The 56879-nt window shown below is 44.9% G+C and carries 63 protein-coding genes and 1 tRNA gene (1 of these 64 running past the window's edge); 32 read left to right on the top strand and 32 right to left on the bottom strand.

The features are described from left to right. The 10 genes from JGK14_RS08090 to JGK14_RS08045 form a co-directional block, all read right to left on the bottom strand. Positions 1–804, bottom strand: the start of a protein-coding gene (locus tag JGK14_RS08090; RefSeq protein WP_293213905.1) for a hypothetical protein. Its footprint begins 825 nt before the window's first position; 804 of the gene's 1629 nt are visible here — the first part of the coding sequence; it begins with the start codon at positions 802–804; its stop codon lies off the left edge, out of view. After that, complete coding sequence (locus JGK14_RS08085; protein ID WP_293231759.1) at positions 791–1252, bottom strand: hypothetical protein; 462 nt, start codon at positions 1250–1252, stop codon at positions 791–793. The genes JGK14_RS08090 and JGK14_RS08085 overlap by 14 nt, the downstream gene beginning before the upstream one ends. Further along, a complete protein-coding gene (locus JGK14_RS08080; protein ID WP_293179486.1) occupies positions 1233–1433 on the bottom strand; it encodes a hypothetical protein in 201 nt (66 codons plus the stop codon). The genes JGK14_RS08085 and JGK14_RS08080 overlap by 20 nt, the downstream gene beginning before the upstream one ends. After that, positions 1430–2101, bottom strand: coding sequence for a hypothetical protein (locus tag JGK14_RS08075; RefSeq protein WP_293269409.1), 672 nt, complete (start codon positions 2099–2101; stop codon positions 1430–1432). Before JGK14_RS08075 ends, JGK14_RS08080 begins: the two co-directional genes overlap by 4 nt. 202 nt (positions 2102–2303) lie before the next feature. After that, positions 2304–2480: a hypothetical protein gene (locus JGK14_RS08070; protein WP_293269411.1), complete on the bottom strand. Its 177-nt coding sequence runs from the start codon at positions 2478–2480 to the stop codon at positions 2304–2306. A 1-nt stretch (position 2481) separates the two neighbouring features. Beyond that, the gene (locus JGK14_RS08065) at positions 2482–3018 is read right to left on the bottom strand and encodes a hypothetical protein (protein WP_293269418.1); all 537 of its coding nucleotides are present in this window, start codon (positions 3016–3018) and stop codon (positions 2482–2484) included. 492 nt (positions 3019–3510) lie between these two features. Further along, positions 3511–3861, bottom strand: a complete 351-nt coding sequence (locus JGK14_RS08060) for a hypothetical protein (RefSeq protein ID WP_293269420.1) — start codon at positions 3859–3861, stop codon at positions 3511–3513. An 86-nt stretch (positions 3862–3947) separates the two neighbouring features. Next, on the bottom strand, positions 3948–4259 hold the full coding sequence (locus tag JGK14_RS08055; protein ID WP_293223633.1) for a hypothetical protein: 312 nt from the start codon (positions 4257–4259) through the stop codon (positions 3948–3950). Further along, positions 4229–4627: a hypothetical protein gene (locus JGK14_RS08050; protein WP_293313523.1), complete on the bottom strand. Its 399-nt coding sequence runs from the start codon at positions 4625–4627 to the stop codon at positions 4229–4231. Before JGK14_RS08050 ends, JGK14_RS08055 begins: the two co-directional genes overlap by 31 nt. Positions 4628–4642: 15 nt before the next feature. Continuing rightward, positions 4643–4795 (bottom strand): hypothetical protein, encoded by a 153-nt coding sequence (locus JGK14_RS08045; RefSeq protein ID WP_293223627.1) that lies wholly within the window; start codon positions 4793–4795, stop codon positions 4643–4645. Between the two features lie 189 nt (positions 4796–4984). Here JGK14_RS08045 and JGK14_RS08040 point away from each other — a divergent pair, with 189 nt between their 5' ends. Both JGK14_RS08040 and JGK14_RS08035 read left to right on the top strand, forming a co-directional pair. Then, positions 4985–5230, top strand: coding sequence for a hypothetical protein (locus JGK14_RS08040; protein WP_293223624.1), 246 nt, complete (start codon positions 4985–4987; stop codon positions 5228–5230). Between the two features lie 40 nt (positions 5231–5270). Further along, positions 5271–5948 carry a hypothetical protein gene (locus tag JGK14_RS08035; RefSeq protein WP_293223621.1) on the top strand — a complete coding sequence of 226 codons (678 nt, stop codon included), beginning with the start codon at positions 5271–5273 and terminating at the stop codon, positions 5946–5948. A 95-nt stretch (positions 5949–6043) separates the two neighbouring features. On the opposite strand, the gene JGK14_RS34015 is transcribed toward JGK14_RS08035, so the two are convergent. Beyond that, a complete protein-coding gene (locus JGK14_RS34015) occupies positions 6044–6292 on the bottom strand; it encodes a helix-turn-helix transcriptional regulator (protein WP_366516845.1) in 249 nt (82 codons plus the stop codon). Between the two features lie 579 nt (positions 6293–6871). Between JGK14_RS34015 and JGK14_RS08030 the strand changes: the two genes are divergently transcribed. The 7 genes from JGK14_RS08030 to JGK14_RS08000 all read left to right on the top strand — a co-directional run bounded on the left by JGK14_RS08030 (position 6872) and on the right by JGK14_RS08000 (position 12938). Then, positions 6872–7072 carry a hypothetical protein gene (locus JGK14_RS08030; protein ID WP_293179456.1) on the top strand — a complete coding sequence of 67 codons (201 nt, stop codon included), beginning with the start codon at positions 6872–6874 and terminating at the stop codon, positions 7070–7072. Positions 7073–7138: 66 nt separating this feature from the next. Continuing rightward, positions 7139–7456, top strand: coding sequence for a hypothetical protein (locus JGK14_RS08025; RefSeq protein ID WP_325314936.1), 318 nt, complete (start codon positions 7139–7141; stop codon positions 7454–7456). Next, positions 7453–7668 (top strand): hypothetical protein, encoded by a 216-nt coding sequence (locus tag JGK14_RS08020; RefSeq protein WP_293179450.1) that lies wholly within the window; start codon positions 7453–7455, stop codon positions 7666–7668. The genes JGK14_RS08025 and JGK14_RS08020 overlap by 4 nt, the downstream gene beginning before the upstream one ends. 66 nt (positions 7669–7734) lie before the next feature. Continuing rightward, positions 7735–7992, top strand: a complete 258-nt coding sequence (locus JGK14_RS08015) for a hypothetical protein (RefSeq protein ID WP_325314935.1) — start codon at positions 7735–7737, stop codon at positions 7990–7992. Positions 7993–8396: 404 nt separating this feature from the next. Then, positions 8397–10172, top strand: a complete 1776-nt coding sequence (locus tag JGK14_RS08010) for a hypothetical protein (protein ID WP_325314934.1) — start codon at positions 8397–8399, stop codon at positions 10170–10172. Positions 10173–10203: 31 nt separating this feature from the next. Continuing rightward, positions 10204–11310, top strand: a complete 1107-nt coding sequence (locus JGK14_RS08005; RefSeq protein ID WP_325314933.1) for a hypothetical protein — start codon at positions 10204–10206, stop codon at positions 11308–11310. A gap of 5 nt (positions 11311–11315) precedes the next feature. Further along, positions 11316–12938 (top strand): bifunctional DNA primase/polymerase, encoded by a 1623-nt coding sequence (locus JGK14_RS08000; RefSeq protein ID WP_325314932.1) that lies wholly within the window; start codon positions 11316–11318, stop codon positions 12936–12938. Between the two features lie 58 nt (positions 12939–12996). Here JGK14_RS08000 and JGK14_RS07995 read toward each other — a convergent pair whose 3' ends face one another. From JGK14_RS07995 to JGK14_RS07965, 7 genes are all read right to left on the bottom strand, one after another. Continuing rightward, positions 12997–15345, bottom strand: a complete 2349-nt coding sequence (locus JGK14_RS07995; protein ID WP_325314931.1) for a hypothetical protein — start codon at positions 15343–15345, stop codon at positions 12997–12999. Then, on the bottom strand, positions 15346–15885 hold the full coding sequence (locus JGK14_RS07990; protein WP_325314930.1) for a hypothetical protein: 540 nt from the start codon (positions 15883–15885) through the stop codon (positions 15346–15348). Between the two features lie 77 nt (positions 15886–15962). Further along, positions 15963–16577, bottom strand: coding sequence for a hypothetical protein (locus JGK14_RS07985; protein WP_293179429.1), 615 nt, complete (start codon positions 16575–16577; stop codon positions 15963–15965). A gap of 448 nt (positions 16578–17025) precedes the next feature. Then, complete coding sequence (locus tag JGK14_RS07980) at positions 17026–17589, bottom strand: hypothetical protein (protein WP_293179426.1); 564 nt, start codon at positions 17587–17589, stop codon at positions 17026–17028. Beyond that, on the bottom strand, positions 17590–18276 hold the full coding sequence (locus JGK14_RS07975; RefSeq protein ID WP_293179423.1) for a hypothetical protein: 687 nt from the start codon (positions 18274–18276) through the stop codon (positions 17590–17592). It abuts the gene before it with no gap. A gap of 25 nt (positions 18277–18301) precedes the next feature. Further along, positions 18302–18652, bottom strand: a complete 351-nt coding sequence (locus tag JGK14_RS07970; RefSeq protein WP_293179420.1) for a hypothetical protein — start codon at positions 18650–18652, stop codon at positions 18302–18304. A 1-nt stretch (position 18653) separates the two neighbouring features. Then, a complete protein-coding gene (locus tag JGK14_RS07965; RefSeq protein ID WP_293179417.1) occupies positions 18654–18995 on the bottom strand; it encodes a hypothetical protein in 342 nt (113 codons plus the stop codon). Positions 18996–20286: 1291 nt separating this feature from the next. On the opposite strand from JGK14_RS07965, the gene JGK14_RS07960 reads away from it, so the two are divergent. From JGK14_RS07960 to JGK14_RS07920, 9 genes are all read left to right on the top strand, one after another. Next, a complete protein-coding gene (locus JGK14_RS07960; protein ID WP_293324458.1) occupies positions 20287–20622 on the top strand; it encodes a hypothetical protein in 336 nt (111 codons plus the stop codon). 2 nt (positions 20623–20624) lie between these two features. Further along, on the top strand, positions 20625–21545 hold the full coding sequence (locus JGK14_RS07955) for a hypothetical protein (protein WP_293324454.1): 921 nt from the start codon (positions 20625–20627) through the stop codon (positions 21543–21545). Positions 21546–21867: 322 nt separating this feature from the next. Beyond that, entirely contained in the window at positions 21868–22125 is a 258-nt protein-coding gene (locus tag JGK14_RS07950) for a hypothetical protein (RefSeq protein WP_293218724.1), read from the top strand. Then, complete coding sequence (locus tag JGK14_RS07945; protein ID WP_293324450.1) at positions 22122–22535, top strand: hypothetical protein; 414 nt, start codon at positions 22122–22124, stop codon at positions 22533–22535. Before JGK14_RS07950 ends, JGK14_RS07945 begins: the two co-directional genes overlap by 4 nt. Beyond that, positions 22536–22967 (top strand): hypothetical protein, encoded by a 432-nt coding sequence (locus JGK14_RS07940; protein ID WP_293179401.1) that lies wholly within the window; start codon positions 22536–22538, stop codon positions 22965–22967. A 74-nt stretch (positions 22968–23041) separates the two neighbouring features. Next, a complete protein-coding gene (locus JGK14_RS07935) occupies positions 23042–23251 on the top strand; it encodes a hypothetical protein (protein ID WP_293213943.1) in 210 nt (69 codons plus the stop codon). Between the two features lie 69 nt (positions 23252–23320). Beyond that, positions 23321–23686, top strand: coding sequence for a hypothetical protein (locus JGK14_RS07930; protein WP_293324447.1), 366 nt, complete (start codon positions 23321–23323; stop codon positions 23684–23686). Continuing rightward, positions 23670–23972, top strand: a complete 303-nt coding sequence (locus tag JGK14_RS07925; RefSeq protein ID WP_293179392.1) for a hypothetical protein — start codon at positions 23670–23672, stop codon at positions 23970–23972. Before JGK14_RS07930 ends, JGK14_RS07925 begins: the two co-directional genes overlap by 17 nt. A 193-nt stretch (positions 23973–24165) precedes the next feature. Further along, positions 24166–24609, top strand: a complete 444-nt coding sequence (locus tag JGK14_RS07920) for a L,D-transpeptidase (protein ID WP_293324444.1) — start codon at positions 24166–24168, stop codon at positions 24607–24609. On the opposite strand, the gene JGK14_RS07915 is transcribed toward JGK14_RS07920, so the two are convergent. The 4 genes from JGK14_RS07915 to JGK14_RS07900 all read right to left on the bottom strand — a co-directional run bounded on the left by JGK14_RS07915 (position 24606) and on the right by JGK14_RS07900 (position 28934). Further along, positions 24606–25715, bottom strand: a complete 1110-nt coding sequence (locus JGK14_RS07915; RefSeq protein ID WP_293324442.1) for a site-specific integrase — start codon at positions 25713–25715, stop codon at positions 24606–24608. The genes JGK14_RS07920 and JGK14_RS07915 overlap by 4 nt on opposite strands. Positions 25716–25798: 83 nt before the next feature. Beyond that, positions 25799–25872: transfer RNA gene (locus JGK14_RS07910), tRNA-Asp, on the bottom strand. Positions 25873–25928: 56 nt separating this feature from the next. Then, positions 25929–27056 (bottom strand): esterase-like activity of phytase family protein, encoded by a 1128-nt coding sequence (locus JGK14_RS07905; RefSeq protein WP_325314929.1) that lies wholly within the window; start codon positions 27054–27056, stop codon positions 25929–25931. Positions 27057–27122: 66 nt separating this feature from the next. Next, the gene (locus JGK14_RS07900) at positions 27123–28934 is read right to left on the bottom strand and encodes a TM0106 family RecB-like putative nuclease (protein ID WP_293197295.1); all 1812 of its coding nucleotides are present in this window, start codon (positions 28932–28934) and stop codon (positions 27123–27125) included. Between the two features lie 432 nt (positions 28935–29366). On the opposite strand from JGK14_RS07900, the gene JGK14_RS07895 reads away from it, so the two are divergent. The 4 genes from JGK14_RS07895 to JGK14_RS07880 all read left to right on the top strand — a co-directional run bounded on the left by JGK14_RS07895 (position 29367) and on the right by JGK14_RS07880 (position 36708). Then, on the top strand, positions 29367–30590 hold the full coding sequence (locus JGK14_RS07895; protein WP_325314928.1) for an aminotransferase class V-fold PLP-dependent enzyme: 1224 nt from the start codon (positions 29367–29369) through the stop codon (positions 30588–30590). A gap of 522 nt (positions 30591–31112) precedes the next feature. Next, on the top strand, positions 31113–31829 hold the full coding sequence (locus tag JGK14_RS34010; protein WP_442921439.1) for a hypothetical protein: 717 nt from the start codon (positions 31113–31115) through the stop codon (positions 31827–31829). Positions 31830–31959: 130 nt separating this feature from the next. Then, on the top strand, positions 31960–33294 hold the full coding sequence (locus JGK14_RS07885) for a P-loop NTPase fold protein (RefSeq protein WP_293324436.1): 1335 nt from the start codon (positions 31960–31962) through the stop codon (positions 33292–33294). After that, positions 33295–36708, top strand: coding sequence for a CHAT domain-containing protein (locus tag JGK14_RS07880; protein ID WP_293324434.1), 3414 nt, complete (start codon positions 33295–33297; stop codon positions 36706–36708). 81 nt (positions 36709–36789) lie between these two features. On the opposite strand, the gene JGK14_RS07875 is transcribed toward JGK14_RS07880, so the two are convergent. Beyond that, on the bottom strand, positions 36790–37188 hold the full coding sequence (locus JGK14_RS07875; protein WP_293324432.1) for a DUF433 domain-containing protein: 399 nt from the start codon (positions 37186–37188) through the stop codon (positions 36790–36792). Positions 37189–37515: 327 nt separating this feature from the next. Here JGK14_RS07875 and JGK14_RS07870 point away from each other — a divergent pair, with 327 nt between their 5' ends. Further along, positions 37516–37899 carry a hypothetical protein gene (locus tag JGK14_RS07870; RefSeq protein ID WP_293324427.1) on the top strand — a complete coding sequence of 128 codons (384 nt, stop codon included), beginning with the start codon at positions 37516–37518 and terminating at the stop codon, positions 37897–37899. 10 nt (positions 37900–37909) lie between these two features. Then, entirely contained in the window at positions 37910–39628 is a 1719-nt protein-coding gene (locus JGK14_RS07865; protein WP_325314927.1) for a caspase, EACC1-associated type, read from the top strand. Between the two features lie 22 nt (positions 39629–39650). Here JGK14_RS07865 and JGK14_RS07860 read toward each other — a convergent pair whose 3' ends face one another. The 4 genes from JGK14_RS07860 to JGK14_RS34005 form a co-directional block, all read right to left on the bottom strand. Beyond that, a complete protein-coding gene (locus tag JGK14_RS07860; protein ID WP_293324424.1) occupies positions 39651–40694 on the bottom strand; it encodes a PP2C family serine/threonine-protein phosphatase in 1044 nt (347 codons plus the stop codon). A 234-nt stretch (positions 40695–40928) separates the two neighbouring features. Next, complete coding sequence (locus tag JGK14_RS07855) at positions 40929–41606, bottom strand: vWA domain-containing protein (RefSeq protein WP_293324423.1); 678 nt, start codon at positions 41604–41606, stop codon at positions 40929–40931. A gap of 62 nt (positions 41607–41668) precedes the next feature. After that, on the bottom strand, positions 41669–42679 hold the full coding sequence (locus tag JGK14_RS07850; RefSeq protein WP_293324422.1) for a protein kinase domain-containing protein: 1011 nt from the start codon (positions 42677–42679) through the stop codon (positions 41669–41671). Between the two features lie 202 nt (positions 42680–42881). Further along, positions 42882–43484, bottom strand: coding sequence for a hypothetical protein (locus JGK14_RS34005; RefSeq protein WP_442921438.1), 603 nt, complete (start codon positions 43482–43484; stop codon positions 42882–42884). A 157-nt stretch (positions 43485–43641) separates the two neighbouring features. Between JGK14_RS34005 and JGK14_RS07840 the strand changes: the two genes are divergently transcribed. Next, a complete protein-coding gene (locus JGK14_RS07840) occupies positions 43642–43908 on the top strand; it encodes a type II toxin-antitoxin system HicB family antitoxin (RefSeq protein WP_325314926.1) in 267 nt (88 codons plus the stop codon). Then, on the top strand, positions 43905–44132 hold the full coding sequence (locus JGK14_RS07835) for a type II toxin-antitoxin system HicA family toxin (protein ID WP_293206556.1): 228 nt from the start codon (positions 43905–43907) through the stop codon (positions 44130–44132). Before JGK14_RS07840 ends, JGK14_RS07835 begins: the two co-directional genes overlap by 4 nt. Positions 44133–44302: 170 nt before the next feature. Here the strand turns inward: JGK14_RS07835 and JGK14_RS07830 are convergent, their stop codons facing one another. After that, positions 44303–45505 (bottom strand): ferrochelatase, encoded by a 1203-nt coding sequence (locus JGK14_RS07830; protein ID WP_293317979.1) that lies wholly within the window; start codon positions 45503–45505, stop codon positions 44303–44305. Between the two features lie 481 nt (positions 45506–45986). Between JGK14_RS07830 and JGK14_RS07825 the strand changes: the two genes are divergently transcribed. The 5 genes from JGK14_RS07825 (at position 45987) to JGK14_RS07805 (ending at position 49954) form a co-directional block, all read left to right on the top strand. Beyond that, positions 45987–46574: a hypothetical protein gene (locus JGK14_RS07825; RefSeq protein WP_293324421.1), complete on the top strand. Its 588-nt coding sequence runs from the start codon at positions 45987–45989 to the stop codon at positions 46572–46574. Further along, entirely contained in the window at positions 46567–47295 is a 729-nt protein-coding gene (locus JGK14_RS07820; RefSeq protein ID WP_293324420.1) for a DUF3120 domain-containing protein, read from the top strand. The genes JGK14_RS07825 and JGK14_RS07820 overlap by 8 nt, the downstream gene beginning before the upstream one ends. Before the next feature lie 186 nt (positions 47296–47481). After that, positions 47482–48330, top strand: coding sequence for an alpha/beta fold hydrolase (locus JGK14_RS07815; protein ID WP_293179348.1), 849 nt, complete (start codon positions 47482–47484; stop codon positions 48328–48330). Positions 48331–48438: 108 nt separating this feature from the next. Beyond that, positions 48439–49416 carry a pentapeptide repeat-containing protein gene (locus JGK14_RS07810; protein ID WP_293179345.1) on the top strand — a complete coding sequence of 326 codons (978 nt, stop codon included), beginning with the start codon at positions 48439–48441 and terminating at the stop codon, positions 49414–49416. 373 nt (positions 49417–49789) lie between these two features. Next, positions 49790–49954, top strand: coding sequence for a hypothetical protein (locus JGK14_RS07805; RefSeq protein WP_293203258.1), 165 nt, complete (start codon positions 49790–49792; stop codon positions 49952–49954). A gap of 122 nt (positions 49955–50076) precedes the next feature. Here JGK14_RS07805 and panD read toward each other — a convergent pair whose 3' ends face one another. From panD to ggt, 3 genes are all read right to left on the bottom strand, one after another. Continuing rightward, complete coding sequence (gene panD / locus JGK14_RS07800; RefSeq protein ID WP_293324417.1) at positions 50077–50520, bottom strand: aspartate 1-decarboxylase; 444 nt, start codon at positions 50518–50520, stop codon at positions 50077–50079. An 829-nt stretch (positions 50521–51349) separates the two neighbouring features. Beyond that, the gene (locus JGK14_RS07795) at positions 51350–52279 is read right to left on the bottom strand and encodes a choice-of-anchor L family PEP-CTERM protein (protein ID WP_293206563.1); all 930 of its coding nucleotides are present in this window, start codon (positions 52277–52279) and stop codon (positions 51350–51352) included. Between the two features lie 434 nt (positions 52280–52713). Then, complete coding sequence (gene ggt, locus JGK14_RS07790) at positions 52714–54441, bottom strand: gamma-glutamyltransferase (RefSeq protein ID WP_293206566.1); 1728 nt, start codon at positions 54439–54441, stop codon at positions 52714–52716. Between the two features lie 731 nt (positions 54442–55172). On the opposite strand from ggt, the gene JGK14_RS07785 reads away from it, so the two are divergent. Beyond that, the gene (locus JGK14_RS07785) at positions 55173–56321 is read left to right on the top strand and encodes a glycosyltransferase family 2 protein (RefSeq protein ID WP_293179334.1); all 1149 of its coding nucleotides are present in this window, start codon (positions 55173–55175) and stop codon (positions 56319–56321) included. A 93-nt stretch (positions 56322–56414) separates the two neighbouring features. Here JGK14_RS07785 and JGK14_RS07780 read toward each other — a convergent pair whose 3' ends face one another. Further along, complete coding sequence (locus tag JGK14_RS07780; RefSeq protein ID WP_293179331.1) at positions 56415–56609, bottom strand: hypothetical protein; 195 nt, start codon at positions 56607–56609, stop codon at positions 56415–56417. Positions 56610–56879 lie beyond the last annotated feature (270 nt).

Below are 56879 nucleotides of genomic sequence, written 5' to 3'. Positions count from 1 at the left end.
CTTGTCACCCAAACCAATACCGTAAATCTTCGTCCCTTTGATGAGGAATTTTTCAATTCCTCGGTACATTGATTTACGCTTGTGGGAGTTTATAATTATCAATCGATGTCCTCGACTGATGCGACAACGAATCAACGCGCTCGTTAGAGTAGTCTTTCCCGATCCAGGGGTTCCAATAAGCTTCAAAAACCCTGCAAAAACTGCGCTACTGATTTGGCTTTTCAGCAAAGATTGAGTCAGGGAATCACCGGGTTCGATCGCACTTTTAACTTGTTCTCCGACATCAATTTTGTCACCTGGATTTGTAATGTCATCCAGTGTTCCCGGCTTACCGTGAGGTAACGCTGGCTGGGATGGCACTGGAGTAAATCCGATCGCCTCCTTGAATTTTTGCTGAAGCTGCAAAGTAAAAAGATCGATATCTGCCTGCGCCTCAAGTTGTAATTTTTTGAGGCGAACCCCTGCACCGATTTCGGCCGTTGTCTGATTTTCTTTTTGCTGGATATCGTCGCTGGCAACCTGTCCAGCCCAAAATAGCCGCTGTTCGCGTTCGTCACTGCCAGCGAAGTGTAGAGCAGCCCCAAAGCTAGCGAAGCTAGCTAACCCACCAAGCAGCCGAATCAAGCCGGAAGCGCCCTCAGTTTTGACAATCTTGCTATCGGGCTGGACTAACCAGTGAGGATAAGTTCGCTTGCCAAGTTTGGTGCGAATCGTTAGTTGGGTGTCAACCGGAAGGCTTGCGCCGGCAAGAACAAAGCCAGCGCAACCAGCAAGCAGAGCAAGTGAAATCTTAAGTCGAGACATTGCGACCTCCCCACAGCCACGCCACAAGGACACACACCATCAACAACCCAACCACGATCGACCCCCCGTACAAAGAGAGGAAGTCACCAACAGCACCAAAGATTGCCAAAATTGCATCCCACTCACCAGCCGCAGAGCCGAGAGCGATCGCGGTGGCAGCCGCCTGATATCCAGGACGATCGTCGTCCGCGCCAAAAAGAGCCTCCTTGCCAACCACCGCGGTCGCAATTATTCGGATAGCAAAACTGCCAAACGACAACCAGGGAATCATTCTAAAAATAAGTACCGCGGATGCAGTGCCACTGGCTATCAAGCCAAAATGAGCTACTCTGTAAGCATTCCGAGAAAATGCGATCCGCTTTTCTCCCGGCTCGGCAACTTGTGGTTTCGGTTGCTGAGCCTCCCAGTCCTCGTAAGCTGCGTACCCTTCAAGAGTTCCGTCCATCATCTTGCTCCAATACTTTTTTAGCTAAATCCATGCCGTCGTTGCCACCGCACCACCGTCGGCGTTTAATGTGTCCAAAACAACTGACATTTGACCAGTTATTTGGGTCAGCGTAAGCTTCCAAGACTCTGCGATAAGCCTCAAGCTTTTCGCGATCGCGATCTCTAAAAAATGGAAACTTCATACTTTAAACCATCCAGCCAAAGATTTAGAAATCGAGCCAAACAAGCCGCCACCCAAAGTTTTTTGGCCTCCAGAAGTAGTGGTTTCGCCTTTCCAGTAAGCTTCTTGCTGCTGGCGGGCGATCGCCTCTTGATTTTTGGCATCCGCACTGGCTTTAAGCTGTGGTTCTAAGGCGGCCGACTGAGTTTTAAAGCCAGCTTGGAGAAACTTGATATCAATGCCGTAGCGATCGGCTATCAAGCCGATTTCTCCGCCTGTCTTCGCTTGCGCGAATCCCATGTCGGCAGCAAATTGAGCCTCGGTTTTGAGTACAGAAAGCCTTGCTTGCTCCTTGCGGTAAAGTACCGCAGCCTTATATTTGGCTCCCCCTTCAATGCCCTTGGCAACAAGCCCCGTTATTTTTTCATCTGTATCAAATCCGTATTCAAGAAGCTCCAGCGCAAGCTCTTCGATCCTTTTGATGCAATCCAAAATCGCCTTTTGATTCGCAACATAAATCTTTGAGCGTCGGGCTTGCTGCTGCCACTTCTTCTTATTAACCGAACTTTCGTGAACTTCTTCATCCGTGCAATTCGCTACCTTGGCGAGACCGATATCGCCTAAGTTTTGTCGGATAACCGGCGACATAGGATTGTAACCGACAACCCGAGAGATACCACTTGTAATCATTTCTGTCCCTCGATTGGTTTTACTTCCGTGCTTCTTTCTCTTTCGTATTCCTTTCTCTCTTTTGTCGCTATCTCACCTTCGGGCTCGTAAGAAACAGACCAACTATCTACTTCGCCTCTATCCGCTAAAGATCGGAAGCTCGCGTTGCCTATCTGCTCGACAACACCAGCGGGCAATAGATCCAATATTTTTCCGAACATATTCAACCTCTTAAACTTTGTACTTGACCTATAACCTCCACACCCTTAGCGTCAGTAATCCCCTCATCTCTCAATTGCAATACTGCTACTTGCAGAGCCTCCTGAGATTTGCTGGCAACAACATTGAGATGCCTTGGTGTATTACTTTCGCGCTGTACCCGAACCTTGTAAAAAGCCATCTTAAGAATCCTGTAAATCCGAAAGGGCTGCTTTAACTTCCTCAGTAAATCCCAGCTTTACTTCTGCTGCTGCCTGCTTGCCAAGCGCCCGCCCCAACTCGCGGTAGTTGTTCAACAAACCAGATTTAAAAGAAGCAATTTGAGTCAAATTACTATCAGCAACAGTTGCCGCAGTTTGGGCAATGGCATTGTGTTGGTCAACGAACACAATCGCCGTTGATGCTGTGGGAGATGGTACTACGGGTGCTTGCTCTACCAACTGGCGCAATTGAGTAAACTTGCCGGCATTGAGCAGTTTAGTTGCATCAAGAGCAAGCTGCGAGTATTCGGTTGCCCGGGCAGCACCACGGCGTAAAGTAGCAAGATTCAATCCGTAGACATCCTGAAGTTTGCAAATCGACTTCTGCAAGTCAGCTTTGCTCAACCGGAGGAGGAACATCATATACTGCGCCGAGTACCATTGTTCAATCGATTCAGGGAGAGAGGAATCGATTAATTCGCTGTCTACGTCAATCACGGCTTGGTCTTCAGGTTCCATTTTTCGCCTTTTTGCCTTTGAGTTTAAATCGATTTGAATCGATTGAATCGATTTGAATCGATTCGTATAGACAAAAAATAACCCGCCTTTGAGGGGCGGGTATACTATGCAGAGCATAATTTTACGCGGTGCATAAAACTTTGTGCAGTAATCCAAACAGAAGAGTTATTTGAGGCTTGGGTTCGCGATATCCAGGGGCTCCGGGTTCTCTCAGATAACAATAAAGGGTTTGTAAAGGAATGCCAGTTTCTCTGCTAATTTTGTAAACCGACCAGCCAGTTAATTTACGAAATTCTTGCGGCGAAAGTGATATTTCTGATATGATTTTCATACTATCCTCTGCTTGAAACTATTGGGATGGTCGCGCCCCTGGCTGTTGATGCAGCGCAGGGGCATTTTAATTTAATTAGTTCACTCAAAAGTAGAGCTTCAACTCATCGGCGAGACAAAAGCTGTCTTGGCTCACAACCCTTCTCTTTTGGCGGCTAAAATCTAGTAACATTCAACGATCGCTACCTGTAAGATAGCCAATAGCTTCAGCCCCTCATTTCTCCCGACTCCAGCAGAGGTAAAGATGCCACAGGGCATATCTAGATCGCCGTTTACCACATTCCGCAAGTTATCGCGAAATGCGCCTCCTACACGCAGGCTATAAGCGATCGCTTCCACTAAGACTAATCGCTCCTCCTGAGTGGCGTCGCCAAAATCAGAGCCGTAAACATCACTCAAGACCTTAAAGACTGGGGGCGAAGTAATATCGCCGACGCGCTCATAATCAATGCGGGTATCTTCGGTAATCATGCAAACTCCTAAAAAATAAGCGATCGCACTTGAAGCAAACACGATCGCAAGAGACAGATAGGGAGAATAAACCCGTCTCTCTGGGTTGTCACACCACTTTTATTTATCTGGCAGGTGTCGCCAGTTCGTTAAAAGGGAATTGGGTCACAAGCCTCAGAGTCAGGATCAGAATTCGTATCTTTCTCTGAGGCTGAAGGTTTTGGGTTTGTCGTTTCTCGCACCTCACGCTTCACTTCGTCGTCGAATCGAACCACCAAGATAGCTGTCAACCTGATAGCGGCTTCGGCGAGCCTAGGGTATTCTTCGAGTTCGTATTTGCCGGAGGCAATCATTGCCGCCAACAATTGCGTTGCGACAAATTCACCGTGGGGTTGTGAGTAATTGGGGTCGTCAAAATAGTCACGGATTTTTAGTTTTTGTTCGGTAGTGAATTCTTCCATTTAGATCGAAACTCCCAAATACTATGCTTGTGGTCGTACTTAAATCCACAAGCTTTGATTTCGGCAAATAACTGATAAATCCTGATTTGACTCTTTGTAGGGTACAAATCTAACGCACCTAAAATCTTGACTCTGAGTGCTGGAGTAACTCTCCTGCCGATCGTGATTACATTAGGTGGCAATGGGAGGTTATTGGTAGGCGATGCCAGACCTTCCCGATCGGGGTCATCATCCACGAAGGGCTTCGATCGATAATCAGCAGAACAAATCAACCGCAGGTATCGCTTGGCGGCGAGCTCGCCGGAACCCAGATCGAGGTATTCGCTGTCGTCGTCGAAGAAGCGGGGGTGGTTGGGTAGGTCTGCCATGGCATCACTATGGCATCACTTCAGCAACCACTTACGATCGCTACCACTCCACCGATAACCGAGAGTCTTGAGATTGGCATAAAGGATTGATGGATCCCGATCCAAGCCCTTGCATCCTGGGAGGAGAGCAAGAGCCTGCTCGTATTTTTTGAGCTTGATTTTAGGCATAGGGTATGATTGTCAGTAGCTGGAAAAGGAAGGGCGATCGCCGGATCTACCCAGAGCGATCGCCCGTGTGCTTGGTTAGAGCGTTAATCTTGCGGTGTCACCCGCAAGTCTGGAGAGGCGTGTAGCGAGCCTCAGTATCTAATTGTCAATAAGCTTGGTTATCAAAAATGTCCCATTTTTGGGACATTTTTGTATGAATCATTCTTTTCAGACAAGGCTAAAAAACTGGAGCAAGAGCTTGAAAAACAGAGCTTTTGCTATTTCAGCATCGAGGAAATGCCTGATTATTTTCGCCACGGCCGCAGTAAAAATCATTGCCGCCACCGAGAGAGCGAAACCTTGATTGAGAAAGGTTCACGAAAAATGTCCCACTTTTGGGACATTTTTCGTAAACCTGCGTTATTTGCGTGGTTGCGCGGTTCCGCTGGTGGCTGAAATCGCTATAAAATCCAGAAACTAATACCTGGGTTTTAATATGAACTTCAAGAGACGAATCGAATGGCGCAAATGGCTAGGGGTGGCGGGATGGGTAGCGTTGGGCTACTTCATCGGGCGGCCGGAACAGCTCAGCCGGATGGCGCGGAATCTAGAGAATCACTTGGCGGGAAGTCGGACGCAGTATCTTGTACCAACTACCACAGGGACAGCGCCTCGACTGGTTCAGATATACCAGCAACCCCGGCAGTCCTTCAGTTCCACTTCCGAGCCTGGGCAGCAGGGATGGAACGATTTTTATGACCAAGACGGTCATTTTTCGATAATGGTGCCACCATACAAGGTCAAACAAGTAACAGATTCCAACGGCACAATGTACTCCATTGAGCAAGAAGGCGAGTCTTATACTTTTGGGTACACAGCAGTTGATGGGTCTCAATTTATTGCCCAAGACCGCAAGCTGACTCTCATGACGGAAGTCATCAACAAAAGATGGAATTCAGGTACTGCTTTTGGCGAGCAATTTTCGATCGTCGCGCAAAGACACTTTGGTCTAAATGGAAACCCAGGAATAGAAGTTCACTTGCAGCATAGGTCTAAACCACTCAAGATGACATTCCGAAAGATGATTGTCAGAAATCGCCTGTACATAATGGGTGTTGCCAGTCCTCACTCTCAAAACACGCAGACATTCCTAAACTCGTTTCGCCCGCACTAGGCACAACACTAAACAAGTGAAGTGAATAGCCGAGTCGGTAATATCAGCCTCCCCAGACACTAACTGGGGAGGCTTAACTATTTAGTTTTCAAGGTTCATACGAACGCCGGAGAAGCAAGCTTTTCGGACTTAGACAGACTTCCATGACCTAAGTAGTCAGGGAGTTGATCTAACGTTTTCCCGGTCAGCTTACATAAGCGTTTGACTTGCCAGAGTGTGAGCGCTATTTCGCTCAGACCACGCTCACATCGGCTAACAGTGGACGTGTCTATGCCTAGCGCAACAGCGAATTGAGCCTGAGTCATATCAAGTTCTTCTCTTATTGCTTTCAACGGCACAGACATTAGCTCCTGTTGTGATTGACTTTTTCGTTTCTTTAGCATAGCATAATAACTAGGCAAATTCACTAGGAGTAATTCCTAATTTCTTTGCCTAGTTGGTAGAACAACAAAGTAGGTGGGCCCGTGACGACAATCCTGGCCTGCCTACCTTAAATATAAGAGTTTCCGGCAGTCAGGCAGCCTCACAACTAGCCCCGTAAGTCTTGAACAGCATGGGCGGTAAGAAGCGGTTGGCTCCGGCAACTCACAGCATAACCAAGTCAAAGATAGCCTCTCACCTACGTCTTTCCACGTAGGCAAACCCTGCCTTTTAGAGGGTAATTCCGTGAAAATGCGGATTTTATTGATCGGGTCACGTGCCATTGCGGTATCAGTAGCCCTAATTTTCAGTGGGCGATTAGCGACGAACACCCCCGACACACCGCCACCACCGGGAAGCGGTCGCAGGGATTCCACAAAAGCAGAGGTGATGCCTATGACCTAATACCTGGACTGCCTATAAACTTCCTTCCTATCATTCGCCGGCGATCGCGCGGCAGGACGTGCGATCGCCTTTCCTTCCCCATTATTCAGGAACAAATAATGACCACACCCACATTCGAGACAGTCAAGACAACTCTCCACATCAAGCTCCAAATGAGAGACTTATCAATAAAACGTGTAACTATAGCCGTCCGCAGACCTCCGCGAATCATCCAGTGGAAAGACCATTACTTCTATCAAATTTGCGATACCTACTACGAAGAAGTAAGCGGGGAAGATTTAGACAATATCAAAGTCTAGCAACCGACAAAGTTAGCGATCGTGCGGCAGGACGTGCGATTGCCTTTTTTATCAACGAGCTAACCCATGCAAACAGCAACAAACACGACTAACTGGAATTGGTACGGAATGTGGTTTTGGCTTGACAGAGACGATTTCCGTACTGAGGCTTGGGAGGCTTTTGACATCTGGAAGCAAGCCTACACAAAAGATCACCCCGACCTGGCAGATCTTTCCGACTTGGACTTGGTAGAAAGCTACATGAACGCCATGAAACCAGTATTCGACTCATGGCTTTTCAAGGCGTGGGGCCTTTTTTACCTTCCAAGCAAAACGTTTCGGGCGATCGCCTGGAGACTCAAAGTACACCTGGTTTTACACATCCCCACTATCGAAAACCCATGAACACAGGACGAAGCATCGCCAACCACATAGCAATCAACGAAATCAGAAGAAAGGACATCTTAGAAATCCTCAAAGACGGCCCTAAAACAGCCTACAAAATCTCTCTCAAGATGCCCGGATTCTACTCCACAGGAACAACCATGTGCCGCCTACGCGAGTTACAGGCAGCAGGAAAAGTAACAAATTTCGGAGACGTATGGGAAATCAAATGAGTCAAGTCAACCCACTAGACACTTTCAAAAGCACCTACGACATAGACGACGAATTGTCAAGATCTTGTGCGAGATAGAACCACTCTCGGCTTACTTTTTCTCACGCTAGAAAAGCTCGCCTGGAACGAAAGAATGGCAGTGGGCTTAGCCGCCTATCACCGCATCGACCAAACCTCCGCGCAATTGATAGAAATCAAGCCGCGTCACGGCGAATTTGCGACACCTGTCGCGGAAGCAATGGAATTATTGAAAGCCCTTTCCCCGTCGGCACTGGCCGAATTAGCCGGGGATATTCTGCAAGATGACTTTGAACTTGAAGCGTAGTGCCAAACAGCATGGCGTGCGATCGCGCTCTAGTCGGTGCGATCGCCTTTCCTAATTACTAATAACCAACAACCCATAACCAATGGAACAACTAGAAGAAGATATCTACTATTTGTACAAAATCAAGATCGACTAACAGCAACAGAGGACGATCCGATTCACAAGAGGAAGTATGACGACTGGAACAGTATTTGCCGTCGGCGAATCAGTATCAATGCTGGTCAATAAAACAAAAAAGATAGGATTTATAGAGGAAATTTGTGGGGATTTCCTATTTGTCAGATGGGTTATATCAGGGACAAGAAAAATACGTTCATGGGGCTGGATATCAAGTCGCTGGGCATTAAAGAGGCATCCTTTAATCGTCCAGACAGATGAATTATCGATAAAATGGAGGCTTTAACATGACAATTACAACTGTCGATCGACCAGCACGCATCACCGAAATGGGGAGAGCAGAGGCAGATTCAATCACGCAGGATATCAAGGGTAACTTTGACAGCCTGGGTTCAATGCTCATAGAAGCAAGAGATCGAAAAGCCTACAAAGCCCTCGGGTACAGAACCTTTGAAAGCTACTGCAAAACTGAATTTGGCAAGTCAAGTTCCAGTGCTTACAGATTGATTGAGGACGCGAAAGTAGTAGCACGATTAGAGGCTGAAATTGCCAAACAATACGACGAACCGATCACCTTAAATATCCCCAGCGCTTGCCTTCGCCCCCTAAAAGAAATTCCAGATATCGGCAATAAACTTAAAGCGATCGAATATGCAAAAAATTTAGCGGCAGCGGAAGGTAAAAAGGCTACTAAAAAACATTTAGAAATAGCAGTATTTGAGATATCCGGTAAGCGCAGTCAGGATTACAAAGCCGCAATTCAAAGCTTAGGCTTTACGAAGGGCGTGCCAGTCGAGATAGTCGAGACAAAAGACGTAAAAAGCGACAGAGGATTAGTCAAAAAAGTAGACAAATTAGGCAAGATTCACGTCGCACTTTACAGCGGAGGAGTCTACCCAAAACCACTTGGCGCCAGTGACCTGAGAATACTAACGAAAGCGGAAAAGCCTACCACTCCACTGAACGAAATCACTGCCAGCAAGGGCGATAGAGTGTTGATTTTTGCCAAGGGGCTAGAAGGCAAAAAAGGAATTATTCACAAATGGAAAGATGAATGCCAAGCACTTGTCACAGTGGACGGGGAAGATGAGCTATTTACTATCGCCTATGCAGAGATGGAGCTGGTTCCGGGTGAGCAAAAAGATACTAACTGGGATTCGGAATTAGTTTGGAATACCGGGAAAAACACATATTATTATTTCCCACAGGAAGACACGATATATAGCGACAAGTGGCCGCAGGGTTTAGCCCTGAAACCTCACTTCCATGAGAAAAGCCCCATTGAATTTATCAAAAACTGGGAAGATAAATTCGCAGGCGACCTACTCGAAGCTCTTGGAACTCCAGCAAGATTGAAGACACTAGCACTCGCGCAGGCGATCGAACTCCCAGAGGATGAAGGTAAGGAATTCGCTGCTGATTTGATAGCCAGTCTGAATCAATTATTTCCCCAAGCGTCCAAGCCCAAGGCCATGGGAATAAGCTTTGCCTTGACAATAAACGAGTTGACTTCCGGCAAGAAAACGCAAACTCGGCGCGCGTGGCAAGATGATTATGCAAAAAACTTCATTAGATATTTCGACAAAAATATTGCCATCCCAGCACTAAATAAGGGCCGCCAACGTGGGGGGTACGAACTGGGATTTATTAAGCTTACTCAGCGCCCATACCAACAGTATCTGTCAGAAATGACGGCAACTGACTTGAAAGAAGAAGGTGGCATGGTTGCGACAGCACAAGAATTTATTGACACATATTTCGAGGGGCAGGACAAGTTAGTCTGGGTGCTGCACTTCGAGTTTCTGTCCACACCTGCCGGCGGTAACACATCTTTATTAACAGAGGAAAACCAGCGGCTGCGGGAACAATTGGCAGAGGCAGAATTAACAATTCAGACAATGGTGAGTGCAGCTTCCTCACCCTCGCTCTTGGAGTCCGCAGCACACACCGACTTCTTACCAGACAATACGGTCAAAGCATTGGGTGTAAACATTGTAGACGCGACTGTAGACACCGCAGAAGCCTCGGATGTGGAGATTGTAGACAGTAGACACAGCACTTGACGCGACTGTAGACACCGCAGAAGCCTCGGATGTGGAGATTGTAGACACAGCACTTGACGCGACTGTAGACACCGCAGAAGCCAATGAAATGCCGCCAGCCAGGGGAGCTAATTGGTTCAGCGAGACACTTAAAAAGAGTATGGCTGAAGCCATGAGAAAATTCACCCTTGGCGACCGAATCAAGTACGACTTGAACAATCCCGACTGGGGTAAAACACTGGATTACCTCATCACATACGGAGAAATTGTCTCGGAGATTTACTCAGGGAAATATGAACCTTTTGCCATAGTCAAAGTACGATTCGACGATGGGAGAGAATCCGAAGTGCAAGTAAGGCATTTAGAAAAATTAATGCCACTGAAAGTAGAGATCGCAGGCGGTGCAGCCACCGAAGAAAAACCGGAATTAATTGCAGAAAATGCAGTCCCTGCGGTCGCACCCCTAGAGCCTGAAAAATCGGCGACATTCTCAGAAAACCAAAGAGAAACTGACTATGACGACTGGTCGAAACATAACGCCAGCGAAGCGATACTAGGCATGGCTGTAGACACCGCCTTTCCTGAAGGCTGGAACCAATGGGAAAAAGATAACTTTTCTTGGCTTTTAAATGGAGTGCAAAATTGCTTCTATAGCAATCAATACAGGGAGATAGAAGTATTTCTACCTGAACAAAAGAAGGTTCGGCTCAAAGGAATGAGATTAGGGGAAGAATACCTTGATATGTGGGCTGTGGGGCCACCAACATTAGACGAGGATGGCAACCAAGCCAGCGTAGAAACTTTTGATAAAACTTTTCCAGACGCGATTCTCACTCAGATCCAGGAGACAAAAGAGAAGCTATTGCAAAACATAGAGCAGTGCAAAAAGGCAAAAAAAAGTACCAAGAAACCAAAAGAATTAAAAGCCATAGAATTGTCAGAGATAAAAGCACAGCAACACATTGAAATTTTAGATAAATTTCTATTTTTCAGAATTGGACAGAAAGTCATTGAGACAAACCGAATCGAATATCTTCCAGGGTTTGTAAGAGGAGTCGCCCTATCGACAGGTGGCATACCCATCATATTTGTGCGGTGGGAAGGACAAACTACCTCCACCTCCCAAATAGTGAATATGCTGGCAATAGAGGAAGACTAACAGCGATGCAAACTCTCCCCGCCCTGTTAGAAATTCCCGAGAATTGGTCTCTCGTGCCTGTACGGGGGAAAAAACCTTACCAGAAAGGATGGAATTCTAAGCAGTACGATCGCCTAGAAATTCTCACCGAACTGCAAACCGGCAAAGCTACAGGACTCGGGTTGAAACTGGGAAACGGACTTCTAGCAGTAGACATTGATGGCGAATCAGCCGCCAAATTCTTGGCCAAATTAGTCGGCGAAAACAGTACCGCAATTTTTGCTACAACAACTGCCTGGACAAGCGGCCGATCTGGCAGAAAACAGTGCTTATTTTCAGTACCAGAGTCGGAGTGGCATCGCCTTCGCACCCGCAGAATCGGCACGGGAATATCAGGCGACGACGGCAAAGAGGAATGCTTAGAATTTCGCTGGATCGACGCACAGAGCATTTTGCCGCCCAGCATCCACCCCAACACGGGCAAACCCTACACCTGGATCAATGACCCACTGCAAAATCCGCCCTTACCGGCACCAGAATGGCTAATTGAACTCTGCGAAAACTGGCATAGCGAGTATGTCAGCGCTGAGGAGCTAGATTTGGTGCGCTTCCCGGCACGATTATTCCCGCATTTTGGCCGCAAACTAAGCGTTTGGCTGCTCGCGCGTCGCTTCGACATTTCGCGCTGGAACAACAGTGGCAGGTCTAAGGGTTCGGGAATTGGAAAATTCACACTGACAGCGGCAAGCAAAATATTGAATCGCAGCGAAGGTCACATCAGAAAGTTGCTGTGTGCCGCCAAAAAGTCAGGCTTGATTCGCGACTACTCACAGGCGAAGAATTGGATTACAGTTTACTACACAAGTTTGGAAAAGGTGATAGCCCTCACGGGTATTGAGAAGCTCGGCCCGATCGCCGCCATAAATATTGATGATTTGGCTAACATCCACATACTCGCTACAGAAGTGGAAGCCCAGAATTTGCAACGAGCATCTCTCCACCGTCAGCGGCAGGAAGAGATCGAGCAAATAAAAGCTCAGGGTTTAGATCCTGGGCAAATTCCGAGTCAAATCCTGAAACCGATCGACCTGCACACCTGCGATTATCCGGCGCGGGTACTGGGAAAGGGCGATCGGTTCATTTATTGCAATTCGGATTTTCGATTCTATGGTGGGAGTCAGGAGGCGATCGCTAATTTTCGAGGAATTAGTCAATCGACTGTTAGTCGCCACCTTTCAAATAGTTACCGATTGGTAGCAGCACCGGTGCGAGGATATCGCCAGGAATTACCACCAATCGTGAAAAAGCAACTGGTAGAGAAGCTGCCACATCTCAAAAAGATGCCGTCGGCGTTGTGCATGGAAGATGGCTTATTTTCCATGCATGGCGACTGGTGGAAACCTCATTGCAATGTTTATCTATTGGATCATCGCCTGGTATCGGCCAGACGGCGGCGAGCCCAAATTCAAGGGCAAATAGATAAGGGTGACTTATTGTTTGAAAAAATTTCGCAGGACTTTTTAGAGGATAAGTTTCCTTTATGTATTTGTCTAAGAGCTAAGAAACAGCAAAGTTTATCCGGAGAAGAGCAAAGTCGGCTGCGCGAAAAAACTCAACAAAAAAACCGGAACAAGGAAAAGCAAAAATGATCATGGCTCAACAGTAAGCAAAAAACGTCCCATTTTTGGGACACTTTCCCTTGTCCAATTAGCACCCCTCGATCGGCGGAACGAAGCATTTTACTGTCTCAGCAACCCCATTCGTGCCGAGCTGTGCGATCGCAGCGCGAACACAGCGCACCGATCGAACTGCCGGATTTAGTTTGACCGCGCCGCCTTTTGTTATCCGCAGCTTACCTTCGGAAACAGACAAACCATCTATCAAATCTAGAATCCTTTCCGCCTCTTCCTCTGTCTCGGCACGCACACCAGATTTGATTTTGGAAGAGCCCCAAAGTAGTCGGCCGTAGACATTCCCCTTTGTGTAAATCAAGTTGTCGAAATCGCGGCACCATTCCAAATCCTCGCGGGGATTCGGGATTTGAGTGTGCCACAAACTGCCGGTTTGCTTGGGATAATTTTGCCCCCAAGTGAGCACCAATTGCCTCGGTACGTCAAACTCTGCGAATTCATCCCCGGGCTGGACTGGGTAGCAAGTCGGAGGCTCGCAGGCTTTGGCGTAAGACAATTTTTGCAGCTCGGTAAACGCTGAAATTTGGCTCGACAAGCCGGCAATCCCATCGCCGTTATAAAGCAAAACCTGTGTACCGCCATTGCAATCCACAAAATCAATTTCGCCAGCAATGTCAATATCGTCGCCGCAAACCTCCGCCAGTATTTTTTTATTTAGCGCCGTCAACTCTTCAACTTGGTCGCTCAATCCAAGCAAGCCAGCGCCGGAATAATCATAATTAAAAACAGTGCTACCACAGGCGTAAGTTCCGCCACCAAAAATATCAGGAAACGACGCCGAATATTCTATATCGCAAATTTTCTTGAGTGCCATCTTATTGACACCTAGAATCACATCTAACTGTTTGTGCAGCCCTACCAAACCCGGGCCAGAATAACTGTAAGGAATCGTCACGCCGTCGCATTCGATGGAACCCGAGTTTTTGAATTCTGGGAACCTGTCATCATCTTCTTTTTTCTTCTTCTTCAACTTGTCGGCAATATCTTTGCAGCATTTTTCTAATTCTTTCTTAGTCTCCTCCGCCGTTTTCTGAAGCTTCTTCAACTTAGTTTCAATGTCCGGATTAGGTAAGTCTGTCGCCACAGTCAAAGTCTGCGGAACTTCCACTTGCATCGCTAAGCCTTGGGGAACTTCTACTTGCATCGCCAAGCCTTGGGGAACTTCTACTTGCATCGCCAAGCCTTGAGGAACCTCCATTTGCATCGCCAGCCCCTGCGGAACTTCCATTTGCATCGCCAGCCCCTGCGGAACCTCCACTTGCATTGCTAAGCCCTGCGGAATTTCTACCTGCATTTTTAGGTTTAACCCCTTAATAGTGTCTGTCAGATTTTCAAAAAGCGATTCTAGAATCAGAAGACCTAAAAGCAGGGGAGCTATTGTCTCAATCATAGCATCAGCATTCAACTGAGGAATTTTGATTACTCCTTCTAACGTGGTAGTAATCAAGCCGACAATAGGATTAAGCAGTTCGGTGATTCCAGACAAAATAGTTTTAGGTAGTTCCTTTACCTGTTCTGATATTGGATTAATCATTTGCTGGATTTGTTCCAACAATGGGCTAAAATCTGGATTTTTTAATTCTTGGATATCTAAATCTAATCCCTTCAGAAAGTCAACAATTGGAGTCAATAAATTAATCCCACCTTTCTCGACCTGATCGAGAGATGTAGGTGTAGACAGTCCTTGCCTAGAAGAGTCGATCGCACCTAAGTTTATCCGGCCTCCTGCTTTGCCACCGGGAATACTCAGCGCTCCTGCGGGTGTTGTATCGAGGCCCTTGATGGGAGACATTTTCGGCGATCGCGACCCAATCGTAGGCTCATCAAACTCAGGGGCGATCGGCGCGAAAGGATCTGCCCTTCCAATAGTTTGAGGCTGGGTTTGAGTTCGATTCGCTTGTCTGGGGTCGCTGATCGGCGATCGCGTTTGAGGCTGAGTTTGAGTTCGATTTGCTTGCCTGGGGTCGCCGATCGGTGCGCGCGTGGCAACTTTAGGTTTCTGATCTCCCTTCAAAGCTTGGTCTACTTGAACCGCCGCGACGCCTTTTAAGGCAGCGATGCCGAGCACCTGTCCAATTTTTCCACTACCAAGTCCAGCGGACACTTTGGCCGTCATGCCTGTTACAGCCGCACTTTTCAAGCCAAGCGGTACAGCACCGGTGACAACAGATACTTTGGCAGCGGCCGCCCCCGTGGCGACAACTTTCGCTACAGGGACGATCGGTGCCGCCGTCAGCGGGAGCACCCCAAGGCCGACTTTCGCTCCCACACCGGCGGCAGTCGCCACCTTAGTTGCAGTAGCCGCCTTAGCAGCACCGACACCGAGCTTAATTGCTAGCGGAATGAAAGCGAGTGGTGCTGGCATTTATACTCCATTAATTCCATTCCAAAGGTTTTTCTCAACCCGTTTAACTTCGTCAATTACGGGCTGCAAATCGAGATCCATATCAATATCTTGAAGCATTTTATTAATATGTTGCAATTGCTCGACAGCTCGGCTATCAATGTGCCCTTTAATAGCGTCAAGCAGTCTTTGCTTTTCTGCCATGTGTTCGGCAATTATCGAAGCAATAGTGTTACAGTCGCATCCGCACATTTTTCTAGGAGGGGGGGGAGGGGGTGAAGCAGTACCGCGGAGAATAAGAGAAGGAGGGGGGGTAGGAGCGGAAGGGGAAAAACAGCGAATTCTAGTATCAGGGTCGATCGTGAAATAATCGTCGGTAGAGCTTGCCCAATCTTGGTAGGCCCGCTGACATTCACCCAAGCTCGTGTAGCTATCGCCCTCATAGACTCGTTCTATGTAGCCAGACTCCCATCCCCATTCTATTTTGCCAGTGGGGAAATCAAACACAGTTCCATCAGGACGAAACCTAACTTCGTCGACGGGACGACCGTAGTAACACATAGGCTCTACCCTGCCTTGGACGCCGTCATAAGGATCGTTATAATGCCAGTTTACACAAAATCCGTTAGGGCAGGGATTTACCATAAAGCCATAACCGAATCAACGTCGGAGCCGTCGAAATATTTAGGTGGCAAAGTCGAAGGGGGAACGGAAGAGATCTGGGGAAAACACAGCAATCTAGTATTTGTATCTACAATGAAATAATCTTCAGGCATTCCAGTGCTGTTCCAGTAGAAAGATCCGTACCACGAATTTAAGGTGTCGTGTCTGACTCCATCATTCCAAGTGTCAGATACCCAGCCAGAAGAGTTCCAGCAAATACGCTGAGTAGACCATTGCCCCTCCCAGAGATTGTACAAAGTAACGCAAAAATCTCCACAAGATCTAAACTCCATTGCCCTATCAATTTGAGTTGCAGTTAGGCTTCCTAGTGGCAGGGAAGGAAAAGAAGTCAGACTAGAAGGAGAAGGAGAAGGAGAAGGAGAGGGATTAAGCAAAGGGGTGAGATCGGCAATATTTCCGCCCCATCCCTGACGAATCATTCCCTCGAAATCCTTACTAATATTATTGATTCTATTTATCAGGTCAAGGCCGACTTGACTAGACCGCTGCACACTCCCTTCGTTAGGGTCTATCAATACCTGAGTAATGCCCAGTTCCCTACCTGACTGGATATTGTTGAGTCTACTCATTAAATCAAGATCGACCTGTGTAGACCGCCGAATACTATCCCCCCCAGTTGGGGGCGCATAAACCCCAAGATTTCTATTTCCCTGCCTCCTCATACTCTCTCCGCTGAACTTACCCTCAACTGCGCCGTACCAGCCGAGCAAATAGCAGAAATTGCATTTGCAGCCTGACCAGAATCAACAATCAGTAAATTCTTAAAAAGTAAAGGATGCGAAGAATCAAGCAATGTCGCACCAGTTCCATATCTGATCCAAACCTCAGCCGAAGGGACTGTCAAAGACAAGCAATAAATCTTAATTATCCTTCTGTTAGGATTTGCAGTCAAAAGAGTTGTTGAGGATGTCGAAACAGTAACTGTCGTAGGAAAATCATCCGTCAAGCGTTCTATTGGACGCTCGCCAACAGAAACAGACGGGACACCAACACCTCGGTTAAGATTATTACAACAATTCATACAACATAGTTATAAACAATATTGTTGTGGTCTTGCAAAAAACTCGACTTCTCTACGACGTATCCGGTAATCGATACCCAGTCATTCTGCTGTCCGCCGGTATTATTTTGGAGCAATCCATGCCCTCGATCGACTACCATTGCATGGATTCTCCAACCGAACCTAATACCGTAGAATTCTAAATCAGTGAAAAATTCGTTAATCCCAGTAAGAAAAATTGGCTTCACATTGTAGAGGTCAATCATTCCCACTTCAAAGTTTTGACCGCTTGGATTTTGTAAGGAAACAAGCAGCCCTTTTTTGGGATTTGCACGAAACATCTGATTCTTTTGCTCTTTCTGTGCCAGCGTATCGGTAGCAAGGATCATCGGCGCAAAAGTTGGAGGTACTGAATCGAGATAGCAGGCTACTCGAATCACCGCCATATGCCCTTGGTAATTGATGTTTGTTCCGAGTACAGATGCGTTGCTTGGGGTATATAAAATCGCTTCCTGATTGCTAGTTGCCGGAGTGATTCTGGCTGCAATTTGAGAAAGGCGATCGGGCATATCGATCGCCATTTAATTCCTCCTAGCTCCGCTAGTAAATACCGGCCCAGTCCCGCCAGTAAGTGCCCGTTCAGGAGCCTTGGAAACAAGTGCCGAAGTCATCCCACCGCCACTGCCACTATTAAACTTTGCCTGAGGCGTCCCGCCACCAAAAGATGCGGAAACTTGTCCTGCAAGTTGCTGGCCACTTTTCAGGGCTTGTCCTGCAAGTTGTTGACCGGACTGAATTGCCTGGCTTCCAATTTTCGTCGCACCTCCAGCTAACTGAGCGGCGCCGCCACCTAGCAAGTTACTGACAGCTTTCCCGGGGTCTTTGCCAAATTGAGAACCTAGATTCTGAACAGCTTGTCCATACTGATCTACTCCTTTTTCAAGCTGTCCCACGAGCTTTTCTTCTAGAGGGCGAACTGCGGACTCAATAGCCGATCGAGTAAATTCCTGTAATCGAGCAACCTGCAATTTTTTAGCCTCAGCAAGAGAAGAACCTGGAGTCCACATCTCATGAGTTCCCGGAGCTTGTTCATCGGGGACATAATTCGGAGGATATGGTTTTCCTGTTTTTGGATCTGTAATAATCGGAGGTCCTGCGGTAACTGTGCCGATAACCTGATATGACTGCAATTGAGGTCCACCAATTGCCGTGTAGCCACCGCTAGCAGAGTCAAATTGACCGTAAACTGGTTGAGAGCCTGCTGCCATAATTTTCACCTGTCATTCACTTAAACTAAATAGAGTTCGGATTCGGCATTGCCACGCCTCGCGGCACTAAAATCCGAACTTGAAAAACGTACTGCTCGAAAGGCTTCGCGACGCCATCTGAGACAACTTCCACCAGCGAAACCTCTGGTCCAAATATTGACAGTTGAGAATCCTGGCTAGTATCTTGCTCTTCCCATGAGCGCAACAAGATGGCTGTAACCAAACTCTCGCCGGTGTTAATCAAGAGAGGTGCTAGGGCGGTAAAAGCTGGCGGAGTCCGCAAGCTTCGCAAGTCAGCCTTGGTGAAGGTTACAGTCGTCGCTGTTTGAGTCGCCGTAGCGCCGAAGAATGAAGTAAGAGGTTTATCGATCGCCATACTAAATTAAATTGGGATTAGGGAATGTGGAAACAGTATCATCCTGGAATACCTCAATCTCACTAACATACCTTCGCTGCCATTTGTTGAATCGAAATTCTAGGGTTTGTTCAAATGGCTTAATAACAAATTGAGAATCCGTACTTTGGTCTTGATTTCGCAGCCACCGCAGAATCAACGTGAGAGCTAATTGTTCACTGCGGTTGCTTACAGTAGGAGTAAAATCATAGCTAGGGGTCAGCCCGACTGGTGCAACTAAATCATTTTTTAGGATAATGACTTGGGTGGCGGTTTGGGTTGCGCCGGCGCCGAAAAAGTTTGTGAATAAAGGTTCAGAAGGCATGATTATTCATACCAAATAATAACTCTTACTGGTATCTTCAGGATCGACGCAGAATCAGTCGTTGTGCGAACAAGAATAAAATTATTCGATACTGACAGGAAGTAACTATGCCCTGGCAAACCAATGCCTCCAGGAAAAACACGGAGAGGCCCCGTAGTAGCGACTGCACTTACAGCCCTGATTCTCGAATAATCGAAGCCAGCGCCAAAAATCGGACTGAGATCGACACCCGTCTGACCCGACGCCGTAGCAGGAATAGTTGTATTTACAACTTTAAATTGAAGACCTGCTACACCACTATTTAAGTTAGTAATTGTCCCCATTAAACAGTGGCCTCGCTCATCATCACACTTGCCGTCCCAGACGCCGTAACCAAGCTCACAGCCCCCGTATAGCGAAAAGCACTTGGCTCACTATCATAGTGATACCCGGCAGGCACTGGCTGTTCGTGAAGGAGGGGAGTTACGGTCGATCCTTCGCGCATGAAGACCGTGGCGGGGCCTGCGTTATAAAAGGAGAAATTAGCTCTGCTAGCGTTAGCGGCAAGCGCAACCGATGCCGTTGTAGTCACACTGACAGTAACGGGGGTTTTTGCATTTCGAGACAGCGGTGGCTGTTGTTGAGACTGTGTGGGGTTAAGGTTGTAAAGTGCTCCCATTATTTCTTATTCCTCCGGTAGTTGGTCAACGATAAAAAGCTTTTTTTTGAAACTTACGGCGCACAACTCTTTTTTCTTGAGCAATCGCAAAACCTGAGGCTTGCTCAAAAAATACTTGGCGCAATAATTCCGAAGCGAAATACAAGAGGGCGGATTTGCTTGCGCCCCGGCACCCGCATAAAAAGTGCTGGGATAAGTTCGAGCGCGCCTTTTGTTTTCTTTTTGCATCTATACACGATAAAAAAAATACCTGCCGATCAACCGACAGGTAACATAAATTGATATTTATAAAAATATTTATGTATTTAAATATTTATTTAAAGCGTCTGCCACGACTTCCCACATCTTCTTTTTTTCGTTCAGAGCTCGCTGTTTGAGCTTGAGCAGAAGGTCGCTCGTTATCTTTACCGTCATCAAGGTTGACTGCATAAGGGCTGCCTACAATAAATAAATATTTAAATAATTATGGCATGTTGTCCTATTACATATCAACGTCTGAAGCTAGCATCGCGAACTGTTCGTCGAGTGTTTTTACCTTTAAACCCGACGAGTCGTTTTTGCTTCAGAAAACGGACATAAACGGCGCTTTTCGCTAGGCTTAAAGAGTCAACAGATCACTTCGACTTTCGATTTATGCAAATTGCACCGAACGAGATTTTCGCTGGATATACATTCAACACGGCCGCTGGCGAAATCCGTATTCCTCTCACATCTCTCCCCGGCCTCTCAGAGGCTGAGGCAAATGCCACTACAGGTAACGGGATGGAGGTGATTCGGCAAATTGTCGATCGCACTCACTCAGCATTAACGGCTCTAGCACCAACAGCGCGGCCTACCAAAGCGACGGTTACAAAGCCTAATCCGTCGATCGCTTCCGGGCTTAATGTAGCCCCTGGCACGTTAAGGCAGTCGTACAATCTGGCCTTCGATCTGATGCCAGTTGCACTTGAATTAGCAAGTGAGGTCTAACGATGGCAAGGCCTGAAGGCATTACCTTCCGGGGAAACAATTATCTTCCTGACTGGGGTACGGCGACTCAAACTTTTAATTACAAATACACGTTCAAGATACCGGACGGCACCAGTGATGCAATGATTAATGCGATCATTGCCGCCGTCGGCGGAACCGTGATCAATACCAGGGGGGTGCCCTGCGAAGACGAAGAGGGATACTCGTGGAGCCCGAGAAAACTTAAGTTTTGGTTTGAAGCGGGGAAAACAGTGAGTATCCCTGTTCCCAGCAAAACTAACTTAGTAGCAGCGTCGGCTACTATTGCAGGCCAATTAAATCAAATTGCTCGGGTTATTTGCGTATCACTTGAAGGTGAGACTTGGCGGAATATCATCGATTTACTAGATCCCACATCAAGCGTGTTGCCTCCTGTGCCACTACCCATAACGGACACCGACGCAGGCGAGAAGGAAACGTCGTATGTGGGTAGCATGAACTACGAAACAGACGGCTCGTTTGAAATGGCTTCAAAAGCCTTCAAGATGGCTACCAACTTGGCAGGAAATATCCCTTATGCCCAGTACGCAACAGCAATCAACAACTGCTTAACTGCAAGTGGTGGTCCAATCAACACGTCAAGTGCCAGATGCCCTGGATTCAGACAAGTGACCTTCGAGCACAGGCGATTCAGGGTAGTGATGCTACAGAACCGCAGAGTTGTCGAGAAAGCTGATGGGGCTACCCCAGGTGCGGCTTCAGAGATCAAGGCCGCAAAATCTGAAATGCTCGTTCCCATGAGCAGTCGCGATCCTGAATTGATTAGGGCTTGTGGATTAGCGCTGCGAGCCGTGCCGCACACAATGTGCCTGGGATACAGAGGGGAGTGGGACCAGCGATTTTCCTCTAAAAATCCCACTGCTCTCCCTACTGCTACTCCGTAATGCTGTACCGGGCAAATTACGTCACGGACACGGGCAAAACTTATTTTTTCGCATCGTTATCGGTGCTCGCGAAAGAGTCTTTTTTGCCCGAAATATTCAAAAGCAACTCTTCACAAAGCGCAGGATTTTGCGCTTTGCCACGAACAGTTCGACCAAGGGAAGCGCTACTCTGGGATGCTTCGGGGGAGGGACACAAAATCCAATATCCATTTCAACCCGGAACCCCGGAATGGCTTGATTTCTGGAATGAGATAAACCAAAATCCAGAAATTGTCACCAATAAAAATATTGGAGAACGCATTCAATTAAACTTGAGGGACTCATGAGATTTATCATACTCAAAACCGAATGCAATTCGGATGGTATCATTTCCTTTTTCGGGGCGAATCAATCCGTCCGGCGCGCGTCGGGCAATTCTATTAACTGGATAGATTTGCGTGAAGCTAAAACTAACACTATTGAGCCGGATTTGTGCGATTTGCTGTCGTTTGACGATGCCGAATCCGCCGTCGATTTCTTGGATGATACTGAGATGTCCGGCGTGGAAAACGTCTGTATCGTAGGTGTTGAGTCTGAGTGAGTAGCGCCAGCAAAATTAACACGCGCAGAACGGTCAGGGGTAGAGATTTAAAAATTAGATACACTCAGGACAAGTTAGAGGACGCTTTAATCAACCAAAGGCAATATTACGATGAGAATGGCGACGAATTAACTCCCGTAACACCGTCACTCTTAGCCCGTCAAGTGGCAACCAACAACCCAACGATTGACCGTCTTGGCAATGCGGAACCGCGTCATATCTCCGCGTGTTTCGGCTCACCTGACAACAAGACTGGCGAGAGTAACTTTAAGATCGTCGTCCCTTACGCGCCAGGGGACAACAATCAAATCGAACAAATAAAAGAGGTGTACGATTATACTTCTACTAGCACATTCTTATCACCAAAATCCCCTTTGAGCTTGACCTATCACGGCGAAAACTATGGCTAAATGCCTGCACTTACTGTTATTATAGACACGCAAATCATCACCGCTACTCCGGTTTACACGGACTGGTTTCCGCCGAACACATTGTTCTTGGTTTTCCAGTCCGATGACACGGGTGAATATGTGGAAACAGGGGAATTCGTCGAGGTAGCGGTAGCTTTATTTTCTCGAATACAAGAAGCACCATTGATTGAAAGACTGTGTGCTTTTCAGGGCTCTATAAACACAATCGACTTCATTCGGATTCCAAGTTTTCGATATCGGAACGACCTGTTTTCGATGCGCCTATTGATAAACCCTTCGACAGGATTCCACTGTCGAATCATCGCTGTAAGTGACGATAGCAGCCCAGGCTTTGATGATATTATTGGGCAGTTAGAAGACATCACCGAACAACTTGAAAACCTAGTGGACAATCCACAACAAATACCTTAAAATAAACGAAGCTAGTCAACGTCAAAGATACGTTTGATAGCCAGTCAAGCAAACAATCAAACCCAGTTAAACCAATGGAACCAAGATTCGCACGGGTAATTTTAGCCGCAATTTCTGCCAACTTCAATTACACGAAACAAGTGGACGAAAGAACCGGGGGTTCTGGGCAAAACGAAGCCTCGCTTAACGAAGCCATCATGGCTTTAGAAAACCTAGTCAATCAGGTCGGCGAGCAGATTGACGCTCCAGTACAAACAGGACAGACCGAACAACCAGTCGCGTAGCACTTCCCAATTCAAGAATGGCGAAATCCGTATTTCGCCATCATTGAATCAATATGGTCAGCAAGAAAAATGAAACCAATTGTAGTTGCAGAAACAGAGAAAGGGCGGGTAAAACTAACATACCCACACCTCCCAGACTTCGAGCTAAAGATGGACTTCAATCCAATAATTGACAAGTTCCACCTCGCAGGCAGTTTTTGCTTGGTGCACTGGCAAGCCAAGCCGTTTGGATTAAGAAGATGGGGGGTATATGACGGCGGGAAAGACAAATACTACCCATTTACATGGAATGGAGCTCTTTGCTCAACACCTCCGAGATTTCTTCAGATAGATGAAGAACTGGTGAAGTCAGTACCTACAGCGGCCCTACTCTTCATTAACACAACAGTGGTTGCAAAAGAATATCTAACCCTTCAAAATGCAGAAGCTCGTTGACCTAATCAAGGCAGATATTGCTACCACCGTAATTGCTTCCCTTGGGCTAATCGTCGCTTTTCTTGGGTTGTCGATAAGTTTCTGGCAAGCCAGAAAACAGCAAAGAAAAGAACACTTAGAAGAAATTCGATTAAGGGAAATAGAGATAAAGGAAGCAGTCAAGCAACGGGAACACATGGCGCAGCAAATGAAATTGCAAGCTCAACAGGTGAAATTCCAAGGGGAACAAATAGCTCAAATTCTCGATTGGGTCTCCAAAATTACATTCCAGAACAGGAAAGACTAATGGACAAAATCTCACTACGTATTGCATTGTTTTGTATATGTCTTTGCGCTTTCGTTTCTTGTCTAGGACTGATAATTGTAATATTAGAGGCGCAGCCAATTCCACCAAGCTTAATTGAATTAATAATTACAATAATTGCCGTCATAGGAGCTTTCTTGGCTCCGTCACCCCTGCAAAAATAACGGAGTCTCACGTGAGCCATTCACTCGCCTTTACGATGCCGCTAACTGCGTCCAATGACCTGATTTACGGTAGCCTGAAATTGGTTTACCCCGACGGACAACATATTGACTACCTAGCAACTTCGGGTTGCCAGCAATGGCAGCAGCCGGGCGATGAATGGGCAAGGGGAAAAGGGCCGATTCCAGCAGGCTTTGACTACAGAATCCCCACAACTCCCTACTGGCTGCCGACACGAGGAATAGAAGGATTTTTCTTTCACATCACACCGGATCCAGTATCAAGCTTGGGTAATACCAGAAGTGAGCTAGGGATTCACTTCGATGCCAATGCGCCAGGAAGTGCTGGGTGCATCGTGCTCAAAAATTTCTCGGGATGGCAAAGATTTTGCGATCGCATGAAGACGATCGCCAAATCCGGCATCAAGTCAATTCCACTCTCGGTTAACTATAACTAAGGCAATTGTGGCTGATTTATAACGTGGCCGTAGTGCTGAAGGATCATTTTACCGTCGCGATGCCCAGCAATTTGAGCAACTTGTGGCACCGACAAGCCACTTTCAAGGGCTTGACTCAGAAGAGTGTGTCGCGTAGCGTAGGGCTTTCTGTAAGGAATATCCAAAAACAATAATGTGGGTATCCAACATTGAGAACGAAAATTGCCATGATCTATAATTTGCCCCTTGGGGCTTTTAAAAATTAGACCACAAGCATTCTCGGTAATTATTGAGCTAAAAAGAACAAAGACACGATCGGACATCTTCAAAGTGCGGACAGATTCTTTGGTCTTGGGAGATTTACAAATTTTCTGGTATTTCCCCCGCTGCCGAGACACCGACTGCCTGATAAAAATCAGGCGCTTTTCTAAATCAACACTGTCCCAGGTCAACCCGACAGCTTCCCCAGTCCTCACTCCCGAAAAAAGTAAAAATCGCACAAACGGTGCGTAAGTGATATAGACCCGATCAACATGATCTAATATTTTTTCGATTTCAGCGTCTAACAATGGCGCTTTTTTCTTGTCCGATCGCCGTCGTTCATCTTCTGTGGTAATGCGGGAGCGAACTTTCTTCAAGGGATTATCCACTGGCTCAATAAAGCCTTCTTCTAGGGCCCACAGCAGGCACGATCGCAGCATCGATAATCGGCGGTTAAAGGTACTGGCAGCTAGCTTGCTAAATTGAAGCCATTCAATATTATCGAGCGAGGGATTTTTTGCCTTGACAAGCATAGCTCGTACACAGGCATAATGGTCGGCTGCGGTAGAATTTGGCAGATCAAGGGAGAAAACCCACTTGTCCCAAATGTCGAGCCATTTTAACTTCCGTCCTCCTTTGGCTAGCGGAATTTCAGCGCTACTTTTATGTCGATACTTTTCTAATGACGAATCAAAATGTCCAGCAAGAACATCATTCTCAATTCTTGTAGCAATAGCTGCGACTAATTGCCGATCGCGCTTGTTTTCCCACTTCCCCCCTTTTAAAGGGGCGAAGGAAAATGGAACACCTTCAACCGTGAATTGCAGGCGGATACCTTGTCTATCTTTTGATGGCTTAATATTCATTTTTAGCGGAATTCCAGCGCAAATTTAAGTTGCGGTAGATCCTACTAATCTATCAAACTGCTGGGATTCCTACCAGCTATGAACGGGACAGACGGGGCTCGAACCCGCAACTTCCGCCGTGACAGGGCGGTGCTCTAACCAATTGAACTACTGTCCCTCGTTTTGCCTTTGTTTCAGGCACAATTTCTATTATGCAGATAACTGCACCGTTTGTCAAGAGGTTTTTTGAACTTTTATTTGGAAGCCCAAAATTTGAGTCTCTTGCAGGGGACTGAAGTTGTTGTCGCTTACCAAAATCAGGCCTCTGGTACCATCGGCTAAATCGGGGCCAAATGTCAAGCCCTCAATGTTGTCTAGGGGAATTTTCAGAGTTTCCAAATCCAGCAGCAGCCGTTTTTGGGCGGGGGAAACCTCGCTGATACGGGTTTTGAGGCTTGGGAGTGCTTCAATGCGATCGGCTTTTTCCAAAGAAATCTCAAAAATTCTGATCGTCGTGCCGGTTTCCAGGGAGAAAGCGCGCTCTAAACTGATCAAGCGCTTGTCGTCGATCGCCAATAAATCCACTAAACCGTTGCTAGTTAATTTTCCCACAGGATTGGCACCAGGGGGTAGCGGTTCCGTGATGTAGGCAAAGGAGGCATCTGGATTGCCACTCGCAGCATCGTACCGCAAAATCCGGCACGGGCTGCCTTTTTCTAGGGAAGTTACGGCGCCATCTTGAACTGTAGCGTTTTCGGTGGCGGTGAATAAGTATTTGCGATCGGCAGTTAGAGTCAAGTTTTCAAAGGCGAGATTGTTGCGGATGCCTTTAGTACCTTTGGCATCGGGCAAAAATAGGTCAGGAATTGGTAGCGTTTTGAGCAGTTTACCATCCAGGGAGAATTCTTTGATGAAAGGAGCGATTTGGCGATCGACATCTCCCTCAGAAGAAACAAACACGCTTTTGCCAGTAAAAGTTATCCCTTCGGGATCTAAACTGAATTCGGGAAAACTTTTACCGTTTTCATCTAATAAAGTCGTCACACCAGTAAATTCAATATTGTCTTTCTCCAGCTTACCAGATGCCAAGTTAATTTTCAGAGAATAGAAGCGCGCCGGAGCCTTGCTGCTGCGGTCATCAGAAATAGCATAATAAACTTGTTTCTCCGCATCATAGGTAATTCCCGAAAGTCCGCCAATTTCTGTCCCCCCAAAGGGAGAACCTGTTGGAAATATTGCCCTACCGATAAAATCTATTTTGGTAACAGCGAAAGATTGGGCCGAAAGATTGACAAAAATAGCAACAGTTGCTGCCATCAAAAAACAGGCAATAAATATAAGTATTTTCCCTAAATTGTGCATCTTACTATCTTCTTATCTTTCTTGCTTCGCGGCCTTTGCGTCTTCGCGGTTCGTTCAATCAGAAAATTACTGTTTCTGACTCAACAAAAAATTAGTCAACCAATCTTTAACGATGTAAGTAGCGCGACAGTCGTCCTCATTGTAGCGGACGATCGCCTCCAAGAGATCGCGATCGCCCGTTTTGAGCCAATCATCGTACCAACAGACACACTGAGCACCGTTAGCCTTAGCATCGCGCCAGTCAAAACCCAACCAGCGCGCAATGGGTTTGAGTGCGTAACTTTCCACCGGCATAATCGCTTGCTGCGTCACTTGCTTGTGAATATCCACAAACCTTTTCAGCACAGGCTTCCACAAGTAAGCTGGAGTGTTGTAAAGTTTAGCCAGTCGCTTAAAAGTCTTGACTTCGTAGTCACAAAAGTGGAAAATCGGAGCAATGGGATAAGCCCACATTAGTTCTAAAAATTGCTCCCAGATTGCACCTTCCTCAGCCGGTGATTCTGCAAGGAAGCCGTGGAATTTTTCAGTGTTGTTGTACCTGTCAACAACTAATACTCCGTGGAGATAATCTAAATTTAACTCCGGTTCGGCTTCAATATCAAAGTATAGTTCAATTGGTGCGATCGGCAAAAAGACAGATTGTGAATAAGGAATTGGTTTTTTGCGGAGAATCGGCGCAGGTATAGAAGGTGCAGCAGATTTATTTTCTGTAATCTTTACGGACTCAATTTTAGCTATTACTAAACTATTCCCTGCAACTTCTGGTATTCTGATAAACTGATTAACCGCTGTCGTTGCCGAACCTCTATCTTTAACATCCGTTAAATCCGTTACATAATCCGCTGCCGAACTTCCTTCTTTGACATCCGTTAAATCCGTTACAAAATCCGTTGCCGAACTTCCTGCTTCTCGCACAAACGGTTGATTTAACAAAGTCGATCGCGCTTGTTGCACCACATCGACAGCCACTCCCGCCACAAACTCAGGATAACTCGCTAATAAATCGGAATTAGCATTAGCCAAAGATGCTAAATCAGTCAATCCTAGAACTTTTAATATAGCATATCGCTTAGCCGTAACTCCCGGCAATAGCGAAAGATGTTTAATCGATTCGGCTTCCTCGTGACAAGCCGTATACCAACCGCAAAGAGTACACTTTTGCCGAGAAATGAAAACCTCCGGTTTCTGCCGATTTTCTAACATCTCAATGCACTCATCCAAAATCTGGAACATTTGAGGCATTCGCTGGTAGAGATTCACCGCCCAAAGCCCTTTTGTCCGCAGCATCAGCCACGCAGTTTCGGGCATTGTTCCCTGCATGGAAGCTAAGACTTTCGCATGAAAAGCAGCAATAATTTGATAGTCTAGTTTTGGTTTTTTACTTAACCACATATCGGCTGTCGCATAACTCCAATTACCAAAATTGGAATCTCCAGGCTGTTTGATTAATAAGTGCGGGCGACTGACGAGAGTGATTTCGGAAGAGTGCAGGATTGAGGAGGAAAGATGCACTGAAGTTTCGGGAATCTCGCCAATGTCTGGCAAATATTGACCGTCAATCCCTGATATAGAAGCTGTTTCACCATTGGTTTTACCTAATTCATCTTGGCAAAGGACTCCTCGATAAATGCGATCGACTCCTTGCTGCATTAAACTCAAAGTAGCCGCCGCACCAGCCGCCCAATCCCCTCTAGGATAATATGGTTGTTCGTAGGTTTCGGATTCTAAAGTTTGCTGCTGGTATGTCGAGCTATCTCGCATCAATTTTAGCAAAAAGTCACTTGGTGGATCTTGTTGTTTCCAATCTCCCAATATATCTAAAAATGCTCGGAGATTACATCGTTGATAGGAAAGTAGTAGTTTGTCAGTTATTAACATTTAGTGTTTACAGAAGGTTCGTCAACGGATTGTGTCACGGATGTCACGGATGTAAAAGATAGAAGGTTTGGCAATCGATTATATAACGGATGTAACAGATGTCATGGATGTAAAAGATAGAAGTAAGAAGGCTTTTTGAGAGAAGTTTTTGACATTAATATTTATTCAATCTGTCATGCCGCACACACAGTCCATATATAGTATTTTGTAGAGGCAATCCCCGTAGTTGCGTATTCCTAGGGTTATTGTGTAACAATACTTCGGACAGTTTTTCTATGGCCCAATGACTTCATGTCCACCCCTGACTTGCATTTAATTCGACTTTTTCATGATCCTTAGCCTGTAAAGCTTGTAGTATCGTTCCAAGAACTGTCCGGAGTATTGGTGTAAGTTCTATCAATATTAACGTTATCAATTAATTCCCCAGAAAAAATGACAAAGGACAAACACCGGCAACAATTTCCAGCTTTGGCCAATAAAGCTTATTTTAACTACGGCGGACAAGGGCCGTTGCCTGAGACTGCTTTAGAGGCGATTTATGGGGCCTATAAGCGGGTGCAGCTTGGGGGGCCGTTTTCGGGGGAAATCGGTGCTTGGGTGGCTCAGGAGGCGATGCTGACGCGACGTGCGATCGCAAACGAGTTAGCCGTCCCTCCCGAAACGATCGCCCTGACTGAAGATGTCACCGTCGGCTGCAATATTGCTCTGTGGGGCATTGATTGGCATCCTGGCGACCATTTATTGCTCTCTGACTGCGAACATCCGGGCATTGTAGCTAGTGTAATGGAACTTCAGCGCCGTTTCAACCTTGAGGTTTCGGTTTGTCCGTTGGCGGCTACTTTGAATCAGGGCGATGCGGTGGCGGTAATTGCTGATTATTTGCAGCCGAATACTCGTTTGTTGGTAATCAGTCACATCTTGTGGAATACTGGCCAAGTTTTGCCTCTGACTGAGATTGTGAAAGTGTGCCATGAAGGCTATGAACCCCCCCTAACCCCCCCTTGGCAAGGGGGGGGACAAGAAGATTTGCCTGTGCAGAATCACAAAGTCAGAGTATTAGTTGATGCGGCTCAATCTGTGGGAGTTTTGCCTTTGAATTTGATTGAGTCGGGAGTTGATTTTTATGCTTTCACGGGTCATAAATGGTGGTGCGGCCCGGAAGGTTTGGGTGGACTCTATGTAAGTGCAGAAGCTTTGGCAGATTTGCAGCCGGTGTTTATCGGTTGGCGGGGAATTGTGACGGATGCTAATGCTAAACCGATTGGCTTTAAACCGGGAACTCAACGTTACGAAATTGCGACTTCGGCTTATCCTTTGTATGCGGGTTTGCGAAGTGCGATCGCCCTGCAACATGAATGGGGTCCGATCGAGGAAAGGTATGCAGAAATTTGCCGTTTGAGCAAGTATCTCTGGGAACGTTTGTCGGAAATTAGCCATGTAGAATGTTTGCGGACTTCGGCACCGGAAGCGGGTTTGGTTTCGTTTCGATTGACTAACGGGATGCCGCATAAAAAGCTTGTCGATTTGTTGGAGAAGCAGGGAATTATGGTGCGGACAATTCTGAATCCTGATTGCGTGCGGGCTTGCGTTCACTATTTTACCACTGAGGCAGAGATTGATAAGTTGGTTGGGGCGATCGCCATTCAATTAGTATAGCCGGAGTGGGTTTATTTATACTCCTGGATGCACGGGTAGTCAGAAACCGGGTTTTTCGAGAATACTTGGTTATAGCCCTTGAACCGCGCAAAAAACCCGGTTTCTTTGGTCGAAGTGCGTAAGTCGCGTTACACTTAATAAAAAGGAGAATATTCTGGCAAGAAACAGCGAGTATTATATACCAGAATTCTCTCTGATACAACAAACAATACAGGGAGAGGATATCCCCTTACCAGATCCACTAGCAGAAGGACAACCCCATACAACACTTGGAAAAAGAGATGGAAGCGATCGCATTTGTTACCGCCAGTCAGCAACCTTTCCCTCATCAACTTGGCCGAAAGCTAATGGCTATAATGTACCTTGGGGTAGAGTCGATTGGACGGATCACGATCGCCCATTCGATCATCCCAACCCGCATATCCACGAATTCCGCTACAATTGGGAACAGAAAAGATGGGAATCTGGATTGCAACAATTTTGGTGGTATCCCAGAGATGTTGATTAACTAAAGGAGAAATTATGGATGCCTGTTTTGAAATATTACTTTCGACAAGACAGACTCTTGAGTATTTAGAATGTCATCAGGAAACTTTTACTTGGGGTGGTGTAGAATATCCCCAAGGTGAAAAGTGTTACCTTTGGGGCAAATATATAAAATTAGTAGAGCGGGAAATTCCGCCCCATATAATCAAGCGCTTACCCGCCGCTTATGGAAGTATGCAATGGCTTAATTTTTCGCTGCAAGGGAAAGGATTAGACTTGCTAGAATCCGAGGTGAATGGTTCTGAGATAGATTGGGAAGGCAAAACTTTTGATGAATTTCTCAAGTTGATTCTGACTGAGCAACCTCAATGGGTGGTGATATTTGAATGGCACTGCGATCGCATAGATAGTCTATATCAACAGAATGTTAGTGAGTGCATCGATCGGATTAAAAATAACTTGAAATGGGACAATAATAGAGAGGGATTTCTCGTACTACCTGTACCGGAAAATGAGGTTGGCTTATCTGCGATCGCTACTGAGTGGGAGTTTGCGGAAATCTGGGCTGATACTCTGATCTCTCCTCCTTATATCCTGATGTTAGTTAAGGAAAGATCGGGGATATTTTGCATTTATAATCCGGCACAAAACTATAAAGTTATTTTTTCTAGTGACAATTACGAAGCTGCTAAAATGTGGCTGCTAGAGGATGAATATGAGCGTTTGAATAGTCGCATTTTACAAGAAGTATAAAGAGATTTAACTAAAATGTTGCCGATCGACTCAAGTGGGACTTACGTCCAAGGGCAGAATTAGCAGTAGAGGGGTGAGATTACAGGGCATTGTGCTAAACTAAGAGTTGGAGTGCATATATATATTCCCTATGACTAACCAGCGCCTAGCATCCTTCCAAACAGCCTTCCAGAATCTTCAGTTACTTCCTTTAGTCACCGTAGAGCAACTGAATAAATTTCATGTGGAATATGGCACTGAGATTTTAGAAGAATTGGAGCATTTGGTTGAAGATTGCTCGCCAGACAATAACAAAATTATTTTTACAGGACATCGTGGGTCAGGTAAATCGACTTTGCTGGGTCAGTTTTGCCGGGACACGCAGAATCGATACTTTGTAGTGTTCTTTTCAATTTCTGACCTGATTGAAATGTCAGATGTGAATCATGTCAACATTTTGTTTGCTATGGCAGTAAAGCTGATGGAAGCAGCAGAAGAACGCCAGATTAAAATCGGTTCTAAAACAAAAGAAGATTTTTATAAATGGTTTAGCAAGCATACTCGAACTGAGGGAAGTTCATTTGAGTCGATCATTGAGAAAGAAGCGAGTGGAGAAGCTGGTGTCAATGCTTGGTTTGTGAAATTCTTTTCTAAGTTAAAAGCGACGTTGAAGGCAAACTCTGTAATTCGTGAGGACATTACGACTGAGTTTTCGAGACGAATTTCAGAGTTGATCGATCGCATCAACGATATCGCTAGTGCGATTGAAGCGGCGTGCGGACAAGAAGTTCTGGTTGTGATTGATGACCTTGATAAACTCGATCTAGAAATTGTAGATAAAGTTTATCGAAATAATATCAGTGCGTTGTTTCAGCCTCAATTTCGGATTATTTATACAATTCCAATGGCAGCGACACGAGATATGTCGTTGCGAGGAATTATTCAGAATGCCACAAACAATAAGATTCAATCGATGTGGGCGACAAAGTTGTTTCCGCGTGGACAAGATAGAGTTCCCAATGCCTCTCCTGTCGCAGAAGCTGTAAAAGTATTTGAGCAAATTCTTTACAAACGAATCCCCAAGGAGTTGATTGCACCGGAAGCAACTCAGATGATGATCGTTAAAAGTGGTGGTGCATTGCGAGAATTTATTCGTTTGGCTAGTCTGTGCTGTGGGTTATGTTTGAAGCAGTTACGTCGCACACCAGACAACCAAGACTTGAAAATTACGCCTGAGATTTTGCAAAATGCGATTAAAGACTATCGGATTAATTTAACAGAACCTCTTGGACAAAACCGCTATCAAATTCTAGTGGATGTATACCAAAAATATTTACCCAAAGATGGGATGGATCAGGATTTCTTGGATTTATTGCACACGCTCTACATCCTAGAATATCGCAATGATGATTTGTGGTTTGGAGTTCATCCAGTGGTTCAGGAAATATTGCAGCGCCGTGGTTTAATTGGAGCGGGGACTAATTAAATGGTTGACAGTGAAATCGTGGACGATGAATCACTCAATGAGGATAGTTACGATGGTCTTGTCTCTTTAATTGAAGCAAGTAAAGGTGTATTGTCATTGTTGATTGTTTCCTGTCAACCGGGAGATTTTCAAACCCAGATGATTAATCGTTATGAAGCCGAACTTGCTCCGAATATCCCCTGTTATCGCGTGGTGTTGAATCAACAAGAACCGAGTCTCAGGGCTGCATTGGAGCAACTTGTCGAAGATTACCCACAGTTAAAAGAACCCCACGCATCAGCCGCAATTACTGTAACAGGAACGGAGGCTTTGATGGGGTTTGTGTCACAAGCTGATTCTAACCATCGGTCGGAGTTAAGCCGTTTTTTTGGTTATTTGCAATGGACACGAGAGGCGTTGCGAGAGTTTCCTTATCCCATTGTAATTTGGGTTGCGCCGAATATTTTGAGTCGTTTGAGTTTGGAAGCGCCGGATTTTTGGAGTTGGCGGAGTGGCGTATTTCGCTTTGTAGCACCGACGGTGGAAGCAACGGGTGTGATTAACAGGAATGGGGAAATTTTTCTGCTGATTGAGCCTGAGAAAAGACCGACTTTACCCCTAGATGAACTGTTAGAACAAGTAGAAAATCTAGAGCAACAAACTCTGGAAACTCCTGCATTAGCAACCCTATACAATCGAGTTGCTAATGCTTATGCAAACCGGGTAAACACGCGCCAACATGAGGATTATTCACAGGAGATCGATCGGGCAATTCATTTCTTTGAGAAGTCACTTGTTTTGCAAAGAGAATTGAACTTCCGCCTGGCGGAATCTGACACTTTGTTACAGTTAGGTGATATTTACCGTGACTTAGGATTGTGGGAACGGGTATTCGATCTATATGAGCAGTCTTTAGCAATTGCTAGGAATTTCAAAGATAGCCTACGAGAGGCGGCTGCTTTGGGGCGACTGGGGAATCTTTACCAACAATATCCTCTAGGCGATCGTGCGAATAATTTGGAAGGGGCGATCGCATTTTACACTGCTGCATTAATCGTCTACACCCGCGATGCCTTTCCCGAAGATTGGGCGATGACGCAAAATAATCTAGCAGTAGCCTACAGTCATAGAATCAAGGGTGAGAAAGCTGAGAATATCGAACAGTCGATGGAGTGTTATCAGAGTGCATTATGCGTCTACACCCGCGATACCTTTCCCGAGCAATGGGCGATGACGCAAAATAATCTGGCAATTGCCTACAGTAACAGAATCAGGGGAGATAGGGCTGATAATATCGAAATGGCGATCGCATCTTACAATGCTGCATTAACCGTCTACAGCCGCGATACCTTTCCCGAAAAATGGGCGATGACGCAAAATAATCTGGGAAATGCCTACAGTAACAGAATCATGGGAGAGAAAGCACAGAATATCGAAATGGCGATCGTATCTTACAATGCTGCATTATCCGTCCTCACCCGTGAGTCTTTTCCCGAATATTGGGCAAATACGCAAATAAATCTGGCAAATGCCTACCGTAACAAAATCAGGGGAGATAAAGCTGATAATCTAGAAAAAGCGATCGGATTTTACACCGTTGCACTCGAAGTCATCACCCGCCAAGCATTTCCCCAAAACCATGCTGAAACCTTATTAAATTTGGGGCTTGCCTATCGAGATGTTCCTAACCTACAGTTAGCTTATAATACCTTTGCTGATGCGATTAATAATGTTGAGATTTTGCGAGATGAGATTCATTCTGGAGATGAAAGTAAACAGAAATTAGCCGAAGAATGGAATAAACTCTACCAAAATATGGTAGAAGTTTGCATAGAACTAAAAAACTACACCGCAGCCATAGAATACGCCGAACGCAGCAAAGCCCGCAACTTAGTAGAACTCCTCGCCACCCGCGACTTATATCCCAAAGGCGATATTCCCGAAACAGTTATCAACGAACTCTCGCGCCTGCGTCGAGAAATTGATGCCGAACAGCGCCGACTAGACAACCAACAGACAAATCGTAACAGCAACGGTGGCACAATATCGGGAGAACGCAGCCTCCAAATCGACAGCCTACCCACTAGCCGCGATTTTACTCATCTCACCAAACTGCGTAAACAACTCGATGAATTGATTGCTCGTGAAATTACACCGATCGATCCTCACTTCAGCCTAACCCAAAAAGTTAAGCCCATCCTCTACAAAGACATTCAAACTCTGACAGGTGAAAACACCGCTATTCTTGAGTGGTACATTACAGGCGACAAATTTTTCACTTTCATCATCACCCCGCAAACTTCAACACCCATCATCTGGCAATCTTCAACAGCAAACTTTGAAACCTTGGTAAATTGGTATGACGAGTATAGGAAAGATTACGAAGAGAGTAAACCACCAGAAAGAAAACCCCAATGGAAGCAAAAACTAGCCTCTCGCTTCCAAAACCTAGCTGAGATTTTGCAGCTAGATCGGATTTTAGAGAATATTCCGAAACAGTGCGATCGATTAATTTTAATTCCCCATCGCTTCCTGCATCTTTTCCCCCTTCATGCGTTGCCAATCTCCCACGAAAGGGATTTTAAAAGCGGATACACCGATGAAATCGATTCTTCTATCACTGTATCCCTGTCCAAATCAGAGTCGTGCCTTCTCGACTTATTCCCTGGTGGAGTCAGCTATGCCCCCAGTTGCCTACTGCTGCAACAGGTGAAACAGCGACAACGCCCTAATTTCTCTCACCTGTTCGCGATTGCCAATCCTACCAAAGACCTCTATTTACTTGAACTGCAAGCCACTAACATCTGTCACCAATTCCAATCTAATGATTTGTTGGTAAGAGATAATGCCAACAAGAACGCAATTCTAAACTCGCATCTCAGACTTGCCAACTGTATCCATTTCGCCTGTCACAGCAAGTTTGAGCCTGACTCGCCTTTGGAATCATTCCTGGTGTTGGCAAATAACGAACGTTTGACACTGCTGGAAATCTTGAATCTTGACCTAAATCAATGTCGTCTTGTCACCCTCTGCGCCTCCGAAACTGGATTGACAGAATCCAAAACTAGCGATGAATATATCGGTTTACCTTTTGGCTTTCTCTTGGCAGGTAGCCCTAGTATCGTCAGTACCCTTTGGGAGGTAGATCAACTCGCCAGCACTTTATTACTGATGCGGTTCTATGAAAACTTAGAAACTCTGTCAACGGTTACTGCTCTCAATGAGGCACAGCAATGGATGCGGAATCTGACCTCAGAGGGGCTGAAAATCTTATTAAAAGACCTCGAACCTCAAATCGACCAAGTATTCGATAGATTGACCCTAAAAGAACGCACACGCTTTGTTTATGCTCTTCTACATAGCGCACTGAACCGCAAGCCCTTTCCCTTTGCTGAACCTTATTATTGGGCTGCCTTCACCGCCATTGGCGTTTGACAATTCTTACAAAACTCATCCAGATTTTTTTAGCTTTGCAAAGCTTTAATAGAAGTATCAGCATCCAGATGCAATAGCGGTTTAGACATTGGCAGCTTCGATAATTTGCTCGGCGGCAATAGATGCGTCTATTTCCTGAGAATGTGCCGCATAAAAAGCCAGAACTTCGTTCACTTGAGCTTCACTTAAGTCATATTCAGTCGCAATTTGGTTTGGAGATAAACCCCATTTCTGGGCTGCGATGACTACTGTTTGCACCCGCAACCGAGTACCGCGCAAAACGGGCGCGAGTTCGCCGCTAGCGCCGCGCACATAGGTGATTTGAGGGAATACAGCATCGTCATTCCGCTGGTTGAGGGTAGCAACTTTTTCGGCTACAGCCCAGAGAATAAACTGATCGAAGGAAATGCCTTGGAGTGTCGCCAATTTTTCAGCTTCTTGCTGTAGCTGAACGGGTAAGTTTAATGTGTAGGATGTCATTGATATCGTATTAGTTGGTTAATAGGATTCTAGATTGCGTGGTAGTATAGTCTAAGGCTATGTTTGGGGGCGATCGCCATTCAATTAGTATAGCCACGGCGGGTTTATCTATAGTCCTGAACGCACGAGCGATCGCAAACCGGGTTTTTTGTGAGAATACTTTGTTTCCGACTGGAACTTCCTATGGTATCATGTTGGCAGCGTTCCAAAATAGCAGTCCTTTTATAAAAAAGGCTAAAATCGTTGTAATATATGGATTCCAACTGCTACTTTGCGGTTGGTGCAAGGTTCGCTATATCTATGCAACCAATAGGAAAACTAAATTCCATGTCAAATATTCAAGTGAAGATCACCCTTTTAGATGAGCGTCTGGAAGATGGGGAACTACAAGAAATAACAGAAAATCTCCTCCAAGATATTAAGCAAGAGATTGAAGTTGAATCTGCTGGCCTTGTACCTGTAGAAGATTTGCCAAAAGACGCAAAATCTATTGGGGGGTTTTTATTGGGGATGTTGATGGCTGAAGTCAACGCAGCAAATATTAAATCCTTGTTCAGGTTTTTGAGCGATCGCCTATTACGCCTATTAGGGTTAGGGAAAACCATTGAAATCGAAGTTACGGCTAATGGTAAAACTCTCAAGGTGAAAGCCAGTAGTATAGTTGAATTGAACGAAGCGCTAAAAGTCGCTCAGGAATTTATTGGAGAATAAGGAGTCAAATATGGCGAAGAAGGTAGCATTACTGGTTGGGGTCAGCAATTATCAACAAGGGCTATCAGCCTTGCCTAGTGCTACCAAGGATGCTAAGGCAATAAAGCAAGTATTGCAGCATCCAGATATAGGGGGTTTTGTTGAAACTGATATTACCTCGGTACTAAATCAGCCTCAAAACAGGATTGAAGATGCTATATATAGGCTCTTCAATAACTGTAGTTCGGATGACTTGGTACTGTTTTACTTTTCCGGTCATGGTGTGAAGGATGAAAAGGGTAATCTTTACATTGCTACACCTACTACGCGCACAGATCAGAATAAAAGAGTGCTACCTTATACCGCTATCTCCGCCAGTTTTGTTAAAGACCAAATGACCGCTAGCCCATCTAGGCGACAGGTAGTGATTTTAGACTGTTGTTTTAGTGGGGCTTTTGCTAAGGGATTGACATTGGGTAATAAATCATGGGCAGTTCTTACGTCTAGCGATACTGTTGAATACTCTTATGCTCCCGAGCCTTCTGAACTCTCAATTTACACCCGTTATTTGGTTGAAGGTATCAAAACAGGAGTTGGAGATTTAAATAATGATGGCAATATTTCGGTAGATGAATTGTATGAATATACAAAAAAGAAGGTAAAAGAAATTTCTCCTAAAATGAATCCTCTGTTAGACAATGGCAGAGCAGGTTATAAGATTGTTTTGGCTAAGTCTCTTCAAGATGATCCAAAGCTAAAATATCGTAAAGAAGCTGAGAGAATAGCTAGTCAAGAAGAGAAAGATTTTACTTCTTTAAATATTATTTATGAGGGAAGCATTACTGATAATTCAAATCGTACTTTTCTAGATGTTTTACAGAAAAGTCTAAATTTAACAAACGAAGATGCCAAAACAATTGAAACAGAAGTTTTAGCACCTTTCCGCTTGCGAAAAGATAAATTAAAGAATTACAGCAAAGTTTTTGCAGAGGCTATAAAACAGAGTAATCCACTAAGTCAAGGTAATCGTCAAAATCTGAAGGTTTTACAACAAGTTCTTAACCTTATAGATGAAGATGTCGAACAAATTGAAAAACGAGTTTTAGATTCTTTACAAACTCCACCAATTACCAATCAGCCACCAACAACAACAATTGAAGACATTATAGGAGCCAATCTGCCTCAAACTCCTGAATCAACGAGGCCGAATAAGACACAAGCAGCTTCTAATCCATCATCTGGAAACAAAAATCTAGGTACAAGTAAACCTTCAGAAAACGTATCAACAGTAAAATATCCCATCAACTCTAAATATACTCAACTACGCGACTTACTAGCAGCAAAGAAATGGAAAGAAGCTGATAAAGAAACAGCTAACGTCATGCTCGAAGCTTATAGCAGAGAATCTTCAGGCTATCTATCTGCTGAGGATAATATCAAAAAATTACCAACTGAAGTTTTACAAACAATTAATCAACTTTGGGTTAAACATAGTGGAGGACACTTTGGTTTTAGCATTCAAAAGGAAATTTACCTGGAAGTGAGCAAGGACTATGATAAGCTGGGCGATCGCCTGGGATGGAAAAAAGAAGGAAAATGGTTGCACTGGCGAGAATTAAACTTTAGCAAACAAGCGCCGAAAGGACATCTTCCTAGCGGTATATGTCCTTTGGGTACTGTTGAAGGATTGATCTGGGATGGGTATAATGTAACTCAGGTTCTTCTCAATCGCAATGACTTGTCAAGTTAAACCTCCAATGCTTCAATTTTGGTTACTTCGACTGTGCCAAAAGAGCAATTCCTCTATCATCAAAACCCTTCGGAGATGCCCAAACTGTCTCATCTTCTAAAAATTCACGTAAGCTATCATTATCCAAACTGCCTCCTCTCGTTTGTGCAAAAAAGTTACTTAACTCACCTGCTATTTTAGAATCATGTGTAGTCACTAGAGTTTCTCCTGCACCATCTGTAAATGCAGCAATACCCGTCACATTTTCGGCAGATAAAAAACCGTAAGAGATTGCTTTGTCGTTCAAGCTTTCGCTAAGAAATGTGGTTTGATTTGCAAATTCTCCTTTTCCTAAAGAACCGAGTAACTCAAGCTTATTATCCTTTTCGACTACAATAAAGCCATCCCCGACTTTCAGCCAAAATATATAAAATTTGCCTGACACAGCCATTAGTAACGTACACTTCAAATCTTCTACCGAGCAATCTTCGGTATTTGCAAGTTTTCGTAATCCTTCAACTGCATATTTGACAAACTTATAAGCATACTCTTTTCCTCGATCGCTGTCATTGCAATTAATTATTTGCTCTTGGTCTAATATTTCTCCATGAGTAGCTTGTTTTGAATTTATAAATCCAGCCAACTCCTCAACAACAGACTTAGAACCCAAGTGAGATAATCTTGCACAGCCAGCACCATCTGCCACAAAAATCGCTGCCCGTGGCGTTGATACAACTTTTGCGGCATCTTGACATTCTATTTGTGGATGCGATTGAAGGTGAGAACGACCAACGGTAGTAGCACAAATAGCTTGCCACTTTTTTCGGGAATTTTTATTTTGTTTTCTAGAGCTAATTTCTTTTATAAGTGCATCAGGAACTGCATCATTTCCCAATTTACTCTGCTGGTTTTTCAGTTTCGTTAACCTAATATAGAAATTGTCATCCTGCTTGGCAGAAATAGCATCATTGAGTGCTTCTCTGCTATCAGGATACTTTCTTTGCAGTTCATTAAATTCTTCAACTGTTAAACCTATGCTCTTTTCTTTGCTTGCTTTTTTTGCTGCTTTAGGTTTTTTCTTGTTCATAACTTAGGACTCCATTTTTTATGAAAGAACTGCAATAAATATAGACTTGTAATCTCTACATTTATTTTGTTTCGATTATATAGCAATCCTAAAAGATTTTCTTGCATTATACGCGATCGAGATGCTCACACTGCAAGGATTATGGTCTCGATCGATTTTGCGACTGATTTAGGACTGCTATATTTTGCAAGCAATGAGCATTCAAGAATGCTCAATTGAGAATGAATTAAATTTTTAAAGTATAATGCTATCCCAACCTTTGGTAGATGGTAATTCAAAACCAGTTCCAGGAGTGGAAACACTTACTTTCGCCATACTTTGAGCAAGCCACTGGAAGAATTCCCTGAATTTATACTCAGCTAATTTTTTGGGTGGACGATTGGCAGGACAAAACTCACCAAGTTTATTCAAATTGCAGTAGTCGCCGATGCCAATTCCAAACACTAGCATTTTACTATCTTCAGCGAGTTCACGAAGTAGAGCCGCAGCCTTAGAATATTCATCGGTTGGCTCACCATCGGTCATTAGTATGATCCAAGGTTGATAGTAGGGAACACCACGTTTTTGGTACTGTTTTTTACGTACTTCTAAAACTTCAATTGCTTTGGAAACAGCTTCCCCCATTGGCGTTCTTCCCATAGCCGAAAATTCAGGTACATTAATTCCCAAAATCGATTGGATCGGGGTAACTTCATCCACCGTACTACCAAAAGTAATGATTCCTACCTCCACAGCAAATCGTGCAAAATCATCTTGATAAACTTCTTGGATAAACTGATTTACACCTTGATTGAGTAAACTAATTGGATCGCCTGACATACTACCACTGACATCCAAAACCAACATACACGGACAACGAGGCGTTGGATTTTCAATTAAATCATAGTCTTGGTTCTTGAGCTTAATCTTCATATTTCTTTCCAAGTCAACTAATTACTAATGAAACACTTCAAAAAATAGATAGTTATACAAGATTACCAAACAATCCTGTCTTCACCATCTCGGCTAATTTTTCGTTCTGCTGGTCTGACTTCTGAGGAGAGGAAACCACTTTGCATAGCAAAATAGTATTCTTGAAACACACCTCGCCATTCTTCTATAGAAGCCCGCTTCGATTTGTCATTAACACCCTGTTTCAGAGTGTTAATAAAAAGGTTTTTGACTTTAAATGATAGATGACTCCAAACAATAAACCAAGGCCCTGGTGGTATGCCACCTTCCTCCCCTGGTGGAAAGCCTCCTCTTCCATATGGGAAATTGCCCCCGCGCAAATTTTCTACTGGATTTCCACCGCCTACTTGGCTGTAAGGATGTAGTCCCAACATCAAACATTGGAACATTAAAATGGCTAACGAAAATAAGTCGCTTTCAAGTGTTCTAATAATTTTGTCAAAAGCTTCACCATGATGTTCTACAGGTGTCATCTCTGGTCTACCTACAGGGCAAGTATAGATTTGAGAAGTCCTAGCATTTTTGACTTGATAGCTGTCTGTATCAATCAGATAAACTTTAAACGTAGAAGGGTCTGCAAGAAAATTACCTAAGTTAATGTCCCCAAGGTAAATTTCTTTTTTGTGCAAACTTTCAACTGTATCTAAAAGATGCAACAATATTTGCACAATACCTTTCCTATCTATGTTTGGAAAGTATTTTAAATAGAGCATGGTATGAGCTAGTTTACTCAGTGGTATCCCTCCGGCTTTTTTCATGGCATAGCCTATCCACTGGTCATTGCTATCAAAAATCTCTATCTGGGGCCAGGTTACGTAAGGACTCTTAATCAGGTCTTCTAGAACTCGAATTTGAACAAAAACTTTTTCTCTTAGTTCATGTCTTCTTTGTTGTAATTTCTCCTGATTAAAGATTTTGACTACAATGTTTGGATTTTCTGCCAGTGCATATACATCCCCTTGTCCACCACTACCGATTTGTTCGCCTAGTCTGCGTGGTTGCCTTTGCTCATCATAGATTATGAGATTGTTCATGCTACCTCATGCTTTACACTTTATGGCTTTACACATACTTGCGCGTAAGTTCAGGATGGTATAAAAATAATTCCATGAATGCACACTAAGATTTTTAGGGTCAGTGGAGTAATGGACGAAAATAGAAAGAAACCGGGTTTTTACTTAATCTGTCGTCTTCAACGCAGTATTGTCGCAAAAAACCCGGTTTCTGAGATCCTAATTAATGACTGTGCCCGTGCCCTTCATGAGAATGCGTGTGCTCGCGGTTCGCCACAGCCAAACTCGGATTCACCCCGATCGCACTTTCACTCAACAACGCTTCAATTTGAGGATTTGCCCACTCTGCCGCCATTTTTTCGTCATATTGCTGCCATTTACCTCTAGGAAAACTCCCAACAGCAAAATCAAAAAATCTATGTTCCATAGAGAATATGCCACCGCGTTCATACATTATGATTAGAGGTTCGTAGGGTTCAGGTAAAGTAAATTCACTAACTTTTTGTAAATTTTTCACCCGCTCCCAATGGAGGAACCACTCGCAGGTTTTTTCAATCATACCCGCCACATAAAACGGTGTCTCTGTGAAATGAGTCTTAAGCACTTTCATCTTAGTATCATCGGCACATTCTAAAGGGCAGATATGAGCAGCCACATCAAAAAACGGCCATTCATCTGTACAATCTAAAGCTTTTGCCCACAGTGCCGCACGTCTCAAGTATTCTCGCAAAAGGGCAATATGAGAGTTAACGCGACTATCGTCAGGTTCCCATTTAATTGCTAAAATTCGCTCTAGTGCAGTATAGGTAATTGTTTTTGCAGTCATATTCTTTCTCTAATAGCTTCAAGCAACTCATCAAGATTCGAGAGGTTGTCAGCAAGCATCAGTCCTTCCGCTGACTTACCTATTATGGTGCGTCGCTGTGAGATGTTCGATCGCATTTGAAGATATCTAATGGCGACGCACCCTACAGCTATTTGCTATGATAGTGCGATCGCCCCAAATCATCTATAATAGAAAAGTCAGCGCTCGTGACACCGAAATTATGAACATCAAAGTCGTATTAGAACCCAGTGAAGAAGGTGGATATACCGTCTATGTTCCCTCACTGTCAGGCTGCATCAGTGAAGGGGAAACGATTGACGAAGCATTGGCAAATATCCAAGAAGCGATCGAACTTTATTTGGAGCCGATGGCAGATGAATTGAGCATTTCCGAAGGTGCAATTGTGAGAGAATTGGTGGTATGAGCAAAGTTCCCAATCTTCCTTATACTCAGATTATTGCTGCACTACAGCGCGATGGATGGGTATTTGTCCGCCAACGGGGTAGCCACATTCGACTGCAAAAAGCTATGCCAGATGAAGTATTGAAATTGACTGTCCCAGCTCATCGCTCAGTTAAGCGTTCTACTCTAGCTCACATTTTAAAACAGGCTCGTATAGACCTCGATAAGTTTTTGGATTTATTATAAGTAAACTGAATAAGCTATCGCCATATTTTCGTAAAATTAATTAAAAAGCGATCGCCCTTTTAACCTAAATTAATCTCGATTTACCCACTCCCACAAAGAAACCGGGTTTTTACTTAATCTGTCGTCTTCAACGCAGTATTATCCCAAAAACCCGGTTTCTAAAATCCTAATTAATGATTGTGCCCGTGCCCACCATGATTGTGTCCATGATCGCCGTGAGAATGCCCATGATCCCCATGATTATGCCCATGATCGCTATGAGAATGTACGTGATCGCGGACAACCAAATTCGGATTCACCGCCACAGCCATCTCACTAAACAAGGCTTCAATTTGAGGATTTGCCCACTCTGCCGCCATTTTCAGGAACTCAGGATGGTCGTTAACACAAGGCAATTTGCGGTAAGTAACTCCTTGACGTTGCTTCTGTAAACCCTCAATAATGTGGTCTACATCTAACAAAGTTTCGTGGTTTTCTGTCGCAAATCCGATCGGCATAAACACGATCGCAGTTGCACCCAAATCAATCAAATTCTTCGCAGCCAACGTCGCATCCGGCTGAGTCCATTCAATCAGCGGCGTGTCATGATTCAGCCAGCCCACCGAAATCAAAGGATAACGATACATCAAACGTTCCCGCACGCGATCGTACAAAGCTTGACTTTCCACAATCCCCGAAGTGAAGCCCTTCGCCTTGTGCGGACAACCGTGATTCATCAGCACAATCCCAATCTGAGAAGGCAAATGTGCTACAGCTAAATCGTTTTTAATTTCCTCTTCAACCAAATCCGCCATTAGCTGGATGTAAGCTGGTTCATCGTAAAAAGAAGGAATATAACGCTGTCCTGTTACCCAATGTTCTTTACCATCAAAGGTTTGTGCTAAAGCATTGTTTACCTGTTCCACAGCAATCCCGCTAGTGAAAACAGAATCCACAACCAACAGCGGATAAATCAGAATTTTGTCAAAGCCTTCTGCTTTAATTTGCGGGATTACTTGTTCCGGCAAAAACGGCGCGCAAAAGTTAAAAGCTTTGAATACTTTTACTTTATCGCCCCATTTCTCCTGCAAATTCTGTTCAATCCCCGCCCGTTGTTGTTCAAAAATTGCATTGTGGGGCGACACGAATTTACCGTGTTGGTGACTCCACTCGTGCAAGTCAAAAATTGCCAAAATCTTCGCCAGTGGCGGATAAATCCAATTTGGTACTGGCGCAAACTTTGCCGTCAGTAAGTTTAAAGCTTGTTCGTTGTAATTCGCAAAATCGTCGTAGCTTTCGACTTCGCCGTAACCCATCAGCAAGACGGCTACGCGATCGCTGTTTGCCGGTGCGGCAGATGTTTTGAATTCAATTTTTTCTGGAGAAGCAACCACTTTGTATTCCTCAATTTTATTTATTCTAAGAGATCCAGACAGGATGAAGAGTGGATCTGAGATTTTTGATTGTTGGCGATCGCACGAGTTGCGCGCGCTGGGCTGATTCCCGGTTTCTGCACCGATAATTCCGGGCTAAACCTCTGATTTATCCTAGAAACCGGGTTGATGAGTGTCAGTCGTGAATCGGTTTTTTGGTTCCGACCCGAAACTCGTAGGGTGACTAGAACTAGAATCAGACTTTATTCAGCCTGACAGGGAATGGGGTTAGGGGGGATAAGTTTTATGTTTTCTTAAGACTCTTTCGCCTTGCCTCGGATTCCGCAGGTTTGCAGCGTTCCCAGCGTTTATTTTGGGGGGATATTCTTCAAACTTTGCGCTATCATGAGTTTAACATCCTATCCCCCCGTATGGCATATAATTAGTTATGGTGTACAATAAAGTAAAGTTATGTTAAGCTCTTGATTAATTTTATTGAAGCATGATGAGACTGGTAATTTGCCCCGGAATCCACGACCCAAAACTCACTGATTGTTTCCTAGAGGGACTTTCGGGAGTTTGGGGAAACGTAGAACCTCGGCAAAATATCCAAAGATCTTACTCTGTTAAGATTTTCCCAGCTCATAAACAGCCACCTTTTTCAGCCCTTGACATATTCCACTTTTTGTGCAGTCAAGAGTTGACAGGAGAAAGTCTAGTATTCGTTAGTTTTTCGGCTGGGGTAGTCGGGGCGATCGGGGCGGCGTGGATGTGGCAGCAAATGGGTGGCAAAGTCGCGGCATTCATTGCTTTAGATGGTTGGGGAGTACCCCTGGGGGGCAATTTCCCGATTCACCGGATCAGCCACGATAGCTTTACACACTGGAGTTCAGCTATTCTCGGTGGCGGTGAAGACAGTTTTTATGCCGATCGCCCGGTTGAACATTTAGATTTGTGGCGATCGCCCCAAACAGCCCAAGGTTGGCAAATCAGTCAAACAGCCGATCGCATCGAGACGACGAAACCAGCCACCGCAGCAACATTTTTAGTTCACTTATTGAAACAGTACGGAGTCCAATCAGTTGTTTAACTTTAATTTATTATCATCGGCGATCGCATCTACTGCTACCTTCACCGGCCTAGAAAGTCCTGTATCTTCTTCAGATAGAAGCAAGAGCATTCAGCAGTGGTTGGTATTTGGCGCATCAGCATTTTTAGTCTCAATTCCAGTTTTTGTGCAAGCGCCTTTAGTGCGTTTGTATCCCACCATCAGTTTGCTATCAACTATCCCCTGGTTCGTACTTAGTTTAATCTTAATTTTCCGCCCAAAAACTCAACTTTGGGGAGACTTATTATTAGGATTTGCCGGATGTTGGCTGGCTGGTTCTATTTATTGGGGCTGGTTTAGATGGGAACCAATTTTGCACTTACCGATAGAAGCAATTGGTTTGCCATTTGCGATTTGGTGTTTGGGTAAATCTTGGGGGAAAGTTGGCGCATATTTTTATTTAGGTTCGTTATTAGGAACCGCTATTACCGACATATATTTTTACTTGACAGGTTTGATGCCTTACTGGAGACAAGTGATGCACGCGGAACCGGAATTGGCTATGCCGATTTTCCAAAGTGCGATCGGGCAAATTGACACTCCTTGGGGTATTGGTTGGGCTTTGGTTTTAATTGCCGTACTTTTAACTGTGGGTTTGTTGAGTTTGCGCGATCGTGCTTTGCACTGGCGCGCCTTCAGCGGAGCAGTTTTTAGTACGCTGTTAGTAGATGGTTTATTCTGGTTGGCCGCTTCGGCAGCTTAAGCTTTATGGTTGGTTTCTATGTGTATGATTTTTGACCGCAGATGTGGGCGGATTGACGCAGATTAACGCAGATTTTTGGATAAATGTAGTTTTGAGATTCCTGACTTCTTTAAGAAGTCGGGAATTTGGGTATTTAGTGAACAATTATGAGTTAGAATCTAAAATCTAAAATCTAAAATCAATATCATGTCTTTCATTTCAGTTCGCGGTGTAGAACATTATTACGAGTGGATAACAGCAGACAATAGCGCCCAACCCAGCGGCAAACCAGTTATGGTATTTCTCCACGGCTGGGCTGGCTCAGCCCGCTACTGGGAAAGCACTGCACAGGCGATCGCCAATGACTTTGATTGTTTGCTGTACGATATGAGAGGTTTTGGCCGATCGCCCTTACCGCCATCACCTCCTGAGTCCAGTTACGAGCTCGAAACCTACGCCCGCGACTTAGCCGAATTATTAGAAGCTCTGAATTTAAGCCGCGTCTTTCTCAACGCTCACTCTACAGGAGCATCTATTGCTACTTTATTTCTCAACCTTTACCCCGAAAAAGTAGAAAAAGCCATTCTCACTTGCAGCGGCATTTTTGAATACGATGAGAAAGCCTTCACAACTTTTCATAAATTCGGCGGCTATGTAGTCAAATTTCGCCCGTCTTGGCTGGCTGCTATTCCGTTTGCCGATCGCATCTTTATGGCTCGGTTTTTGCGCCAATCTCTCCCCACAGCCGTCAGTTTAGCATTTCTCAAGGATTTCTTAATGGCAGACGAGGAAGCTGCGATCGGTACAATGGTGACAGCAGTTAGCAAAAGAGCAGCCGAGGAAATGCCCCAGGAATTTGCACGGTTGAGTGTGCCCACACTGCTGGTAGCTGGAGAATTCGATCAAATTATCCCCGCCGCCATGGGAGAACAAGCAGCCTCCCTCAGCAAAAAAGTAGAATTTGTTATAATTCCCAATACAGCTCACTTTCCAATGCTGGAGGATGCCGCAACATATTTGCAGCTAATCCGAGACTTTTTGCCAGCAGCAGCTTAGCTGAGTTATAGTTCATCCAATGTACGATCGGACAAACAAGCTTTTATAGCCGTTTTTGCTCCGATCTTAATTTTTAATTCCTAATTTCTTAAAGCGAAAGGTGGTAATATGAACGACCTCGATCAATACTATAGAGTGCTGGGACTATTACCGGGAGCTTCCCGAGAAGAAATTACTCAAGCTTACAAGGATTTAGCGTTCATTTGGCACCCCGATCGCATCCCTAAAGATAATCCTAGACTACTCCAGAAAGCTGAAGAAAAGATTAAGGAAATTAATCAAGCTCGGGAACAATTGCGATCGATTCAGCCAAGAGGTCAAAATCAGAACACTCAGCATAAAAATACTCAGCACAAACACACCCAGCAGCAAAACACCCAGCAACAAAACACCCAGTACAGAAATACTCAGTATCAAAACACCCAGCAACAAAACACCCAGTACAGAAATACTCAGTATCAAAACACCCAACAACAAAACACCCAACAACAAAATACCCAGCCACAAAACACTCAGTACAGAAACACCCAGCCACCACCAGCAACGCCAAAAGAGCCACGCTACTCTTCCGAACCCTATTCAGGAAAACCTGCTGGTAATTATGCGGGAAATTATGGTGGAAACTATGCTCCAAATCCGACGGGGCCTTATTCCGATGCCTCCCGCTACCAATCGCCACAGCCGCAGCCATCTCAATCTTACCGACAAGCTGCGCCGCAAGCTCCCGATTTGAGCGGTTCCAACTTCAAAGGAGCTTCCTTAAAAGAAAAGGATTTTTCAGGGAGAAACTTGAGCAATGCAAACCTGAGTGAAGCCGACTTAAGCGATACTTTTCTCCACAACATCAACCTCACAGGTGCGAATTTACAAAAAGCTAACTTGTTTAGGGCTAACCTGTTAGGAGCTTGTTTGATTAATGCCAACCTGAGAGAAACCAATTTAATCGGAGCGGATTTGAGCGGTGCAGACTTGAGCGGTGCGGATTTGACGGGTGCTAAAATCGGTTATGGCGATCGCGTCATGGTAAAACTCACAGGAGCTAGATTAACAGGTACAATCTTGCCCGACGGTACCGTACACAGTTAAAGGATTGAGTTTTTCCTCAATTCTGAAGCCAAAAATCTAGTTTCGGCAAATTGTTACTCCCAACTTAGATAGTGTCACCTAAAACAACCCCCATAAAATCGGTTCGTAGTGAGGACTTTAGTCCTCTTCAAATTGAGAGGACTAAAGTCCTCACTACGAACCTATAGCGGTTAAGTTATGTCAAATTATAAGCTGTTCCACATTTAACTTGCACACTTTAGTATTACCTTTATGTTTGAATCTTATCCCGATTTCTTCATCTGCTGCTTGCTCGCAGACAGGTAATACCAACCGATAAAACTCATTAAAGGAAATGGGTTCAAAACTTGAAAGAACAGCATTTCATTGTTTCGATCCAAAAATTTCATAGCTGATGCCAAAAATCCTCTTCGGGACTTACCAGAAAGAATTGGTTGAAAGCCCGCCCGCCTTCGAGAGAGAAATTAAAATCAGACTATTCATTACTCCAATCCTCGGACTTATAGGTAGAGGTCGCTCTCAAACTGTCAACTGTCAACTGTCAACTGTCAACTGTTGAAGCCCTCCGATGGAACAAACCGCGTTTTTTCACACAAATATTCGCTGGGAGTCTTTAATATCGGTAACAAACCCGGTTTCTGGGTTCCCATGCGTAAGTCCTACTTTTTTTGTGATAAAACGTTAGGAATTCGTGGTTGGTGGTAATTCGGTTGTCTCAGATTGAAACAAAAGTTTGCCCTCGCAGGGAACTAAAGTCTGGTAGAAAAACTTTTTACAACGATTGTGTTCATCGGCAATTACTACTCGCGCCTCGTGCCCGGTGCGAAATACCTCAGCGCGATCGCATTCTTCATAGGCAGCAATAATTACAAAATCTCCAGGATCGCACAAATGAGATGCTGCACCGTTGAGACAAATGATACCACTTCCCGGCTGTCCTGGCAACACATAGGTTGACAAGCGGTTCCCATTGCTAACATTCCAAATTTCCACCTCCTGTAAAGGCAGAATTCCCACCTTATCGATCAATTCATTGTCAATGGTGACGCTGCCTACATAATTAACATTTGCATCGGTTACGCGCACTCCATGTAGCTTAGCGTGCATCAGTCTAATTCTAGCCATTGTTTTTTTCCTGTACTGTATATGTCAGTCGATTTTGTATTTTATATTTTAGATTTACTTGCAGCATTAAATCTGGGAGCTTGAACTTGAGTCTCGAATCTAAAATTGAAGAATTTCTACTGTCATATAACCAATAGCAAACAATTCTCTCTAAGAGTAGCTTACTCCATCCTTTCCTTCACAGCACTACCTGGAATACTTCCATGTCATTGTCAAATTCTTGGATTTTCAGACGCTTGAGGGAAGTACCTGCTGGGAATTCTCTCTCAATTGTAACTGTTTTGATTGGGGTTAGTTGTTGCCATGCTGAATTAATAATATCTATAGCCCAATACGGTTAACTTAAGAGATGATATCGTTTCCGGTTGCATCGGAATTATTAACGGAAATTAGGAGACGGCAGTGCCGTGTCCCTACGATTAATCACGGTAGGGACACGGCACTGCCGTCTCCTCTATATCATAAGGAGTGCAACCGGAAATGATATGACAAGAGGGAAAACTCATGAAAAATAGATACTGGGTTGGCGCGTGCCTGCCCGTTGGCGAAGCTGCCCTGAAAGGGCTAGGGCTTATGCTTCGTTCCTCTCTTCGGACCATCTTAAGTGAACCGTATTGATCTATAGCCGGCAGCGAATTTTCCATTCCCAAAATCTCCCCCAAGAGATGTACAGCAAGTTGGATCTGACTTTTCACCTTTTTAGGCTTTTGGGGGAGGCTTTTCTCACAATTATTATCTCAAAACTTGGGAAATTGATTGGGTTTGCAAACTAATAATTTTACATACTTAACCATCTTGATTTTTTTTGATTGAACGCTTCCGTGATTGATTATTTCCGGCGACGCAACTTTCGTCCAGCAGCCAGCATAGCACCTCCCGCCATCAAACCTCCGACCGTCATCGGTTCTGGAACTGGCTCAGCTTCTACCGTCTCCACAGAACTGTCTTTAATCAATACAGCCACCGATTTGGGAATTGTATCAGCTTTGATCGTTCCCACAGAACCGCCTTTAATAAATACAGCCGAATCAAAATTACCGTCGCCCACATCTTTCATGCGGATGCTGAGAACATTTGTCTGATTTTGCTTGAGCAAACCCTCAAACCCTAAAACTTTAGTAAAACCGTCTAGCTTAATGATGTTAGCAGCAATACCCATCAAACTTGGGTTGTTAATATAGTCTGAGTGATCTGTAGAGCGATTATTTGGATCGGGAACGAGATTATTAATCGTAACTGTTTTCCCGTCGCTCAATTTTGCCAAATTACGACCATTCAGCAACAGTTCAAAATCGTCATTGTATTCAGAACCGCCGAACTCAGGAAACTCCTCTGAACCAAATACATACTCAAAGAACAATTTTTCAGCAGTGTCGTCAGCAAAAAATCTGAGGTCTAGCTGAGTTAAATCCCCAGCTTCGCCCTTTACTCCAAAGTCGGTGTTTAGATCGCTGCCGTTGGTCATTAGGTTATCTTTCCGATTCTGGCCCGGTATATTGGTGACTTTGCCAGTGCTGAGAACAACGCCTGACTGCAAACCAAAAGGGTCATTAATAAAAGTACCAAAGGCAGCCTGATTTCCGGTAATTAAAACAGAGAAATCACTCAATCCTGCTATGTTATTTCCTAACAAATTATTTTTCAAAATCTCAGTGTTATTAGTTGCCCCTACCGAAAATGCCATTACTGGTGATGCCAAAAAGCTCAGAGCAGCAGTCAAGGTAGCTGTTAAGGCAGCAATTTTGTGATAACTTATCATATATTTTTGTTTAAAAGACTAAGATTGTTTAATGTCTAAATTCATTTTTACATTAGATAAGCATCAATGTCTAGTGCCTTTACAATGACTTTACATCTACGTAATTTTACGGCTTGGATGGTTAATATTTTGGGTATTTCTTAGCAATTATTCAATCAATAAACTTCAGGATAAAATACTAATACCAAAATATACGTACACAGACTAATAATTTGAGGAAGTAGGCACAGGATACCCAAGAAACCTGGTTTTTATGAGGTTTACGATCGCCCTTGACAAAAGATTTTGCTAAAATAAAAAACCGGGGTTTTTGGGTAAATCCGCAATTGATATCGAGTGGGGTCGATCGACTCCACCTGATATCAAAACAAATGACTGATGACAAATGACTGATGAGAAAGTTCGCGAGCGGGGACAGCACTAATCACCGATCGCTAAAACCCCCTTGCTTCTCCTTCCCCGCGCGGATCGGCAGCCCCTTCCAACCAACCGTCATCAGTCAGGACGATCGCATTTGCATTTCCCCAGCCGTCACGTTCGACAATCTGGTGTCCCCGCCTGCGTAACTCCTCAAGCGTCCCAGCCTCAAAACCTCCGCGTTCCACCATCAGGCGATCCGGCTGCCACTGATGGTGCACCCGGGGAGCAGACACAGCCTCGCCCACATTCATGTCGTAAACCAACAGGTTGAGGACAATTTGCAAAACCGTGGTAATAATCGTGCTGCCTCCAGGAGCCCCCGCAGCAAGGCGAAATTGGCCATTTTCCGTCACGATAACCGGTGTCATGCTGGATAAAGGAGTTTTAAGAGGGGCGATCGCATTTGCCTCACCGCCCACCAAACCAAACAAATTCGGCACTCCCGGCGCAGCAGCAAAATCATCCATCTCATTGTTGAGCAAAATTCCCGTACCCGCCGCCACAACCCCAGCCCCAAAACCTCCATTCACCGTAAACGTCAAACTAACAACATTGCGCTCTTTGTCAACTACCGTCAGGTGCGTAGTTTCCGGCGACTCGTACACAAAGCGGCTCAAAGTTTGAGCATCAACAGCTTTTACTTCGCTCGAAGGTTTGGCTTTGGAAATTTCGATTTGCGATCGGCGAAATTTCCCATAATTTCTGTTAGTCAGAGCTTTGACAGGTACGCTGACAAAATCTGGATCGCCCAAATATTCGGCCCTGTCAGCATAGGCAATCCTCATCGATTCCGCCAGCAAATGTAGCGCATCCGGGCTTTTCCTTCCCAAACTCTTGAGATCGGTATCGCCTAGAATATTGAGGATTTGCAACAAATGAACGCCACCGGAAGAGGGAGGCGACATCGCGCAAATTTCGTAAGTGCGAAACTTGCCACAAACCGGATTGCGCCAAATCGGCGTATAGTTTTTCAGGTCTTCGAGAGTGATAATGCCACCATTTTTAGCCATGTCGGTGGCGATCGCCCGCGCAATATCTCCGCGATAAAAACTTTGGGGATTTTGTGCAATTTGTCGCAATGTCCGCGCCAAATCTCGCTGCACCAAAACCTCCCCCGGTTGGTATAAAACGTCACTACGAGTGAAAATATCCCGTGCCGCCCGATTCTTGTTAATCGCATCCTTTCGTTGCAGAGTAGCCTTTGTGAAGCGGGAACTTACTGGAAAACCCTTTTGGGCAAGGGCGATCGCCGGAGCCACCACCTGCGCCCAAGGTAACTTACCATACTCGCGGTGCACCGTATAAAGTCCAGCCACAGTACCCGGAATGCCCGCCGCCAAATGCCCGTCCAGACTTGCCCGCTTGCGTACCTTACCTTGCTTGTCCAGGTACATATCGCGCGTTGCTCGTTTGGGCGATCGTTCCCGGAAATCCAGCGCTTGCACAGTCCCCGTTTCGGCCCGTCGCAGCAGCAAAAAACCTCCGCCGCCGATACCCGCCGAAAAAGGCTCCACCACCGAAATCGCCAAAGCCGTAGCAGCCGCCGCATCCACCGCATTGCCTCCCTGTTGCAGCACGCTCAGCCCCGCGGCGCTCGCCAGGGGGTGAGCCGAAACTGCCATGACCTGTTTGCTGCGCTGCTGCTGCAAGTTTGGCTGTAGCTGCTGGTGGCACCCACCTAACAGTATTACCGTGATGAAACAAGTATAAATACGCACTTTATTGCTTAACTTTGAAAACATTTCTCCCCGCTTTGTCAGTAGATATTACCGTGATGAAACAAGTATAGATACGCACTTTATTGCTTAACTTTGAAAACATTTCCCCCCGCTCTCTTAGGAGATATTACAGTGACAATTAAATGACATCATCCTAAAGACATAGATTTAATTTCACTTCAGCGAAGAATCATTAACAGCCACAAGTTTACTCAAACTCAAATATGTTCAGTAGGGTAATTGTTAAATACACTACATGGTAATTTAAATGATCAGAAATATTAAGCATTATCAAAAAAACTTATAGCCAAAAGTGTTGCAGCCGAGTGGGAAGAGTGCTACTATGGCTACATTAATTATTAATTTTTTATTAACAAATATTCTGAGCAAAATTTTGGGTTATTTTAAGGCTCAAAGTCCTATCTACTTCAACAGTTGACAGTTGACAGTTGACCGCTTGACAGTTGACAGTTTGAGAGCGACCTCTACCCTTAAGTCAGAGGATTGGAGTAATGAATAGTCTGATTTTAATTTCTCCCGATCGGGGTTACGGCTTTCAACCAATTCTTTCTGGTAATAGGCTGGATCTTTTTTAAAAGTCAGGCCGTAGACCCAACTTTAAAAAAAAGCGCAATCCTTGAACTTAAAAAAACAAAAAGTTTTAGTGAGCAGTTTACCAAACTGTCCGGAGTGTTAGTTAATCGGAATCTATTGAAGCAAACAATCATCTCAAATAAACATCTCCATCAAGCTTTATGAACGCAAACAACATCGGCGCATTCATCCCCGGATTTAATCTCAAAAACATCAAGAATAGAGATATGGGAGGTGCAATCGATAACAAGTTAAACACAGGAAAACTCAAAACTGCGTCGCCCACTATTCTCGCACCCAGGATTGTCAGAAAAGCAGCATCACTTGCCATTAGCACAAATTTTTCCCGCGAAAAAGTTAGCATCATCATGCCGGCATTCAACGCCAAAGACACTATAGGCGAAGCGATCGCCTCCGCACTCCAGGGGACTCACCGGAATATAGAAATCCTAGTGATTGATGACGGTTCCACCGACGGCACCGACAAAATAGTTACTGACATGGCGGGGCAAGATCCGCGAATTAAGTATTACAAAAATCCGAAAAACCTAGGAGCTTACAAATCTAGAAATTTAATGCTCGAAGCAGCAACCGGAAAATTTATCGCATTTTTAGACAGTGACGACACCTGGGAACCAAACAAACTAGAAGAATGTTTGAATCTCCTCAAAAAACACCCAGAAGTTAAATCAGTCGGTCACGCCCTCCGCTATCTCAACAAGGAAGGCGAGAAAGTCAGCTACATTCCCACGTATCCCACAAATCGGGAAGAATTGCAGGATGTTCAAGAAAACGGCGCGCTTCCTTGGGTTTTTCCTACAGCTTTAGTAGTAGAACGAGAAGCTATCCTAGAAATCGGAGGATTTTTAGACGACTGGAAAGTAGGTGCAGATACCGAACTGATGGCCAGACTAGCTCAAAAGCACGGGATGCTAAGCACAAAGATGCCCTTAGGAAACTACCGAGTTTTGGGCAATTCGTTAACCGATAAATATTGGTTTAACAAGCGTCTAGCGATAGACTGCGTTAAAGAAAACCAGCAACGCAGAATTCGCGGTCAATCAGAGTTAACCTTGAGCCAATACCAAGAAATCTTTTTCCAAAATCTGTCGCCGTTAAAAAAACTCAATAAGTTAAGAGAGATTGTGGCAACTCGCTTCATGAGAAAAGCCGGAGAAAGCTGGTTAAATCGTGAGATTTTGCCTACTCTAATTTACGGAATTGCCACAACAGTGCTGAACCCTCAAGCCACTGTACACAAAATTCAGTGGATGAAATATCAGAAGCGATTAAATCAAGAATTTGACTAATTAGCTATTGGGCTGCTACATATAGCCTACCGAACTCTGCCACTTTCTAGCAGTAGCTGAACAGTTAACTGGACTCAGCTAGAGATTCGACTTCTAGGGTAGATAATAGCCGCCTGTTTGTTGACAACTCGACTGGTGGACAATCTCTGCATCAGTCGAGTTGTTAATAAAAATTGGTTCTTTGCATAGGCCCTCTAAAATGCGATCGCCCTGACAAAAGCCCTCAAAGGATTGAACAGAGGGGAATTCGCCAAAAAAATTAGCTGTCAAATCGGCTGCGATACCCATATTGAGGGTTTTCCCCCCGCTAGGCTGATCCCACTCAGGCTTCCAGCCTGTTATATTGGCTATAGGTAAATAAGCGCAGTACGGCTGTATAAATCAACAGCCTAGCTACTAAGTAGCGGAAAACACGGCTAAAATCCAAATTTTCCCACTATTCCCTAGCCAACTCTGTTTCTGCTACACAAAACTTAGCTAAACTTTCTCAAGTCTCACTATTCAATCAAGATTGCTCTTGAAGGGTCTGCTTCCTGCTTCACCCAAGGGAGTCGGCTC

This window comes from Microcoleus sp. PH2017_28_MFU_U_A, assembly GCF_020738035.1.
GTDB lineage: Bacteria > Cyanobacteriota > Cyanobacteriia > Cyanobacteriales > Microcoleaceae > Microcoleus.
This window is presented reverse-complemented; position numbering and strand designations above follow the sequence as displayed.

Bases quoted from the DNA above. Each gene is read 5' to 3' on its own strand.
- JGK14_RS07990 (WP_325314930.1), bottom strand. From the start codon at position 15,885: ATGTGTTACTACGGTCGTCCCGTCGACGAAGTTAGGTTTCGTCCTGAT.
- JGK14_RS07780 (WP_293179331.1), bottom strand. From the start codon at position 56,609: ATGGGTATCGCAGCCGATTTGACAGCTAATTTTTTTGGCGAATTCCCC.
- JGK14_RS07960 (WP_293324458.1), top strand. From the start codon at position 20,287: ATGCAAATTGCACCGAACGAGATTTTCGCTGGATATACATTCAACACG.
- JGK14_RS07995 (WP_325314931.1), bottom strand. From the start codon at position 15,345: ATGCCAGCACCACTCGCTTTCATTCCGCTAGCAATTAAGCTCGGTGTC.
- JGK14_RS07850 (WP_293324422.1), bottom strand. From the start codon at position 42,679: ATGAACAATCTCATAATCTATGATGAGCAAAGGCAACCACGCAGACTA.
- JGK14_RS08045 (WP_293223627.1), bottom strand. From the start codon at position 4,795: ATGCCTAAAATCAAGCTCAAAAAATACGAGCAGGCTCTTGCTCTCCTC.
- JGK14_RS08085 (WP_293231759.1), bottom strand. From the start codon at position 1,252: ATGATGGACGGAACTCTTGAAGGGTACGCAGCTTACGAGGACTGGGAG.
- JGK14_RS08050 (WP_293313523.1), bottom strand. From the start codon at position 4,627: ATGGCAGACCTACCCAACCACCCCCGCTTCTTCGACGACGACAGCGAA.
- JGK14_RS07835 (WP_293206556.1), top strand. From the start codon at position 43,905: ATGAGCAAAGTTCCCAATCTTCCTTATACTCAGATTATTGCTGCACTA.
- JGK14_RS08080 (WP_293179486.1), bottom strand. From the start codon at position 1,433: ATGAAGTTTCCATTTTTTAGAGATCGCGATCGCGAAAAGCTTGAGGCT.
- JGK14_RS07950 (WP_293218724.1), top strand. From the start codon at position 21,868: ATGAGATTTATCATACTCAAAACCGAATGCAATTCGGATGGTATCATT.
- JGK14_RS07815 (WP_293179348.1), top strand. From the start codon at position 47,482: ATGTCTTTCATTTCAGTTCGCGGTGTAGAACATTATTACGAGTGGATA.
- JGK14_RS08010 (WP_325314934.1), top strand. From the start codon at position 8,397: ATGACAATTACAACTGTCGATCGACCAGCACGCATCACCGAAATGGGG.
- JGK14_RS07940 (WP_293179401.1), top strand. From the start codon at position 22,536: ATGCCTGCACTTACTGTTATTATAGACACGCAAATCATCACCGCTACT.
- JGK14_RS08035 (WP_293223621.1), top strand. From the start codon at position 5,271: ATGAACTTCAAGAGACGAATCGAATGGCGCAAATGGCTAGGGGTGGCG.
- JGK14_RS08070 (WP_293269411.1), bottom strand. From the start codon at position 2,480: ATGGCTTTTTACAAGGTTCGGGTACAGCGCGAAAGTAATACACCAAGG.
- JGK14_RS07985 (WP_293179429.1), bottom strand. From the start codon at position 16,577: ATGAGTAGACTCAACAATATCCAGTCAGGTAGGGAACTGGGCATTACT.
- JGK14_RS07810 (WP_293179345.1), top strand. From the start codon at position 48,439: ATGAACGACCTCGATCAATACTATAGAGTGCTGGGACTATTACCGGGA.
- JGK14_RS08075 (WP_293269409.1), bottom strand. From the start codon at position 2,101: ATGATTACAAGTGGTATCTCTCGGGTTGTCGGTTACAATCCTATGTCG.
- JGK14_RS07980 (WP_293179426.1), bottom strand. From the start codon at position 17,589: ATGGCGATCGATATGCCCGATCGCCTTTCTCAAATTGCAGCCAGAATC.
- JGK14_RS34005 (WP_442921438.1), bottom strand. From the start codon at position 43,484: ATGACTGCAAAAACAATTACCTATACTGCACTAGAGCGAATTTTAGCA.
- JGK14_RS07935 (WP_293213943.1), top strand. From the start codon at position 23,042: ATGGAACCAAGATTCGCACGGGTAATTTTAGCCGCAATTTCTGCCAAC.
- JGK14_RS08025 (WP_325314936.1), top strand. From the start codon at position 7,139: ATGCAAACAGCAACAAACACGACTAACTGGAATTGGTACGGAATGTGG.
- JGK14_RS34010 (WP_442921439.1), top strand. From the start codon at position 31,113: ATGGATGCCTGTTTTGAAATATTACTTTCGACAAGACAGACTCTTGAG.
- JGK14_RS07785 (WP_293179334.1), top strand. From the start codon at position 55,173: ATGAACGCAAACAACATCGGCGCATTCATCCCCGGATTTAATCTCAAA.
- JGK14_RS07860 (WP_293324424.1), bottom strand. From the start codon at position 40,694: ATGAACAAGAAAAAACCTAAAGCAGCAAAAAAAGCAAGCAAAGAAAAG.
- ggt (WP_293206566.1), bottom strand. From the start codon at position 54,441: ATGTTTTCAAAGTTAAGCAATAAAGTGCGTATTTATACTTGTTTCATC.
- JGK14_RS07925 (WP_293179392.1), top strand. From the start codon at position 23,670: ATGCAGAAGCTCGTTGACCTAATCAAGGCAGATATTGCTACCACCGTA.
- JGK14_RS07825 (WP_293324421.1), top strand. From the start codon at position 45,987: ATGATGAGACTGGTAATTTGCCCCGGAATCCACGACCCAAAACTCACT.
- JGK14_RS07885 (WP_293324436.1), top strand. From the start codon at position 31,960: ATGACTAACCAGCGCCTAGCATCCTTCCAAACAGCCTTCCAGAATCTT.
- JGK14_RS07795 (WP_293206563.1), bottom strand. From the start codon at position 52,279: ATGATAAGTTATCACAAAATTGCTGCCTTAACAGCTACCTTGACTGCT.
- JGK14_RS07895 (WP_325314928.1), top strand. From the start codon at position 29,367: ATGACAAAGGACAAACACCGGCAACAATTTCCAGCTTTGGCCAATAAA.
- JGK14_RS08030 (WP_293179456.1), top strand. From the start codon at position 6,872: ATGACCACACCCACATTCGAGACAGTCAAGACAACTCTCCACATCAAG.
- JGK14_RS07870 (WP_293324427.1), top strand. From the start codon at position 37,516: ATGTCAAATATTCAAGTGAAGATCACCCTTTTAGATGAGCGTCTGGAA.
- JGK14_RS07905 (WP_325314929.1), bottom strand. From the start codon at position 27,056: ATGCACAATTTAGGGAAAATACTTATATTTATTGCCTGTTTTTTGATG.
- JGK14_RS07875 (WP_293324432.1), bottom strand. From the start codon at position 37,188: ATGACATCCTACACATTAAACTTACCCGTTCAGCTACAGCAAGAAGCT.
- JGK14_RS08055 (WP_293223633.1), bottom strand. From the start codon at position 4,259: ATGGAAGAATTCACTACCGAACAAAAACTAAAAATCCGTGACTATTTT.
- JGK14_RS08065 (WP_293269418.1), bottom strand. From the start codon at position 3,018: ATGGAACCTGAAGACCAAGCCGTGATTGACGTAGACAGCGAATTAATC.
- JGK14_RS34015 (WP_366516845.1), bottom strand. From the start codon at position 6,292: ATGTCTGTGCCGTTGAAAGCAATAAGAGAAGAACTTGATATGACTCAG.
- JGK14_RS07915 (WP_293324442.1), bottom strand. From the start codon at position 25,715: ATGAATATTAAGCCATCAAAAGATAGACAAGGTATCCGCCTGCAATTC.
- JGK14_RS07975 (WP_293179423.1), bottom strand. From the start codon at position 18,276: ATGGCAGCAGGCTCTCAACCAGTTTACGGTCAATTTGACTCTGCTAGC.
- JGK14_RS08000 (WP_325314932.1), top strand. From the start codon at position 11,316: ATGCAAACTCTCCCCGCCCTGTTAGAAATTCCCGAGAATTGGTCTCTC.
- JGK14_RS07805 (WP_293203258.1), top strand. From the start codon at position 49,790: ATGCCAAAAATCCTCTTCGGGACTTACCAGAAAGAATTGGTTGAAAGC.
- JGK14_RS08020 (WP_293179450.1), top strand. From the start codon at position 7,453: ATGAACACAGGACGAAGCATCGCCAACCACATAGCAATCAACGAAATC.
- JGK14_RS07855 (WP_293324423.1), bottom strand. From the start codon at position 41,606: ATGAAGATTAAGCTCAAGAACCAAGACTATGATTTAATTGAAAATCCA.
- JGK14_RS07865 (WP_325314927.1), top strand. From the start codon at position 37,910: ATGGCGAAGAAGGTAGCATTACTGGTTGGGGTCAGCAATTATCAACAA.
- JGK14_RS07955 (WP_293324454.1), top strand. From the start codon at position 20,625: ATGGCAAGGCCTGAAGGCATTACCTTCCGGGGAAACAATTATCTTCCT.
- panD (WP_293324417.1), bottom strand. From the start codon at position 50,520: ATGGCTAGAATTAGACTGATGCACGCTAAGCTACATGGAGTGCGCGTA.
- JGK14_RS07900 (WP_293197295.1), bottom strand. From the start codon at position 28,934: ATGTTAATAACTGACAAACTACTACTTTCCTATCAACGATGTAATCTC.
- JGK14_RS07840 (WP_325314926.1), top strand. From the start codon at position 43,642: ATGATAGTGCGATCGCCCCAAATCATCTATAATAGAAAAGTCAGCGCT.
- JGK14_RS07880 (WP_293324434.1), top strand. From the start codon at position 33,295: ATGGTTGACAGTGAAATCGTGGACGATGAATCACTCAATGAGGATAGT.
- JGK14_RS07970 (WP_293179420.1), bottom strand. From the start codon at position 18,652: ATGGCGATCGATAAACCTCTTACTTCATTCTTCGGCGCTACGGCGACT.
- JGK14_RS07965 (WP_293179417.1), bottom strand. From the start codon at position 18,995: ATGCCTTCTGAACCTTTATTCACAAACTTTTTCGGCGCCGGCGCAACC.
- JGK14_RS07930 (WP_293324447.1), top strand. From the start codon at position 23,321: ATGAAACCAATTGTAGTTGCAGAAACAGAGAAAGGGCGGGTAAAACTA.